59 protein-coding genes, 3 other RNA genes, 2 pseudogenes and 1 riboswitch are annotated in these 57,671 nt (G+C 36.2%); of the genes and pseudogenes, 11 read left to right on the top strand and 53 right to left on the bottom strand.

The window, feature by feature from the left end:
- Positions 1-456: 456 nt before the first annotated feature.
- Positions 457-750 (top strand): annotated as a pseudogene (locus BAQ48_RS01550) (zinc ribbon domain-containing protein); the annotation flags it as partial.
- A 148-nt stretch (positions 751-898) separates the two neighbouring features.
- Complete coding sequence (locus BAQ48_RS01555) at positions 899-1,348, top strand: hypothetical protein (RefSeq protein ID WP_001235543.1); 450 nt, start codon at positions 899-901, stop codon at positions 1,346-1,348.
- A gap of 54 nt (positions 1,349-1,402) precedes the next feature.
- Here the strand turns inward: BAQ48_RS01555 and ssrS (BAQ48_RS01560) are convergent.
- From ssrS (BAQ48_RS01560) to BAQ48_RS01580, 5 genes are all read right to left on the bottom strand, one after another.
- Positions 1,403-1,586: non-coding RNA, 6S RNA (ssrS, locus tag BAQ48_RS01560), on the bottom strand.
- A 21-nt stretch (positions 1,587-1,607) separates the two neighbouring features.
- Positions 1,608-1,790, bottom strand: a non-coding RNA gene (gene ssrS, locus BAQ48_RS01565) — 6S RNA.
- Between the two features lie 116 nt (positions 1,791-1,906).
- The gene (locus BAQ48_RS01570; protein ID WP_071709739.1) at positions 1,907-2,740 is read right to left on the bottom strand and encodes a sulfurtransferase; all 834 of its coding nucleotides are present in this window, start codon (positions 2,738-2,740) and stop codon (positions 1,907-1,909) included.
- A gap of 2 nt (positions 2,741-2,742) precedes the next feature.
- Positions 2,743-3,015: a YpbS family protein gene (locus tag BAQ48_RS01575; protein ID WP_000451820.1), complete on the bottom strand. Its 273-nt coding sequence runs from the start codon at positions 3,013-3,015 to the stop codon at positions 2,743-2,745.
- Positions 3,016-3,039: 24 nt separating this feature from the next.
- Entirely contained in the window at positions 3,040-3,507 is a 468-nt protein-coding gene (locus BAQ48_RS01580; RefSeq protein ID WP_071709740.1) for a GNAT family N-acetyltransferase, read from the bottom strand.
- Between the two features lie 71 nt (positions 3,508-3,578).
- Between BAQ48_RS01580 and BAQ48_RS01585 the strand changes: the two genes are divergently transcribed.
- Positions 3,579-3,833, top strand: coding sequence for a DUF3931 domain-containing protein (locus BAQ48_RS01585; protein ID WP_000369735.1), 255 nt, complete (start codon positions 3,579-3,581; stop codon positions 3,831-3,833).
- A 3-nt stretch (positions 3,834-3,836) separates the two neighbouring features.
- Here the strand turns inward: BAQ48_RS01585 and BAQ48_RS01590 are convergent, their stop codons facing one another.
- Positions 3,837-7,496, bottom strand: coding sequence for a dynamin family protein (locus BAQ48_RS01590; protein WP_071709741.1), 3,660 nt, complete (start codon positions 7,494-7,496; stop codon positions 3,837-3,839).
- 551 nt (positions 7,497-8,047) lie between these two features.
- Between BAQ48_RS01590 and BAQ48_RS01595 the strand changes: the two genes are divergently transcribed.
- Positions 8,048-9,211, top strand: coding sequence for a DUF418 domain-containing protein (locus tag BAQ48_RS01595; RefSeq protein WP_071709742.1), 1,164 nt, complete (start codon positions 8,048-8,050; stop codon positions 9,209-9,211).
- Between the two features lie 15 nt (positions 9,212-9,226).
- Here BAQ48_RS01595 and pbuX read toward each other — a convergent pair whose 3' ends face one another.
- The 3 genes from pbuX to BAQ48_RS01610 form a co-directional block, all read right to left on the bottom strand.
- Positions 9,227-10,549, bottom strand: coding sequence for a xanthine permease PbuX (pbuX, locus tag BAQ48_RS01600; RefSeq protein WP_071709743.1), 1,323 nt, complete (start codon positions 10,547-10,549; stop codon positions 9,227-9,229).
- A gap of 2 nt (positions 10,550-10,551) precedes the next feature.
- The gene (locus BAQ48_RS01605) at positions 10,552-11,145 is read right to left on the bottom strand and encodes a xanthine phosphoribosyltransferase (protein WP_000866483.1); all 594 of its coding nucleotides are present in this window, start codon (positions 11,143-11,145) and stop codon (positions 10,552-10,554) included.
- A 106-nt stretch (positions 11,146-11,251) separates the two neighbouring features.
- Positions 11,252-11,353, bottom strand: a riboswitch (purine riboswitch).
- A 116-nt stretch (positions 11,354-11,469) separates the two neighbouring features.
- Positions 11,470-12,216, bottom strand: a complete 747-nt coding sequence (locus BAQ48_RS01610) for a type I methionyl aminopeptidase (RefSeq protein ID WP_071709744.1) — start codon at positions 12,214-12,216, stop codon at positions 11,470-11,472.
- Positions 12,217-12,758: 542 nt separating this feature from the next.
- Between BAQ48_RS01610 and mphL the strand changes: the two are divergent.
- Positions 12,759-13,655: pseudogene (mphL, locus tag BAQ48_RS01615) on the top strand (macrolide 2'-phosphotransferase MphL).
- Between the two features lie 38 nt (positions 13,656-13,693).
- On the opposite strand, the gene BAQ48_RS01620 reads toward mphL, so the two are convergent.
- From BAQ48_RS01620 to BAQ48_RS01665, 10 genes are all read right to left on the bottom strand, one after another.
- On the bottom strand, positions 13,694-14,167 hold the full coding sequence (locus BAQ48_RS01620) for a GNAT family N-acetyltransferase (RefSeq protein ID WP_071709745.1): 474 nt from the start codon (positions 14,165-14,167) through the stop codon (positions 13,694-13,696).
- 45 nt (positions 14,168-14,212) lie between these two features.
- Complete coding sequence (gene ypwA, locus BAQ48_RS01625; protein WP_071709746.1) at positions 14,213-15,730, bottom strand: carboxypeptidase; 1,518 nt, start codon at positions 15,728-15,730, stop codon at positions 14,213-14,215.
- Between the two features lie 101 nt (positions 15,731-15,831).
- Complete coding sequence (locus tag BAQ48_RS01630) at positions 15,832-17,769, bottom strand: ATP-dependent DNA helicase (RefSeq protein ID WP_000493697.1); 1,938 nt, start codon at positions 17,767-17,769, stop codon at positions 15,832-15,834.
- Between the two features lie 147 nt (positions 17,770-17,916).
- On the bottom strand, positions 17,917-18,099 hold the full coding sequence (locus tag BAQ48_RS01635) for a DUF3921 family protein (RefSeq protein ID WP_000376893.1): 183 nt from the start codon (positions 18,097-18,099) through the stop codon (positions 17,917-17,919).
- 61 nt (positions 18,100-18,160) lie between these two features.
- A complete protein-coding gene (locus BAQ48_RS01640; RefSeq protein WP_000521229.1) occupies positions 18,161-19,300 on the bottom strand; it encodes a THUMP domain-containing class I SAM-dependent RNA methyltransferase in 1,140 nt (379 codons plus the stop codon).
- 180 nt (positions 19,301-19,480) lie between these two features.
- Positions 19,481-19,871, bottom strand: an RNA gene (gene rnpB, locus BAQ48_RS01645) — RNase P RNA component class B.
- A gap of 87 nt (positions 19,872-19,958) precedes the next feature.
- On the bottom strand, positions 19,959-20,294 hold the full coding sequence (gene gpsB, locus BAQ48_RS01650) for a cell division regulator GpsB (RefSeq protein WP_000622432.1): 336 nt from the start codon (positions 20,292-20,294) through the stop codon (positions 19,959-19,961).
- A gap of 97 nt (positions 20,295-20,391) precedes the next feature.
- A complete protein-coding gene (locus tag BAQ48_RS01655; RefSeq protein WP_071709747.1) occupies positions 20,392-20,946 on the bottom strand; it encodes an SLOG family protein in 555 nt (184 codons plus the stop codon).
- A gap of 56 nt (positions 20,947-21,002) precedes the next feature.
- Entirely contained in the window at positions 21,003-21,434 is a 432-nt protein-coding gene (locus BAQ48_RS01660; RefSeq protein ID WP_071709748.1) for a CotD family spore coat protein, read from the bottom strand.
- Positions 21,435-21,590: 156 nt separating this feature from the next.
- Positions 21,591-22,094 carry a YppG family protein gene (locus BAQ48_RS01665; RefSeq protein ID WP_071709749.1) on the bottom strand — a complete coding sequence of 168 codons (504 nt, stop codon included), beginning with the start codon at positions 22,092-22,094 and terminating at the stop codon, positions 21,591-21,593.
- 177 nt (positions 22,095-22,271) lie between these two features.
- Here BAQ48_RS01665 and BAQ48_RS01670 point away from each other — a divergent pair, with 177 nt between their 5' ends.
- A complete protein-coding gene (locus BAQ48_RS01670) occupies positions 22,272-22,463 on the top strand; it encodes a YppF family protein (RefSeq protein WP_071709750.1) in 192 nt (63 codons plus the stop codon).
- Positions 22,464-22,489: 26 nt separating this feature from the next.
- Here BAQ48_RS01670 and BAQ48_RS01675 read toward each other — a convergent pair whose 3' ends face one another.
- On the bottom strand, positions 22,490-22,834 hold the full coding sequence (locus BAQ48_RS01675; RefSeq protein WP_071709751.1) for a YppE family protein: 345 nt from the start codon (positions 22,832-22,834) through the stop codon (positions 22,490-22,492).
- Positions 22,835-22,849: 15 nt separating this feature from the next.
- Positions 22,850-23,092 (bottom strand): hypothetical protein, encoded by a 243-nt coding sequence (locus BAQ48_RS01680; protein WP_001252037.1) that lies wholly within the window; start codon positions 23,090-23,092, stop codon positions 22,850-22,852.
- Positions 23,093-23,177: 85 nt separating this feature from the next.
- Here BAQ48_RS01680 and BAQ48_RS26620 point away from each other — a divergent pair, with 85 nt between their 5' ends.
- Entirely contained in the window at positions 23,178-23,354 is a 177-nt protein-coding gene (locus BAQ48_RS26620) for a phage portal protein (protein WP_079999533.1), read from the top strand.
- Between the two features lie 205 nt (positions 23,355-23,559).
- Here BAQ48_RS26620 and BAQ48_RS01685 read toward each other — a convergent pair whose 3' ends face one another.
- Positions 23,560-24,585: a DUF2515 domain-containing protein gene (locus BAQ48_RS01685; RefSeq protein ID WP_071709800.1), complete on the bottom strand. Its 1,026-nt coding sequence runs from the start codon at positions 24,583-24,585 to the stop codon at positions 23,560-23,562.
- Between the two features lie 103 nt (positions 24,586-24,688).
- Between BAQ48_RS01685 and recU the strand changes: the two genes are divergently transcribed.
- Positions 24,689-25,291: a Holliday junction resolvase RecU gene (gene recU / locus BAQ48_RS01690; protein ID WP_000155592.1), complete on the top strand. Its 603-nt coding sequence runs from the start codon at positions 24,689-24,691 to the stop codon at positions 25,289-25,291.
- A 66-nt stretch (positions 25,292-25,357) separates the two neighbouring features.
- Positions 25,358-28,045, top strand: coding sequence for a penicillin-binding protein 1A (locus tag BAQ48_RS01695; protein WP_071709752.1), 2,688 nt, complete (start codon positions 25,358-25,360; stop codon positions 28,043-28,045).
- A 25-nt stretch (positions 28,046-28,070) separates the two neighbouring features.
- Here the strand turns inward: BAQ48_RS01695 and BAQ48_RS01700 are convergent, their stop codons facing one another.
- From BAQ48_RS01700 to panB, 10 genes are all read right to left on the bottom strand, one after another.
- Positions 28,071-28,589 carry a YpoC family protein gene (locus BAQ48_RS01700; RefSeq protein ID WP_071709753.1) on the bottom strand — a complete coding sequence of 173 codons (519 nt, stop codon included), beginning with the start codon at positions 28,587-28,589 and terminating at the stop codon, positions 28,071-28,073.
- A 3-nt stretch (positions 28,590-28,592) separates the two neighbouring features.
- Entirely contained in the window at positions 28,593-29,240 is a 648-nt protein-coding gene (nth, locus tag BAQ48_RS01705; protein ID WP_071709754.1) for an endonuclease III, read from the bottom strand.
- Positions 29,241-29,255: 15 nt separating this feature from the next.
- Positions 29,256-29,963 (bottom strand): DNA replication protein DnaD, encoded by a 708-nt coding sequence (gene dnaD, locus BAQ48_RS01710; RefSeq protein ID WP_071709755.1) that lies wholly within the window; start codon positions 29,961-29,963, stop codon positions 29,256-29,258.
- Between the two features lie 121 nt (positions 29,964-30,084).
- A complete protein-coding gene (gene aspB, locus BAQ48_RS01715; RefSeq protein ID WP_071709756.1) occupies positions 30,085-31,272 on the bottom strand; it encodes an aspartate transaminase AspB in 1,188 nt (395 codons plus the stop codon).
- Positions 31,273-31,290: 18 nt separating this feature from the next.
- Complete coding sequence (locus BAQ48_RS01720) at positions 31,291-31,794, bottom strand: cell wall elongation regulator TseB-like domain-containing protein (protein ID WP_071709757.1); 504 nt, start codon at positions 31,792-31,794, stop codon at positions 31,291-31,293.
- Positions 31,795-31,801: 7 nt separating this feature from the next.
- The gene (locus BAQ48_RS01725; protein WP_000412179.1) at positions 31,802-31,972 is read right to left on the bottom strand and encodes a YpmA family protein; all 171 of its coding nucleotides are present in this window, start codon (positions 31,970-31,972) and stop codon (positions 31,802-31,804) included.
- A 254-nt stretch (positions 31,973-32,226) separates the two neighbouring features.
- Positions 32,227-35,028 (bottom strand): ATP-dependent DNA helicase DinG, encoded by a 2,802-nt coding sequence (gene dinG / locus BAQ48_RS01730; RefSeq protein WP_071709758.1) that lies wholly within the window; start codon positions 35,026-35,028, stop codon positions 32,227-32,229.
- Positions 35,029-35,157: 129 nt separating this feature from the next.
- Positions 35,158-35,541: an aspartate 1-decarboxylase gene (panD, locus tag BAQ48_RS01735; RefSeq protein WP_000490187.1), complete on the bottom strand. Its 384-nt coding sequence runs from the start codon at positions 35,539-35,541 to the stop codon at positions 35,158-35,160.
- A 12-nt stretch (positions 35,542-35,553) separates the two neighbouring features.
- Positions 35,554-36,402 (bottom strand): pantoate--beta-alanine ligase, encoded by an 849-nt coding sequence (panC, locus tag BAQ48_RS01740; protein WP_071709759.1) that lies wholly within the window; start codon positions 36,400-36,402, stop codon positions 35,554-35,556.
- Positions 36,402-37,238, bottom strand: a complete 837-nt coding sequence (gene panB, locus BAQ48_RS01745; RefSeq protein WP_071709760.1) for a 3-methyl-2-oxobutanoate hydroxymethyltransferase — start codon at positions 37,236-37,238, stop codon at positions 36,402-36,404. The genes panC and panB overlap by 1 nt, the downstream gene beginning before the upstream one ends.
- Positions 37,239-37,649: 411 nt before the next feature.
- On the opposite strand from panB, the gene BAQ48_RS01755 reads away from it, so the two are divergent.
- The gene (locus BAQ48_RS01755) at positions 37,650-38,039 is read left to right on the top strand and encodes a cupredoxin domain-containing protein (protein ID WP_071709762.1); all 390 of its coding nucleotides are present in this window, start codon (positions 37,650-37,652) and stop codon (positions 38,037-38,039) included.
- A gap of 92 nt (positions 38,040-38,131) precedes the next feature.
- On the opposite strand, the gene BAQ48_RS01760 is transcribed toward BAQ48_RS01755, so the two are convergent.
- The 7 genes from BAQ48_RS01760 to BAQ48_RS01790 are packed head-to-tail and all read right to left on the bottom strand — an operon-like array spanning position 38,132 to position 43,686.
- Positions 38,132-39,112, bottom strand: a complete 981-nt coding sequence (locus BAQ48_RS01760) for a biotin--[acetyl-CoA-carboxylase] ligase (protein WP_001192066.1) — start codon at positions 39,110-39,112, stop codon at positions 38,132-38,134.
- Positions 39,097-40,290: a CCA tRNA nucleotidyltransferase gene (locus BAQ48_RS01765; protein WP_071709763.1), complete on the bottom strand. Its 1,194-nt coding sequence runs from the start codon at positions 40,288-40,290 to the stop codon at positions 39,097-39,099. The genes BAQ48_RS01760 and BAQ48_RS01765 overlap by 16 nt, the downstream gene beginning before the upstream one ends.
- Positions 40,277-41,422: an N-acetyl-alpha-D-glucosaminyl L-malate synthase BshA gene (bshA, locus tag BAQ48_RS01770; protein WP_071709764.1), complete on the bottom strand. Its 1,146-nt coding sequence runs from the start codon at positions 41,420-41,422 to the stop codon at positions 40,277-40,279. Before bshA ends, BAQ48_RS01765 begins: the two co-directional genes overlap by 14 nt.
- The gene (gene bshB1, locus BAQ48_RS01775) at positions 41,419-42,123 is read right to left on the bottom strand and encodes a bacillithiol biosynthesis deacetylase BshB1 (RefSeq protein WP_071709765.1); all 705 of its coding nucleotides are present in this window, start codon (positions 42,121-42,123) and stop codon (positions 41,419-41,421) included. The genes bshA and bshB1 overlap by 4 nt, the downstream gene beginning before the upstream one ends.
- Before the next feature lie 11 nt (positions 42,124-42,134).
- Complete coding sequence (gene mgsA, locus BAQ48_RS01780; protein ID WP_000684760.1) at positions 42,135-42,530, bottom strand: methylglyoxal synthase; 396 nt, start codon at positions 42,528-42,530, stop codon at positions 42,135-42,137.
- 14 nt (positions 42,531-42,544) lie between these two features.
- Positions 42,545-43,345 carry a dihydrodipicolinate reductase gene (dapB, locus tag BAQ48_RS01785; protein ID WP_071709766.1) on the bottom strand — a complete coding sequence of 267 codons (801 nt, stop codon included), beginning with the start codon at positions 43,343-43,345 and terminating at the stop codon, positions 42,545-42,547.
- Positions 43,345-43,686, bottom strand: a complete 342-nt coding sequence (locus tag BAQ48_RS01790) for a nucleotide pyrophosphohydrolase (RefSeq protein WP_071709801.1) — start codon at positions 43,684-43,686, stop codon at positions 43,345-43,347. Before BAQ48_RS01790 ends, dapB begins: the two co-directional genes overlap by 1 nt.
- A gap of 503 nt (positions 43,687-44,189) precedes the next feature.
- Between BAQ48_RS01790 and BAQ48_RS01800 the strand changes: the two genes are divergently transcribed.
- Positions 44,190-45,071, top strand: a complete 882-nt coding sequence (locus BAQ48_RS01800) for a YitT family protein (RefSeq protein ID WP_071709768.1) — start codon at positions 44,190-44,192, stop codon at positions 45,069-45,071.
- A 27-nt stretch (positions 45,072-45,098) separates the two neighbouring features.
- Here the strand turns inward: BAQ48_RS01800 and BAQ48_RS01805 are convergent, their stop codons facing one another.
- The 14 genes from BAQ48_RS01805 to aroC form a co-directional block, all read right to left on the bottom strand.
- Positions 45,099-45,743, bottom strand: a complete 645-nt coding sequence (locus BAQ48_RS01805; RefSeq protein ID WP_071709769.1) for a uracil-DNA glycosylase — start codon at positions 45,741-45,743, stop codon at positions 45,099-45,101.
- Between the two features lie 123 nt (positions 45,744-45,866).
- On the bottom strand, positions 45,867-46,550 hold the full coding sequence (locus tag BAQ48_RS01810) for a zinc metallopeptidase (protein WP_011109966.1): 684 nt from the start codon (positions 46,548-46,550) through the stop codon (positions 45,867-45,869).
- Positions 46,551-46,652: 102 nt separating this feature from the next.
- On the bottom strand, positions 46,653-47,441 hold the full coding sequence (gene ypjB / locus BAQ48_RS01815) for a sporulation protein YpjB (RefSeq protein ID WP_071709770.1): 789 nt from the start codon (positions 47,439-47,441) through the stop codon (positions 46,653-46,655).
- Positions 47,442-47,548: 107 nt separating this feature from the next.
- Positions 47,549-48,235, bottom strand: a complete 687-nt coding sequence (lit, locus tag BAQ48_RS01820; protein WP_071709771.1) for a lipoprotein intramolecular transacylase Lit — start codon at positions 48,233-48,235, stop codon at positions 47,549-47,551.
- Positions 48,236-48,257: 22 nt separating this feature from the next.
- Positions 48,258-48,851, bottom strand: a complete 594-nt coding sequence (lhaT, locus tag BAQ48_RS01825; protein ID WP_116758450.1) for a lipoprotein heptaprenylglyceryl N-acetyltransferase LhaT — start codon at positions 48,849-48,851, stop codon at positions 48,258-48,260.
- Between the two features lie 109 nt (positions 48,852-48,960).
- The gene (gene qcrC / locus BAQ48_RS01830; protein WP_000554600.1) at positions 48,961-49,728 is read right to left on the bottom strand and encodes a menaquinol-cytochrome c reductase cytochrome b/c subunit; all 768 of its coding nucleotides are present in this window, start codon (positions 49,726-49,728) and stop codon (positions 48,961-48,963) included.
- 43 nt (positions 49,729-49,771) lie between these two features.
- A complete protein-coding gene (gene qcrB, locus BAQ48_RS01835; RefSeq protein WP_000932700.1) occupies positions 49,772-50,446 on the bottom strand; it encodes a menaquinol-cytochrome c reductase cytochrome b subunit in 675 nt (224 codons plus the stop codon).
- Positions 50,447-50,959 carry a menaquinol-cytochrome c reductase iron-sulfur subunit gene (gene qcrA, locus BAQ48_RS01840; RefSeq protein ID WP_001290419.1) on the bottom strand — a complete coding sequence of 171 codons (513 nt, stop codon included), beginning with the start codon at positions 50,957-50,959 and terminating at the stop codon, positions 50,447-50,449. It abuts the gene before it with no gap.
- Between the two features lie 140 nt (positions 50,960-51,099).
- Positions 51,100-51,576, bottom strand: a complete 477-nt coding sequence (locus BAQ48_RS01845; RefSeq protein WP_116758451.1) for a YpiF family protein — start codon at positions 51,574-51,576, stop codon at positions 51,100-51,102.
- 137 nt (positions 51,577-51,713) lie between these two features.
- On the bottom strand, positions 51,714-52,250 hold the full coding sequence (locus BAQ48_RS01850; RefSeq protein ID WP_001095928.1) for a ReoY family proteolytic degradation factor: 537 nt from the start codon (positions 52,248-52,250) through the stop codon (positions 51,714-51,716).
- A gap of 73 nt (positions 52,251-52,323) precedes the next feature.
- Positions 52,324-53,586 carry a tetratricopeptide repeat protein gene (locus tag BAQ48_RS01855; RefSeq protein WP_071709774.1) on the bottom strand — a complete coding sequence of 421 codons (1,263 nt, stop codon included), beginning with the start codon at positions 53,584-53,586 and terminating at the stop codon, positions 52,324-52,326.
- 484 nt (positions 53,587-54,070) lie between these two features.
- A complete protein-coding gene (gene hisC / locus BAQ48_RS01860; RefSeq protein WP_071709775.1) occupies positions 54,071-55,183 on the bottom strand; it encodes a histidinol-phosphate transaminase in 1,113 nt (370 codons plus the stop codon).
- 110 nt (positions 55,184-55,293) lie between these two features.
- On the bottom strand, positions 55,294-56,379 hold the full coding sequence (gene aroB / locus BAQ48_RS01865; RefSeq protein WP_071709776.1) for a 3-dehydroquinate synthase: 1,086 nt from the start codon (positions 56,377-56,379) through the stop codon (positions 55,294-55,296).
- Positions 56,379-57,551 carry a chorismate synthase gene (aroC, locus tag BAQ48_RS01870; RefSeq protein ID WP_071709777.1) on the bottom strand — a complete coding sequence of 391 codons (1,173 nt, stop codon included), beginning with the start codon at positions 57,549-57,551 and terminating at the stop codon, positions 56,379-56,381. The genes aroB and aroC overlap by 1 nt, the downstream gene beginning before the upstream one ends.
- Positions 57,552-57,671: the final 120 nt, after the last annotated feature.

Raw genomic sequence — 57,671 nt, forward strand, 5'->3', positions numbered from 1 at the left:
CGTTGCGAAAGCAGAAAAAATCAATCAGATCGTGCAAGGTTAAATCCTAAACACTAGAACAATGGGTCTTCCGCCTCGAATCATCTAAGTCAAAAGTGATAAGATGAACGTTCAACGACTATCTCGTATAACTGACGAGAGTACATCACAAGCCTATGGTGGTGGAAAAATCCTCTATCTCTAAAGAGATAAACATATAGTCTGCGCTCATGTGAAAACATGAGAAGTTCATAAGAGAACTGGCTAAGGAATTGCGCCCTTAGTTGAACGAGATACATTTAATTAAATCTATCAAACCCCATTGAATATATAGAACGTATGTGCTACGGCGGGTTCAATGAGGTAAGAATAATAATGAAATTTTTACGAGTTAGTCAAGTATCAGAATTAACAGGTTTGCATCCGAGTAGTCTAAGGAGAATGCTGGTGGAACACGCTACGATTCAGAAGAACAAATCTTTCATTTTAAAAAACAAAAAACTATCGAAAGCATTTTCATTTCAAAAATTACACTTCTTCTTTCAATGTTTATCATACAAGTGCGAGAAGTATGGCATTGCGTATGTAAAAGCTGATAAATGGTTCGCCTCAAGCAAGGTTTGTTCATGTTGCGGAGTTAAATACGACCATTCAGTTCAACCAGAAGGACAGTGGAGTTTAAAAATACGTGAGTGGTGTTGTGTTTCATGCAATAGCCATCACGATAGGGATGTAAATGCTGCGATAAATTTATCAAGATGGGTAAAATAAATGCTTGATAATAGGAGGTAACGATACTGCCTCGTGTGGAGTGTTATACCCCTCGTCCCTTCGGGGTTGCGAGAACATGATGAAGCACTAACTCGTGTAAATTTGATTAAATTGTATAGATTTAGTTAAGTTTATCGTATCGGATAAAATGCGCTTAGAATATCGACTTAATGATGAAACAAACGGGTACCCTGCTTTATGGAACTACGCAAATATTTCTAACTCTGAAATCATCGCACGCATGACTTGTGAATATTTTATAAAAGAGAAAAATACATATGTTGTTACTGCAACTTCGGTAGATCCAGATGGAACGGCAGTTATATATATTCAAAAAGAAGTTTTTGCAAATGATCCTTCAGATCCTACATACTCCCATATAGGTTTTGAAATTAGAGAGCTCAGAGAAACGAGCTCAAGCATAGTTGATAGTAAAGATGTATGGAACTATGAAGAACTTTTACCATCCCTTCATTCAGATATTATATATATTCAGCGAGACGGCATACATATGGAGTTCGCCTTAGATTCAAGAGAGATCGATGAAGACAGAAAGTGCTATATTTATTATGGAAACTTCACAGGTGAATCCAGATAATATCGACATTTTTATGCAACAAAAAAACCTTACGTATAAAACGTAAGGTTTTTATATAGCCCCACATATGCCGTTCTCTCTAGATGTCCATAAACCTGCTCTCACAGGTGGATGCTCTCACAAATGTTTGTAACTTCCCTCTTAAAAAGATGGCCTGTTAGCTACATTTAAATATTGAACTTCCGTATTAAACTTATTGGTTTAAGACATGCATAAGCTACGTACACCGTAGGAATTGTATATAAGTTTAGTTGAAATAAGACCCCCGCACGTGCCGCTCCTCGTAAATGTCCAAAAACCCGCTACTCGCAGGTGGATGCCCTCACAGTTACCGTACATCTTCCTCCACAAGGAAGGCTTGATGATGGTCGCTAAATATTGAGCTTCCGTATAACTAACATCGGTTTTAGACATAAATAAGTTACGTACACCGCAGGATGTATTATTTACTTGTCGTTATATTATCACATTGTTTCCAATGTGTAAAATACAATCTTTTTCGAGCAATCTCTTGCTTGTGACCTTATTTTAATACAAATTTTTTTCGCATGCAAGTGATTAATCTTCTTCTTTTGCAATTTGATTTTCTGGATAAGAAATCCAATCACTCCAGCTACCTGCATACAATTTCACATTTTTGAATCCAGCTACTTTCAGTGCAAGGATATTGGGGCACGCTGTAACGCCAGAACCACAATACACTATTGTTTCCTTATCTTTCGAAAGGTTTTGGAATCGCTCTTGTTGCTCAGCTTCATTTTTAAATTGTCCTGATTCTAGCACTCCATCCTTCCAAAAATAGTTTACTGCTGTCGGAATATGTCCCGCTTTATGGTCAACAAGTTCCTCTACACCAGCATAACGTCTCGGTTCTCTAGAATCAATTAACGTAACATCTACACCTGCATGGATATTTTCTCTGACCGTTTCCATCGATACAAGCATATGGTCTTGTATATTTGCTCTGAATGTTTTTCGTATAACAACAGGTACTTCCGCTGTTATATATAATCCATTCTCTTTCCAAGCAGGAAATCCACCGTCTAATATATATACTTTCTCATGTCCTACATAACGGAGTAACCACCATAAACGAGAAGCATTTGCGCCAGCTTGACTGTCATACGCAATTACTGTCGTATGTTCATCAATACCAGCTTGCGAAAGCTTGTCTGCAAACTCTTCAATATTCGGTAATGGATGACGGCCACCATGTTCTGTTACAGGACTTGATAAATCTAAATTTAAATCAAAATATAACGCATGAGGAATATGTTCTTCCTCATATTTTTCTCTACCCCAATTAGGATTCGCTAAATCAAACCGACAATCGATTATACGGACGTTCTCATCTTCTATATGCTCACGTAACCATTCGACTGTAACAATCATCTTTAACGACCTTCTTTCTCTTGCAAACGACTTACATACTCCATAACCATTTCTTCTGTAACATATTTACGCTGTAGTGTAACACCATTTTTTGCAAGATCATTAATTTGCTTTGTTACAACATTAATGACATCAACCGAAAATTCTTTCCCATTTGACGCAAGAGATACGGCTGCTTCAATAGCTGCTTCACGCTGCGCATCTAATTGTAAACATGCTTTTACACTTTCATTTTGTTTACGAGAATGTGCTGTAATTGCTTTATGTACTTCCATCTTCTCTTCCCCCTAATAAATAAGTTATACTTTCTCATTCAATTCCATTGCAAGCCGAATCATATCGCGACATACAATCCCATTTTCAATAATCTCTTCTTCATAATGCTTCGAAAAGTGATCAAAATCAATAGAAAAAATACGAAATCCGCATTTTTGATATAAGGCAAGCTGTGAAACACTAGAATTACCCGTACCAACTTCAAGTTTAGACATACCATATCCTTTAGCGGTTTCTACAGCATGCTTCAATAGCTTCTTTCCAATACCTTTACCTTGCATATACTCTACAACCGCAATATTCATAATTTCCATCGTCTTCGGCCTTGTTTCCAAAAGAACATATACACCGACAACTCGGTCCTCTTGCTTAGCTACATATGTTAATCCTCTTTGCACATATGTATTAATTTGCCGTTCACTCGGATCGGCAAGTAACAATAAAGATTTCGGTATAGCTTCTTTTGAAATATTCTCTATTACAACAGGCATCAAAATTCCCCCTTCTCTATTGTTCTAAACCCTCCTTGTCTACCATAAGTAATAGAAAGGAGGGATTCACCATGGACAACAATGAGAAAAAGTGCAACGTCATCTCTATTGATGGAAAGAAGAAGAAAAGCGACTCGTATTCCTATCCAAAATTAGTAGTAGAAAACAAAACATATGAATTTTCTTCATTCGTCTTATGCGGTGAAACACCAGACGGCAGACGACTCGTTCTTACTCATATGATTTCTACTGATGAATTTGCAGGGTTTGTAAAATCTTTAGATACTGTACTACAAAAGAAAATTGAACGAATATTTTTCTCATAACAATTATTTAACATAAATTTCTTTTTCAATTTCTACTAACTGGTTTTGCAGTTTTTCTTTACTTTGTTCATATAGTGATACATCAATCGTTTCAGCCAATGCAAATAATATACTTTCATAATAATTCATTATATCTTGCTGCATCACTGTTTGGAATAAGTTCCATTTTACATCCCACTCTTGCTTATAATGATGAACAAATAAATCTTTTTCATCAGCTACATAGTTTGATACGAACGGTTCTAATACCAATTTTGCATCCTCTTGCATAAGAGCTTTATCATTTTTTTCAAAAAAGCTTTTCTCATTTTTGAAATGTGCTAGTGCTTTTTTGAAATCTTTTATTTCAACTGAAGGGAACGGTTCTTTATGTGTAATATCTTTATATTCATACTCCACTGTTCCACTCATAGAAATTGATTCATTTTCTACTTTGCAGTTCACTACAATTTCATTCTTTGCACGCTTCATCGCTTCATCTATCCACTTTTCAAGGCGTAATGATGTCGCACGCATTTCTTGTAATAAATCATGCTGAATGAATGCTACTAATTCCATAACGCACTGTTGTAACTGCACTTTTACATTTCCATCTGTTCGAAGTGACGCTGGATTAATAAATTCAGTAAACACATCGTTATAGCGTAGGAATAAGCGTTGTTGCACGTAATAAAGTAATTCTTTCACTTCATTTTGCATCGCTTGTTCTTCAGCTAGCACGCTATATGATGAAATGATATGAAGTAGCTGATCACGCTCTGCTTCATATTTTTTTGTTTGCTTCTCTTTTTCATCATTCCCCTGCTTTGCACCGTTTATCATATTGCCAAGAAGGTGATTCGCTCCTTGTAATGCGCCATATAGAGCATGCACAGACACAAGCATTAAATCTCTCATCATAAATGACGTGAACGATTCTTCAAACTTAGCAATCCCAGAGTTTTGTAAAATACCGTACTTCTCTTTTTCTATATTCTTTCCTTGTTTCTCTTCAAGCGCACATAAACTTGAAATTGCAAATAAACGCGGATTTCTAATACCGTATTGCAGTAACTGATCTGCGATGTAACCTTTTACCATTTCAAGTTCTTCCTCAGACTGTGCTAAATCAGCAGCATTAATTAAGAAGAACATTTTATCAAGTGCAAAAGTATCCTTTACACGACCAAGCTGAATTAAAAATTCACGGTCAGCACGTGAAAACACATGGTTATAATATGTTACAAATAAAATAGCATCTGCATTTTTAATGTATTGGAAGGCAACGTCCGTATGACGTGCGTTAATAGAATCCGCTCCTGGCGTATCTACAAGCGCTACCCCCTGCCTTGTTAAAGCACAATCATAATAAAGCTCCATATACTCAACAAAACATGATTTTTCCTCATTCGCTACATAATCAGAGAACTCTTCTAATGTAACTTGTACTTGTTCCCCTAAATGAGTAGAAACTGCATCATATCCTTTTTGTACCGCTCGTAAAAAGCTAAATGTTGTTTTTTGCTTCCCGCTTGGTGACGGATATTTTATAACTTTTTCGATTTGCGATAACGCTTCATCTAACGTAGTAATTTCATAATGAAACAGCTTATAAACAGCTTTCATATCTTCTAATAGCGCTTGTTTTGATTTAAACTGAACAATTACTGTTCCGTGTGGTTTTTCCTCTGTGACCGGCAAAATTTGATTAATCGTTGCCGTCGTCGGATTTGGTGAGACAGGAAGCACCTTATCACCTAGCAACGCGTTGGCAAATGATGATTTCCCCGCACTAAAAGCTCCAAATAATGCTACTGTAAATTGTTTCGTTTCCACACGGCGTCTTTTTTCTATTACCTCTTGCTGTACGTGCTTCAGTGCAGGCAATGGTTCTAATAGTGTTTCAGCTTTTTTTACTTTTTCTAGTATACGTTGAATATTTAATACTGCCGTTCCTTTCAGCTCTTCCTCACGAGCCATTACATTACCACTTATGACTTCTTGCTCTTGTAGTGTGAATTTCTCACTAACAATTTGTTTTTTATTTTGTAATATCTCATCTATTTGCAATCCTTCTGGTGTAGCAATATGATCATGCCAAATGTTTTGTAAATAACCCTCATATTCCTCAAAATCATTACTGTATTGAACTTGCGTTTCTTTCGCCATTTGCACCATCGTGTATGTTTCAATTTCTTCCTCAATACGAGCAACGGCTACCTTCACCTTTTGCTTTAAAACTACCGCACTCTTATCAAAAATTTGCTGTGCTTTTATAAAATAACGCTTCTTCAGTTCATTCGCTACATCCGCTGTATAAAGAAGTAAGTAATCGCCAGTGAAACCTGCGCCTTGTTTAATTACTTCAGCCAACATTTCTGGTCCAAAAGCAATCTCTAAAGCATATATGTCTTTTCCAATTTCCTCTGTGAACAATCCTTCTTCTTTTAAGAAAGCTACAATAAATTCTTTCACATGAAAATCAAGTTGCGTTTCAACAGTCTTTTGCAAAGCAGAATAAAATGCTTCTAAACGTCTCTGTTTTTCTTGCTCCGTTTTCCCTTTCGCAAATAACAAACCAACTTTAAATTTTGTTAATTTCGTTTCTAAATACGCATTTGCCATTTCTCTCATTTCAAATGGCATTAAATACGCGTTATCTAATATAGCTTGCAAACCTTTTATAAATTCGTTTCTCACATGAGATTCTTTACCAGCCTCACGATTTTTAGTTTCAGTTAGCTCTTCCTTTTTTTCAACTACCTCTGCAATCGAAAGCGGTGATGCTAACTCTTCCTCATATTTCAAAAGATGCTTTTCATTTTCAGAAAGAATGAACGAGAAATGTTCTCCCAATAAATATTCTGTTTCTCTTTCCATTCCATTTCTTACATACTGTTCTTTTTCTTCCATAATAGAAGTTATTAACGCTTCTAAGTTTCCAATTTCATTATGTGGATGGTTCATCATTCGTAATGACGTATAATAAACACCATCTACTTCAATATCCCAGTTAGAGAACGATTGTTTTACACTATCCTGATAATTCTCAAACGATAATTCATTTTCTTTATGTTTATCTACTTGGTTTACAACGAGATAAACCGTTTTATTACGTTGTTTCAATTCTTTAACAAATTGCAAATTCACTTCCGATTGGACGTGGTTATAATCCATCATATAAAAAATAACGTCTGCTAAATGAAGTGTCGATTCTGTTGCTAGTTGATGGGCATCATCTGTTGAATCAATCCCTGGTGTGTCAACTAACATAACTCCTTCAGGGATTGGCGCATCATTACGATAAATATGAACACCAATTACCTCATCACCGTCTTTACAAATTTGTTTTAATTCTTCAGCTGAATATGCACCGTCATACTCATACTGTTCTCCAGATTTAACCGTTACAACAACACGATCCATTCCTTTTTCAATCTTGACAACGTTAGCGCTTGTCGGAATTGGACTTGTTGGTAATAACTGCGCTTTATATAGATGATTCATCATCGTTGATTTCCCTGCAGAGAAGTGACCGCAAAACGCTATCATAAGCTGTTCTTGTTTATATTTTTGAATTACTTCAAACAACTTTAAGCTATTCTCTGCATCGCCGTGTTTTTGCCACTCTTCATAAAAACAAACAAGTTTTTTCATACCGTTTGTCTGTACTATGTTTGTCATCCCCTTGTTCCCCTTTATCCAAGATGTATATACTTTATCCCGCTATTTGCAAACTAATAATCAGTAAAAGGTGAACCTCCCCACTCATTACAGTTTCACTTTACTATCATACTAAATTTTCAGCATATTCTCATTAAAAAATAAAAAATCCCTTTCATTCTTTTTACAGATGAAAGGGATTTTATGTCATATCATTCATTTTGCTGTTCCTACTCCATTTAAAACATACTTTGCAATAACTGCATATACAGCGACCGTACCTGCTACTAATGCATATACCATACTGATGCACCAACCTTTTTTTGATAATGATTATCACTTTTGAATACATTTTATCATTAAAGAGAATCATTATCAACAACTTTCATAAAGAAAGCTCCTTCGGGAAAAGGAGCTTTACTGCCTGTTTTGAAGAAGTTTAAAACTTGTGTGCACTCTTATTATATCTCATCCTACATATCTTAACAGTTTTAAAAATTGGAAATCTCCCCTATCCCCTTCCTCTTACATTTTGTATACTAAAAGGGAATTACTTAACAAGGAGGAAAATAATGACACAAAATCTTACACAAGGCGAGAGGATACACTCCATCGATATTATTAGAGGAATAGCTGTACTAGGTATTTTTCTTGTTAACTGGCCCGTTATTGCCGGAGTTGACTCACGTGATATTACAGGAATTTACGAAGGGATAGACAGCTACATTCGCCTATTTTACGATATGTTTATTCAAACGAAATTTTATACAATTTTTTCGTTTTTATTCGGATTAGGTTTTTATATTTTTATGAATCGTGCTGAGGCGAAAACAGATCGCCCAAAAACTTTATTTGTTCGTCGCTTGCTTATTTTATTATTATTTGGTTTCTTGCATTACGTTCTTTTATGGGACGGAGACATTTTACATACTTATGCAATTACTGGTTTTTTCTTATTTTTATTTTATAAGAGAGAGCCACGAACTATTTTAATTTGGTCAATTGTACTATTAAGTTTCATGCAACTGTTCTCATTATTAGGTTCTCTCCTCATGTTAATCGTGCCAGTAGAAGAATTAGGCCTTTCCACAGCAATTATGCCGTTAGAAAACTGGGGCTTACAAATCACAGACAGATTCCATTCTTTCTATTCTGAAGCAATAAGTAACAGTCTTATTATGCTTCCTGAGACACTAGGATTGTTTTTACTCGGATTATATGCCGGTAAAAAAGATATTTTCCGCCGTGCCAAAGAATTAGATCCAAAACTAAAGAAATGGCAAATTATTATGTTTGTTTTAACATTGCCAATGTGGTTTATTATGGTTTACTTCTTTATGAATAATCAACCATACATGCCGTTGTCACTTATGGGTATCACGATGATAAGTGGAAAAACATTATTCATCTTCTACATTTTCACGCTGATGCGTTTATTACAAAAAGAAAAATGGCAAAACTTATTACGTCCATTCCAATACGTTGGACGAATGGCGTTAACAAATTACATCTCACATACAATTGTTACATTACTTGTATTCGGACTATTGTTCAAAAATGATTATCTTGCACCATTATGGGTAGGGCCACTATTTTGCATCGGTTTCTACACGCTGCAAATCTTTATTAGCCGCTGGTGGCTGTCACGTTATCAATATGGGCCACTTGAGTACATTTGGCGTCTTGGTACGTACGGGAAAATGATGCCACTTAAAAAGAAAAGCAAGGTCTCATAACGAGACCTTGCTTTTTTACGCTTCTCTTACCGCACTTTGTATCGGAACTGGTTCATCCTTTACTTTCACTTTACGCTGCGGCACCATATTAAACACGATATTTAACAATACTGCTGATGCACTTCCAAGTACAATTCCGTTATCAGTTAAAATACGAATGTTTTCAGGAAGTTGTGAGAATAACGTTGGAACGACTGTAACTCCAAGGCCGATTCCGACAGAACATGCAACAATTAATAAGTTTTCTTGTTTGCCAAAATCAACGCTACTTAACATTTTAATACCATATGCCATTACCATACCGAACATTGCTAACATCGCACCGCCAAGTACTGATTTCGGAATAATTGTTGTAATAGCTGCGATTTTTGGAATGAATCCAAGAACGATTAACATACCACCACAAGTGTAAATAATAACGCGATTTCTTACTCCAGTTAATTGAACAAGCCCTACGTTTTGAGAGTATGTTGTATATGGGAAGGCGTTGAAAATACCACCTAACACCATCGCTAATCCTTCTGCACGATAACCTTTTGTTAATTCTTTTTCACCAATCTTTTTATTGCAAATATCAGATAATGCAAAGTAAACACCTGTTGCTTCTACAATCCCTACGCAAGCAACGAGAATCATCGTAATAATTGGCGTTAATTCAAATGTTGGTGTACCGAAGTAAAATGGCTGAATACCATGGAACCAATCCGCTTCTCCAACCGCTTGCAAGCTTACTTTCCCCATAAATGCTGCAACGATTGTACCGAACAATAGACCTAGTAAAATAGAGATTGAACGGATAAACCCGTCAAAGAAACGATACATAATGATGATAAATAGTAACACACCAAATGCTAATGCTAAATTTTCAAGACTACCGAAATCCTTACTTCCTACTCCTCCAGCCATATCATTAATAGCTGCTGGAACAAGTGTAACTCCAATTACCGTAACAACAGAACCTGTTACAACAGGCGGGAAAAGCTTTACAAGTTTCCCAAATAGCTTTGCAAAAATAACAACGAATAATCCAGCAGCAATAATCGCTCCATAAATAGAAGACACACCGTATTGTTTCCCAATTGCAATCATCGGTCCAACCGCTGTAAATGTACACCCAAGTACAACGGGAAGTCCAATACCGAAAAAGCGATTTGATAATGCTTGTAAAATCGTTGCAACGCCGCACATCAATAAGTCAATCGATACTAAATATGTTAACTCTTTTTGATTTAAACCAAGTCCGCCGCCCACAATAAGAGGAACGATAATTGCCCCAGCATACATGGCAAGCATATGCTGCATACCAAGCGATGCGATTTTAAATGGATGCTGCTTCATTGTTATTTCACCTCCGCAGTTTCTTGCTGTACAAATGTAACTGTGCCGTTATCAAGTGATGCAATTTCTGCTAGTGACTCAACTCGAACACCTTGTTCACGAAGTTTCTTTCCTCCATCTTGAAATGCTTTTTCAATAACAATTCCAATCCCTGCAATACTTGCTCCAGCTTGCTCCACTAAACTCATTAAACCTAAAGCAGCCTGACCGTTTGCTAAAAAGTCATCAATGATTAACACGCGATCATTTTCATCGATATGATTTCGAGATAATGAAATTTCATTCGTTTCTTGTTTTGTAAATGAATATACGTTTGCAACATACATATTATCTTGTAACGTTAACGATTTACGTTTTCTTGCAAAGATTACTTTTACACCAAGCTCTAATGCAGCCATAACCGCTGGTGCAATGCCTGAAGATTCAATCGTCACGATTTTTGTAATGTTCTCTTCTTTAAAACGTTTAGCAAATTCTTTTCCGATCTCTTGCATAAGTACTGGGTCAATTTGATGGTTTAAAAATGCATCTACCTTTAATACGTCACCAGATAAAACCTTTCCTTCGTTCAAAATCTTTTCTTGTAATACTTTCATGTTTGTTCCCCCTCTTATGCAATAAAAAACTCCAAAAGCCGCCACCACTCGTTACAAGTGAGAGACGCGCTTTTGGAGTTTCGCAAAAAAGAATGCTAAACAAGCAAATATATTCGTCCTCACTCATAGTCAAAGTATTTACGGTACTTCGGTAGAAACTTGCAGGCCATATCCCCGCGATTATATGAGTGTAGCTAACTATTTATTTTATAGAAGGATTATAACGCACTTTTTACACTTTGAAAAGCATTTCTTAATAAAACACGTACAAATTTTATAAAAACATCATTTTCGTTCGAGTTTTGCAAACTCTTACATTTCATCTCACAGAGTCGTTAAAATGATTGGTCCGTCTTTTGTAATCGCAATGGTATGTTCATATTGAGCTGATAATTTTCTGTCCATCGTTCTTGCAGTCCATCCATTTAAATCAACTTTAGAGTATCGCATACCTACATTTACAATCGGCTCAATTGTAATTACCATTCCTTCTTGTAGCTTAGGTCCTTGTCCAGGTTTACCAAAATGAAAAATTGCTGGTTCTTCATGAATCTCCTTACCGATTCCATGCCCCGTAAAGTCTCTTGCAACTGAAAATCCTTCAGCGGCTACATAACTTTCAATTGCATAACCAATATCCCCTACATGATTACCGATTATAGCCTGATCAATCCCTTTATACAAAGCATTCTCAGCTACTAACAACAACCTTTCTGCTTCATCAGAAACTTTTCCAACTATATACGTCCAAGCGGAATCTGAAAGACCACCATTTAAGTTTACTACCATGTCAATTGTTACAATATCGCCCTCAGTTAAAGGAACATCGGCCGGAAATCCATGACACATTTCATCGTTTACAGATGCACATATCGCATATGGATATCCGTTGTAACCTTTCTGCTCAGACGTTGCACCATGCTTTTCTAAATATGCTTCAACAAACGTTTCAATTTCTTTTGTCGTAATACCTGGTTTTATCATTTTCGCAATTTCTTTATGACATGAAGCGAGTAATTTTCCAGATTCATGCATTAAATCTATTTCATTTTTCGTTTTAATTGTGCTCATGCTGCCTCTCCTTACTAAACTTCCAATTATAAAAGCAAACATCACTTTTCTATTTTTCGAATGTAGATTCTTATTAAATTCGTTTTTTTAATATTACATCTAGTATTTTTGATTGATGTTTACTTATAAACAAAGTATATTGTTACTATACTATTAAAAGGAGGATTATTAAAGATGATGCATGCAGGAAGACTACGTCAGCAAACTTTGAACACGAAGTAACTTAATATGTTCAAAGGCTCTGTTTTCATAAAGCAGAGTAAACGGGATTAGTCTGCACATTTTTAATAATCTTCAACGGAAGAGTACACTTTCCACATGGAGAAAGGCAGATATACATCTGTCTTTTTTTCGTATATTTTTTCATACAAAGAGAGACGTTTATTCATTATATCCTCGTTTACTCTTAACCACAGACAGAAGCCCGTCTGTGGTTTTTTTATGATTACATTTCTTTAATCATATTGATGTATTTAGGATGATTAGTAACAGAAAACGTATGAAAGCATTAAAATCAGAATAAACATTTGGAGGAAACAAAAATGAATACACTTAAAGTTAAACAATTAGCAAATAAAGAAGGACTAAATATCTTAGAAGATTCAATAGAAATCAATGAATCTGGTGTTGACTTTCAAGTAGCACACGTTACAGAACAAAACGGGGATAAATAGATACTAAGAATTCCTCGTAGACCAGAATCCATGAGACATGCCCTACGAGAAAAAGAAGCGTTAGAAATTATGAAAAAACATGCAGAATTCCAAGTTCCTGATTGGTCTATATTTTCTGAAGAACTAATTGCTTATAAACAACTAAATGGCATTCCTGCCGCTACTATCGATATAGAACAACAAGGTTATGTATGGAAATTTAACGAAAAGAATGTACCAACCGAATACTATATTTCATTAGGAAAAGTTCTAGCGAATTTACACACATTACCTCAGCAAAAATTTAATAATACAAGTTTTGAAATTCTAACTGCTAATGAATTAAGAACTTCTATGAAACAAAGGATGAATCGAGTGAAGGAACAATACCATATCAATCAAAACTTATGGGATCGTTGGCAGGCATGGCTAGCTGAAGACTCTTTTTGGCCATCTCACGTAGGAGTAACGCACGGGGATATACATCCAGGTCATATCCTGGTTGATAATAAAAATAATGTAACTGGTTTAATCGATTGGACAGAAGTAGGAATAGCTGATGTATCTATAGATTTCACATCACATTATCTACTCTTCGGAAAAGATGGACTAACGAAGTTAATTAGCTCTTATGACAACGCCGGCGGTAAAACATGGTCAAGAATGGATGAACATATTATCGAACTTCTAACAACGAGTAGTATCACTGTTGCTGAATACGCTCAAGTATCAGGTTTGAAAAACATGCATGAAGCAGCTGTACACATGCTAGCAACTGAAAATTAATGAAGTTACTAAAAAACAGAAGAATCCTCTTCTGTTTTTTAGTTATTTTTACATATATAACTCATTTTCAAAAACTCAAAACAACTTCCATTTGTTTTCTGTATAAATGTCCCAACTGCTTCAAATCCTGCTCTTTTATACACTTTGATTGCTCTCTCATTAAATGTGGCTACTGATAATGTTATATACTTGCAACTGTATCTTTCTTTACTAAAATCTAATCCAGCTTTTACGAACTGTAAACCTAATCCATCGCCTGTTATATTAGGTCTCATCCCCAGTCCTATATCTACCGTTCGATTATCTGTTTTACAAAAGCTAAAGAACCCAATAAGGGTACCATCTTCCTTCACAGAAAATATATGATTTCCTCTGCTCTCCTCATGTAAAAACTCAGCTAAATCTTCTTCATCTGCCTCTATATCGTAAAAGGAATATTCCCCTTCATAATGCCAGTTGTATGCAATTTCTTCTGCTTCTTCTTGCGTCATTACTGTATATGCATAATTCATTTTTCTCCCCCCTTTAAAAGAGAGCTGCAATTAAGCAGCTCTCTTTTACAACGCATAAATTTCTTTATACTTCGCTTCTAAATAATCGGCTAAGTAGTTTGCATTTAACCCTTCACCTGTCACATCTTCTAAAATTTCAAGTGGTTTTTTCGTTTTACCATATTGGTGAATATGTTCTGTTAACCACTCACGAACTGGCGTCACGTTTCCTTCTTCTAATAATGCATCAAAGTTCGGAATGTCTTTTAACATTCTTTGCTTAAATTGCGCTGCATACATATAACCAAGCGCATAAGATGGGAAGTATCCAAATGAACCACCAGCCCAGTGAACATCTTGTAATACGCCTTGTGCATCATTCTCCGGACGAATTCCTAAATACGCTTCCATCTTATCATTCCAAGCCGCTGGTAAATCCTTCACTTGTAATGTGCCATCAAATAATTCTTTCTCAAGTTCATAACGAACCATGACGTGAAGCGGATATGTAAGTTCATCTGCTTCTATACGAATGAACGATGGCTTCGATTCGTTAATCGCATCATAAAACTCATCGACTGATATATCGTCAAATTGACCATCACTATACTCTTTTAACAAATCGTAATTTTTCTTCCAGAATGATTTATTACGACCGATAAAGTTCTCAAAGAATAATGATTGTGACTCATGAATACCCATAGATGTACCACTACATAGCGGTGTACCTTCAAATTTCTCTGCAATATTTTGTTCATATACAGCATGACCACATTCATGAATTGTCCCAAAAACAGCCATACGGAAATCTTTTTCGTCATAGCGTGTCGTAATACGAACATCCCCTCTATTTAATGTAATCTCGAAAGGATGTACCGTTTCATCAAGACGACCTGCTTCAAAGTCATAATTCAATTGCTTTAATAACTCTAATGTAAAGTTTTTTTGTTTTTCTTTTGAAAAATGTTCTGATAAAGCACTTGTTTTTAATCTCTTTTGCGACTCTGATATTTCTTTTACAAGCGGAACGATACGCTCACGAAGTTGACCAAATACGTGATCTAATACTTCTACTGTAATACCAGGCTCATACATGTCTAATAATGTATTATATTTGTATGTTTCGTAACCCCAATATGTAATAAATTTCTTTTTGAATTCAACAATTTTTTCTAAATATGGACGAAACATTTCAAAATCAGATTTTTCGCGAGCTTCTTCCCATACACTTTCCGCTTTCGCTTCTAATTTTACATACTCTTCATATTCCGCTTGTGGAATTTTCTTATTTCTATCATATTCTTTTCGACATTCTTCAACCATTTTCTTCGTCGTTTCAGAAAGTTTATTTTCATTTATTAAAGCTTCAAGCTCTGTCAAATAATTTCCCATTTCATCTGAAGTCGACATAACAAACACTTCTGATGAAAGCATGCCAATTACTTCTGAACGCTGGTCCACACCTTTTTTAGGCGCACCTGTTCTTAAGTCCCAAAACATTAAGCTTAATGCTTCTCCATAATTCTCTATCTTCTTCACATATGCTAAAAACTGCTTTTCTACTTCATATGTAGCAACTGTCATCGTATAAAAACCTCCCTTTTCTACCTCAAACTTAATTCGACATGGAAACATAAATTCCTTTTATAATAGAAAAAAAGCTTGGCAAGCGCCAAGCTTTCTCCTTATAATTCTTTACCTTCTACTGGCAGTACATTTTTCACTGCAGCAATTACTTTCTCATCTTCTGTATCAGATAAGAAAATTGATATAGCACCTTTATCGTCACTTGTACGAATTAAACGTCCAATCCCTTGACGAAGACGTAAAATCATATATGGTACATCTACATCCCAGAATGGATCATTTACGTGCTTACGTTTCGCTTCAAACACAGGATCATTTGGAGGGAATGGTAATGACCAAATAATAACATGTGATAATGATGAACCAGGAATGTCTAAACCTTCCCATAAATGAACGGCACAAAGTACAGTCTCTTCTTCATTTTGGAAACGAGAAACGAGCTGACTAATTTCTTGGTCCCCTTCATATAAGAATGGAACTGACATTTGTTCTTTACTCACATATTCTTTAAACGCTGCAAGTTCTTGCGTTGTACGGAATAATACGAGTGTACGTCCATTTGTTTTTTGGATATTTTCAAGTGTATATTGACACTTTCTTTCCCATTCATTTTCTTTCGTATGTGATAGCAAGTTTACTGCCATTTGTTCTTCATAATCAAATGGTGAGGCAACTGAGAATGATAAATAATCTTTTACCCCTAAACTATTTGCTGTAAATGCAAATGAATCATTGTTAGATAATGTAGCCGAAGAGAAAATATATGGGATTTTCTTTGAGAATACTTTCTCTTGTAACACTTCTTCAACTGCACGCGGCATAATTACTAATGTGAAGGCACCATCACCTTCTTCACCCCATGTAATTACATTTTTCTCATGCATGAAAAGACGAAGTGAATGTTCTAACACATCTAAATGCTCATCAACGATATTTAAATCATATGTGTTTACCGTATGCATTTCACTTTCAAATACTAATGCATCACCGACTTCACCAATTTTTGCATAAAGTCGCTTCGCTTCAGCCGTTACTTTTTCTGTCACAGTAATTTCTAGACGATCAGAACCAGCAATTTCCTTTTTATTCTCTTGTAACACATCAAAGAATCGTTCAGTTTGCCAAATTGTTTCTTCTACTAAATGTGCAAACTCTTCACGAATATCGTTTTGTAACAATCTCGTTAATAGTTGTTCCATCATCGTTTGCTTTAAACGATACGTTAAAGCTTTTTGTGCTGCATACTCTACAAGATGACCTTCATCGAATACAACACAACTACTTTCAGGTAATAACGGAATTTGTCCTTCACGCTTCCGAGCATCATACGTCCAAATATGATCCATGTAGAAATCCTGAGAACAAATGATTAAATCTGCCGCTTTACGATAATGTTCGCGCGAAAGGGTTTGACCACAACGATGACGAGAATCACATGTGAAGCAATCTTGGAAGTAATCCCAATTTACTTTTGACCATTCTTCATCATTTAACAGTGGAAATTCTTTTCGATCACCGTAATGAGTAAAGTTTTGCATCGTACCGTGGTCAAATACAAACTGCGGTAATTCGTAGTATACGTCTTCAATTACTTCTGGAGCTCGTCCACTCATAACATCTTCAAGTTTACGCAAGCATAAATAGTTATCCATCGATTTCGCAAGTCTAACATCAACAGATAGTCCTAATGCTTCAGATAATTTAGCGATGTCCCCTTCTTCTTTCACAAGCTGCTCAATTAATGTTTCATCTGCACAAGCGATAATAGCTGGTTTCCCTGTATAACGCGCGTAACAAATTGCGTATAGAAGATATACAATTGTTTTCCCTGTTCCTACGCCTGCCTCTGCGAACATTACTTTCTTCTCTTGGAAAGCACGCTCTAATTGAAACGCCATAAAAATTTGTTCATCACGCTCTTCAAAGCCTTTTTCCGGAAGGATGTCGTAAAACACATCTCCAATCCACTCATTCAACTTATCATAAAAATTATCTTGTTTCCCTACTTCAAATGGTAATCTCTTCTCAGTAAACATCCTTAGCCTCCAACCAAAAAGTTTTTCTATAAAAAGACATAGTAACTGCTACTCATATGCATGCAGTTACTTTCCCCTGTTGCAATACATAGAAATAATAGAAATATGCGAAAAAAAATTTTCCTTTCGCAAAAGGAAAATTTTTTTCTATATTAATGACTTTAAATAGCGTTTATCAATTGCTGTTTCATGTGAAAGTGCGGATAAATACTCTTCCTGCGCTTTTTCTATTTCATCAACAATTACGCCATGACTATCCACTTCTTTTCCGAGCTCATCATACGTACGGTGAATAGCTTTTTGAATCATTGATAATTGAAAACTATCCATATCACTTCCTCCTTTACGCATTACATAATAGCCAGTATATGCGTGCTAGAGGAGTTTTATACTATGAATTACGCGGTGGACGTTTTCCGAAGTATTGGTAGTAATCTGTACGGATAAATCCGTTAAACAACTTACGTTTCTTCGACGCATCTTTTCCGTAGCACTTCTCAAATGCTTCGTAACTTGTTAATACATATGCTGACCATGTATCTAATGGGCGGAATACTTGTCCCATTTCTTTATACAATTGCTCAACAAGTGCTTTTTCACTTAAACGTTCTCCGTATGGAGGATTCGTTACAACGTAGCCATAATCCTCTTTTGTTGTGAAATCTTTTACTTGCATTTGTTTAAATGTGATTAAATCACCTAAACCTACTTCTTCTGCGTTATCTTGAGCAACTCGAATCATACGATGATCAATATCTGATCCGATAATTTGTAATGGTTGATTGTAGTTCGCTAAATCTTCAGCTTCTTGGCGAGCTTCACGCCAGTTTTGTTTACCTACCCAGCCCCACTCATCTGATGCGAAGCCACGGTTAAATCCTGGTGCAATATTTTGTCCAATTAATGCTGCTTCAATCGGAATTGTACCTGATCCACAGAATGGATCAACAAATGGACGATCTGGCTTCCAGTTTGTTAATTTAATTAAAGACGCAGCTAATGTTTCTTTTAAAGGAGCTTCCCCTTGATCCATACGATACCCACGTTTATGAAGTCCAACACCACTCGCATCAATTGTTAATGTTGCGATATCTTTGAGCATCGCAATCTCAATACGGAATAATGGACCATCTTCTTCAAACCACGTTGTACGTTTATATGTTGTTTTTAATTTCTCAACGACAGCCTTTTTAACGATACGTTGGCAATCCGAAACACTGAATAACTCAGATTTCAGAGATTTACCGATAACAGGGAACTCTCCGTTCTCCGGAATATAATCTCCCCAGTTTAATGCTTTCGTTTTTTCAAATAGCTCATCAAATGTTGTCGCTTTAAATTCGCCAACTTTAATTTTTACACGATCCGCAGTACGTAACCATAAGTTCGTGCGACAAATCGCCTTTTCATCTGCTTCAAATGTTACTTTGCTGTTTTCTACTTGACATTCATAACCAAGATCGCGAACTTCTCGGGCAACTAACGCTTCAATACCCATTGCCGCTGTTGCAATTAAAGTAACTTTTCCCATTTACATTCACCTCTTATGTATATTCAAACAATAATTAATAGCATGTTGTCCTATTAATCATTACATTTTACGAAACATTTTCTCATTTACCATTTTAACTCATAATTTATAACTTCATACAAATAAAAAGCCCTCCTCTAACAAAGGAGAGCTGAGTTATTTCATAGTTGGTTCATAACGTTCTGTAAGCCATGTTCTGTTCCTTTGTACTGCAAACGGCCCACGCCTCGTACTCCGGTGGCAATCATCTATCTACAGGTTATACAACCTGTCCTTTCCCATCGTTCATTTCCTTGGAAAAGATTCCCCTACCATTATTTGGGTTTCTCGCTCGTGGGGTTTACCTCGTTCCACTCCTATCATTTCTTCAAGGACTTCGTCACTGTGGCACTTTAAAGGTAGTCAAACCATATCCGAAAGGACTTAGGTTTTTTCCCTGCCGTTAAACCAGCCTTACAGCCAGAATACCCTAGCTTATGAATTGGCTAGGCACGAACACTACAGCCATCTCAGGCCGTGCGAGCATGGACTTTCCTCTACAACGTTGGCGTTGCAGCGATTACCCAAACGTTATGACATCCATTAGTATAGTGGAAACAAAAAGATTTTGCAATGTTTTTTTCTATGTAAAATGCTTTAACCTTTTTATCACCAGAAATTATTCGTATAACTTACTTCCAAATACAGCTTTTTCTAAATTAGATAGACGTTTTAAAATGTCCGTATTCGTGTTGTTATATACTGGTTGTGCAACTGGTGTTTGTACAGGTTGTTGTGGAACTTGCGTTGCTACTAGTTTTTGTTCTTCTAGTTCACGCTTTAAACGAGCATTTTGTTGCTTTAATTGCTCAAATTCCTTGTGGAAAGCTTCATAATCTTTAATGATCATATCAAGAAACTTGTCTACTTCTTCTTGTTGATAACCTCTCATACCTGTTTTAAATTCTTTTTCTAAAATATCTTTCGCCGTTAATTTAATTTTATCCGAAATCATTTTCTTCACCTCAAATTTTTGCCAAAACTTTCATTAACTAAATTTTTTCAGAAACAATGCCTTTTGTCAATCAAATATACGAGTACTATATTACATATCACTCTGCATTATTCCACTGTTCCTCTTCTATTATATCTTGTAAATCAGAAAAAAGAATGAAATAACTGTGATAATTTTCTATTTCTCCTTTTTTCTTTGCCGCCTCTACAATATATTTAGGACTTCCTGGTTTTTCTTCATCATATACAGCTAAAAGAGCATCACTTTTTTCAATAAAAAATTGATTTTTTAATTTAAATTGCTCTGGGCTTTCGTACTTCCGTTTCGTGATACTATCAACATGATCTGCTTGAGAGAGAATAAATTCGTAATATTCACGACTATCTTCTTTCCAATTTTCTTCTTGTTCTAAAAACGGAGTAAATACCGCTAATTTTACATCTGGATACTCTTCTTGAATGTCAAAAACAACTTCAGCAGCCCATAGTTCAACTCCTAACTGGCCACTTATTATTACCCACTCCAAACCATCTTCTACAAAAGCAGTTAATTTACGACGCAGCGCCTTTTTTATACATTCTACTCCTGGATGATCATTTTTAAATATTCCAAGTTCAAATGGCTTATATCCTGTTACAGCAACAACTTTCATATCCACACCTCAATTACAAAAAAAGAACTAGCATTTCGCTAGTTCTAACATATCATTTACTTTTTAAACATTCCACCAACGTTTGGTCCTACATTAGGTCCGAATGGTGACACGTTTGGTCCTACATTAGGTCCAAATGGTGACACGTTCGGTCCTGGTCCGAATGGTGACACGTTCGGTCCTGGTCCGAATGGTGATATTTGATGACCGTGGTGATGATGACCATGGCCACATGGTCCACATCCGCCGCCGAATCCTGGATCGATTGGGTCCACAACATTTACATTTGAATTTGTTTGTGGGAAGAAGTTTTGGTTTTTAATTTGTTGATGATGTACATGTGTTGTATGTGTTGGAAAAATGTGTGGCACCACCGTTGTTGAAAAAGAGTGTGTTACGCATTGTTTCGTCGGATGAACGACAGGAGCAGTTGTACAAATAGGTCCTACAGGCTTATGCCCTCCAAAACAAGGATGACAATGATGCATAGTTTTTTCTCTCCTCTCTCGTTAAAAAAATCTGATTACACTTTACAGTATGAGAAAAGAGGTTAAGCCGCTTGTTATATATACCCATTTATTTCATGGAAATTTGTCTAGAACTATGTTTCATTCACAGTATGCGTAGTGGACAACACTCCATTATTATTTACCAAAAAAGCCTCCAACTTGCTTCACAATGCCGGTCACTTGATTCATCGCATTCATCATTTGTCCAGCTGTATTCATCATTTTATTCACATCATAGTTACCATCTGAGTTTTTAAATTGGGAAACAAAACTAGAAAATTGACTCGGTTGCTGTTGTTGTTTTTGTTTATTCTGCGTCGGGTACGGTTGTTTTGGTGGATAAAACATCGCTTGTTGATTTCCATAGGGAGATGGTGGTGGCATATAGTATTGTGAATTCATATAAGGTTGCTGTTGTTGTTCCATATAGGGCTGCTGCTGTTGATTCATATAAGGTTGCTGCTGTTGTTGCTGTTGATTCATAAACGACAATTCAAATGGCTGGTAATAATTTTGATTTCCATAATGAGGCTCGAAAGGATACATATTATACCGTAAATATGTATCCGTATTATATTGGTACATATCTTGCTGTGCATATGGATTAGATTGCTGATATACGTTAGATTGTTGAAACATGCATTCTCTCCTCCTTCACATAAGTTTCTACATATATAATATGTACCTGTAAAATAATTTGTGTGACGGAGTATCTGTCTATTTTTGTCGGAAGTTTAAATTTTTAAAAAATTAAGAAAGAAAACCCTTCCATGCTATGATAATGAAGAAGAAGATTCTCATGGGGGAGGAATCAACATGGTATTAGGGGATTTAAAACAAGCGTTTTCTCAAAAAAAGGGGTATGCCACAGAAAATGCAAATGAATTATTAGACTTTGCGAGACATTGGTATCTCGAAGGGAAAATATGCATTTCTGATTACCGAACTTTAATAAAAGAATTAGAAATAAATGGGGCAACAAAACCTACAACAATGACAGAGGCTTAAAAAAAACAAGAGGGTTTCCCCTCTTGTTATTTACATTGCTCAACTATATTTTGCAAAGTATACGAAATAGCTTGATGTGTTTCAAAAAATCGCTTACCTTTACCTTTATTTACAAAACATTGCAACACATTCGCTTGTAAATTATCGTATACTTGATCAATTTGCTGTACATGTATATACTTCGGCTTTTCTTCCTTAATCCACGTATAAGCTAATTCTTTCCACACCGCCAGTTCCTCATCTACCATGTTTACAAATGGTTTCATATCCTTATAAAAATCATATTCGATCATTTCTCTTTTTTTCATATTCGCTTCATTATTATACTGCATGAGTTTTTCCGAAGACTGTATTAACGCCTCATACTTCATTTCATTCCCACCTTATTATGCACTCACTACGACGTTTTGAAATGTTTTCACCCAATTCCCTTTTTCTTCGTGATGCACTAATTTATTTTCCATATGCTCAATATGCATTTCTGTTATTTCTATCTTATTGCATATATTTTCACCTTTATCCTTTAATGCATGATTCATTCTAATCCCTATATTCATTTCCAGCAAATCGAGAGAACTTAACATTTGATCCATTTTTTTCATTACATCTTCCTTCTGAACCATCGCCATATATAAAACGCCTCCTTCTTTGCTTTTCCTTTGTCATGTAATTTCGCCGCATGATTCCTCACTCCTGCTCACATGACAAAACTAGTTGTTATTCGTCAAAGAAATCATTTTGTATGTCATTTATAGAAATGGTAACAATACAAAAGGGAGGTGTATTAAGATGGCAAAGAACAAAAACGAAAAAAAGAAGAAACAAAACAAACAAAATAAACCCGAAACTGGCAATCCAAAATTAGATGGTCCAAACTTCCCTGCTACATAAAGTGAAACTTTAATCAGTGGGGAGTTGTTCATCCCCACTGATTATTAGCCTTCACCAATCAGGCTTTTACAAAAAGCTAATTTCTAAGGCATCCTTAATCTCTTATATTCATTAAGTTTTGAGATTAAATTTTTAACACACTTGGCAGGATTACTTCACATTAAGAAGTCCCGTCTTCATTTATGAAGACGGGACTTCTTTTTTATTATATCACGAACTCATCCATCCTTTTAACAAAACGATTTACGATAGAAGCCGCATAGATCTGCTCCCTCTTTCTTTTATACCATTCTGTTATATCAACTTCCCCCTTATACTCTTTCAATAAAAATAGCTCATTTATTTCTGTATCTCTACAAAACCAATCCCTCATACTTATTTCCTTATGTGCAACAGCAGGATAAACCTCTCTAAGGGGTGGCGTACAAGATTTTCTAGCTTCTCTTACATAATATTCATAATCTGCTCTTGACCCTGTGTGTATCGTTTGCAATGCAAACCTATGGAATAAACTTTTATACTTCGGATGAAATAGTAACTCTGCTAATTTCTTCCCTAGTTCTATACGCTTCTGTAATGTTTCAAATTGATAAACTGAAAAACCATACATACTCCCTTCAACGGTTGGAAAAATAACGGCACTAACATGAAACATTTCTTGCAATTTAAAAAGTGCTGTATGGAATACATGTTTTTTAAAATATGTATTCTCAATAACTGGTTTTTGAATTTTATTTTGTTCATTTATAATAAGCGCTGTCATAAGCCTATTTATATCTTTTTTCTCCCAAAAATATATCCATTCTTTTTCCATAAAAATTGATACGTCGAAATATTGTAACAAGTAAAATAGCGGCACCTGCCTCTTCTTACTTTCTTCGTATAACAATAGCTGAGGAAATGCATCTAAAAAAATAATCCAATTAGCTTCTTCATAAGTCTGAAACAAATGTTTTTTTACTATTTGAGGTAAAACAGCAGCATAATACCTCCCTTTTAAATCAGTCATATTCCATCCCGCATTTCTCGAGACCATACTCGCTAAAAAAGCCCATCTAATTTCACTATTTCTTACATAATATTCTTGATAAGACTGCGTTCGAGAAATGTTGTCCATATTAGCTATTTCTATTTCCTTCTTAATGTTGTAAACCATTGTTTTTTCTTCTTCTGTACAGACCATATTTTTACGATATTGTTTAATTTTTTCATAATCATTCCATGTAAACATGAATAAGTCATCATACCTTTCTTCAAAAAGGTCACATCTTTTTTCATTTTTTGTTATAATCACCTTTGTAAGTAATTCTTAGCAAGTTGGGAGTGGACACACTATGACCATTCGTTACCCAAATGGAAAACGGTACAATCAAGCTTCACAACCTCATAAAACACCAATTAAAAAACATACTTATAGTAATAGAGGTATGTCCCTTGAAGAGGAACTGAATGAAACAAATGAATATTACTTAACCCATAATATTGCATGTGTACATAAAAAACCGACACCTCTTCAAATTGTAAAAGTAGATTACCCCGCTCGAAGTGCTGCAGTGGTAAAAGAAGCGTATTTTAAACAACCTTCTACAACAGATTACAACGGTGTATATAAAGGGAAATACATCGATTTTGAAGCGAAAGAAACAAAAAATAAAACTAGTTTCCCACTTCAAAACTTCCACCTTCATCAAATTGAACATATGAAGCAAGTGATTGCTCATAATGGAATTGCATTTGTTATTATTAAATTTACACTTTTTGATGAACTTTATTTACTCGATGCTAAACATATTATTGCATTTTGGAATCGTCAAAATACTGGTGGACGTAAATCAATTACGAAAGAAGAAATAGAAGAGCATGGCTCTTTATTGTCATGCGGTTATCACCCTCGGATTGATTATATCCGTGTACTAGACACGGTTTATTTTTCGTGATAGAGTCATCACTAAGGCTCTTTTTTCGACTTTTGGGGGAGAGAATGAAAGGTAGGAGAAAGTATAATGTCAGATAATTATCGTTCTCGTACAGAACGAAATCATGTGAAAAATCAAAAGAAAGAAACCAATAAAGAAGAAAAACCAAAGAAAAAAGGCTCCTTTTTCAAGAAATTTCTTGTAGGTTGTCTACTTCTTGGTATCGTTGGTCTCATAGCTAGCGTTTCCGCTTTCTTTGTAATGGTAAAGGACGCTCCAAAATTAGACAAATCAAAACTTGTTAATCCTTTATCTACAAAGTTTCTTGATAAAAACGGAAATTTCTTCTATGAATATGGTGCTGAAAAACGAACCCATGTTACTTACGATCAAATTCCAAAGGTAGTTGAAAATGCATTCCTTGCGACTGAGGATTCACGCTTCTATGATCATAATGGAATTGATTTTAAACGAACTACTAAAGCAGTTATGGAAAATGTCACTGGCGGTTTCGGTTCCCAAGGTGGTAGTACGATTACACAACAAGTAGTTAAAAACTATTTTCTAACGATGGACAAAACTGCAAAACGAAAAGTGCAAGAATGGTACTTATCTTACAAATTAGAGCAACAATACTCTAAACATGAGATTTTAGAAATGTACTTAAACAAAATTAACTTAGGTAACCGTTCGTATGGTATTGCAACAGCAGCCCAAAAATATTATGCCAAAGATTTAAAAGACTTACAGTTGCATGAAGCTGCAATGCTCGCTGGTTTACCCCAAGGTCCTAATATTTATGATCCAACAAAACCAGACAACGTTGAACGAGCTACACAACGTCGTAACGTCGTATTATCATTAATGAATCGACATGGTTATATAACAAAAGATGAAATGAATAACGCAATGAAAATCCCTGTAACTGAGGGCCTTCAACCGTCTTCAGAAGTAACTGAGATGAAGTATCAAGCATTTTTAGATGCTGTTGTAAAAGAAGTTGAAAAAGAATATCCGGATGTAAATATCGGTTCAGATGGTTTAACGATTCATACAACACTTGATCAAGATGCTCAAGATTACGCTGATAAAATTATGGATGGCAATCTTATTAAATATCCGAACGATCAATTCCAAGGATCATTCGTATTTATGGATACACAATCTGGAGAAGTTCGAGCAATTGGAGCTGGGCGTAAAGAAAGTAAGTCTACTTTCAAAGGTCATAATATGGCCACTGATTTAAAACGCCAAGTCGGTTCAACAATGAAACCAATTTTCGACTACGGCCCAGCAATTGAGAATTTACAATGGTCTACATACCATCAATTAAATGACTCAGAGTATACGTATTCCAATGGTAAAAAAATACGAAATGCAACAAATAGTTACAAAGGTGACGTTTCACTACGTGAAGCTTTGAAAAAATCATTAAACATCCCTGCTTTAAAAACAGCCCAAGCGGTTGGTATTCCTAAGTCACAAGCGTTTGCTGAAGGCTTGGGTATGACATTTAAAGACGGAAAAGCATATGAATCAACAGCAATTGGTAGTAACGATAGTTCTCCATTAGCATTAGCAGGGGCGTATGCCGCATTTGGTAATGACGGTGTGTATAACAAGCCTCACTTCGTAAAAGAAGTCATCTTCCCAGACGGGAAAAAGAAAAACTTTAAACCGAAAGAACAACGTGCAATGCACGACTATACAGCTTACATGGTGACTGACGTTCTTCGCGACGTAGTAAAACCTGGTTCTGGTGGTACAGGTCCAACAGCATACGTTTCAGGTGTTGATGTAGCCGGTAAAACAGGGACACAAAACTTTGATGAAGACGTTATTAAAAAATATGGCATTCCAGCTGATGCAAACAGAGATAGCTGGTTCGCTGGATATTCACCGCAATATACAATGGCTGTTTGGACTGGTTACGAAAAAGATGGTCCAGAAAATTACATTGGCGATCGCTCTACTAAAATTGCGCAACAAATGTTCCAAGTAATGATGAGCAAATTCGCTACAGATAGCTCTCGTTTCGAACGCCCTTCTTCTGTACAAGAATTAAATGGTGAATTGTACGTAAAAGGTGCTAAGAAAGATGCAGTGAAACAAATTAAAGTAGATGCACCTAGTGGTCTTAATGTCACTTTCGATGGCGCTAGCACTGTTACATTAAAATGGTCTGGCCCAGCAGAAGTTGATGCATATGCAGCAAGCTATAAAGCGACTGACGGTTCAAGTGGTAGCCTATCAATAAGTGGTACAACAGCTACTCTTGGTGGTATTAAACCAGGTGTTACTTACAGCTTCTCTGTGGTAGCGAAAAAAGGTACTGGAACAAGCCCTGCAGTTGGTGCATCCTTCACTGCCCCTGGCGGAACTCCAGCTCCAGATACTAAGAAAGCTGAAGATGAGGCTAAGAAAAAGGCTGAAGATGAAGCTAAGAAAAAAGCTGAAGATGAACAGAAAAAAGCTAATGAAGACAAACTAAAACAAGAAGAAGCTCAAAAGAAAGCCGCTGAAGAACAGCGCAAACAACAAGAACAGCAGCAGCAACAGCAAGAGCAACAACGTAAACAGCAAGAAGAAGCTCAAAAGAAAGCTGAAGATGAGGCAAGAAAAAAAGCTGAAGATGAGGCTAAGAAAAAAGCTGAAGATGAAGCTAAGAAAAAGGCTGAAGAAGAGCGCAAACAACAAGAACAGCAACAACAACAAGATACTGGAGGAGATCCTACTCCTCACGCAGACGGAAGTGTTGTTACAACAGAGTCTTAATAAACAAAAAAGAAGTCCATTTCTCTTAATGAGAAATGGACTTCTTTTTTGTTATCATTTTCTTTACATATAGCTTTTCTATTTCGATATACAACTGTGCTAATTGAATGTAAGAATGATAATTACTCGGTTTTTTTATAATAAATGAATATCTCTCCATAAAATTAACAGGTTGCACTTCCAATTTATTCGTATAAACTTCCATATCATTTAAACTATGAACAGGTTGCTCATTTAGCCAGCATAGAATCGATAACAAATGCGCTGCAAAAAGAATCATTGGACTCTCAGCTTCTTGCTTTTTTCTGTTTCGAAACAGTGTAGCAATTTCTTCATGCTTGTTTTTCCATACATTCAACATCGCAGGAATACTTTTTTCAATTTCATTCCATGGCTCATATTGTCTTTCAATGTCAAATATAAAGTAAGTATTTTGTATTATTTCTTCAAAAGATTGTTCTATATTATACGCAATCGAATTTACGCCTTCTTTAAAAAATGGTACGTATCGAAATTCTTTCGGTATTTCTATAACTCGCTCCATCCTTTAGTTCCCCTTCATTCTCTTCTTTCCCTCTCGACATACTTCTAGCAATCGGCACTCTTCACATTGTGGTCGCTGCGCTTTACAGTGATAACGTCCAAAGAAAATCATTCGGTGATGTGTAACGCTCCACTCATCCATCGGAATTTTCTTCATTAACGTTTTTTCCACTTCTAATACAGAGTCTTTCCATCTACAAATTGCTAATCGTTTACTCACCCGTTCCACATGCGTATCAACAGCAATTGCAGGCATTCCAAATGCTACTGATACGACAACATTTGCTGTCTTTCTTCCTACACCTGGTAATTTCGTAAGTTCATCGCGGTCCCTTGGTACTTCTCCATTATAATCATCTAATAACATTTGGCTTAGCTTTTGAATATTTTTTGCTTTGTTTCTATACAATCCAATAGAGCGTATATCTTGTTGTAATTCTTCTAGAGAAACACTTAAATAATCTTCTGGTGTTTTATATTTTTGAAATAAATTTTTCGTCACCTTATTTACAAGTGCATCTGTACATTGTGCAGATAATGCCACCGCGATTACAAGTTCAAACGGATTATCATGAATTAATTCACAATGTGCTTCTGGATACATATCCGCCATTGTGTCTAAACAATAACGAATTTGTGTTTTATTTAACATATACTTCCTCCTACATTACTGCTCCAACCAATTATAAAAAGGCACTTTCCCAGTAAATTTCGTCTCTTGTTTCGTCGTTTGTTGCGTTCGTTGCTGATTTGCTCTAAATTTCCGCCCTTGATTTTGAGCTTGATCTACTGTTTTAATGCCATTCTTTTTCCACTCAAATAAAATACGGTCAATATATCGGAAATTCAACTTACCACTCATCACAGCTTCCCTAAGAGCCGCTTGAATTAAATTCGGATGATGTTCATCTTGATCTTCCCACATTCCTAACGTTTCACATTCAAATGGCGAAAGTGGTCTTCCAAATTCTTTTTCAAACACTGTATATAAATTGACTTGCATCTGTTTTTTTTCTTTTTGTTCTTCCTCTATTGATTCATCCATTAAGAAATGCAATATTTTTTCCCATAACGGTTGTAATGAATAACTTTCGCACATCATCGCTTCTGATCTTTGTCCACCTTCTAGTGATAAAAAACCTTTTTGAATCAATGCCTGAATTACTTCCATACATTTCATTTCCGTTATCGTCATCCGTTCTGAAATCTCTGAAGGAGTCGGAAACGAATTACCCGATTCTAAAAATGTGTGCACATGAAGTACAACCATAAATTCCGTCTCATTTAAACCTAATTTTTTATAATGCATCATTAGCAATTTTGGAATTGCAATACTTCCCTGCTCAAACCACTGTAACATCATTTTCTTTTTCATCACCAAACACCTCGCTCTCTAGTATAACACACCTTTCGCTATTTCTTTTTGCCACAATTCGTCAAAAAAACCTTCCTATTATGTAGGAAGGTTTTTTGTATTACATGAATAAAATATACGATTAAGCTTGCACTTTACTTTTCATGAACGTATGAATGCGTTCTAGTGCTTTTTCTACTTGTTCAAGAGATGTCGCATATGATAAACGGACGTTATTTGGAGCCCCAAATCCTGTACCTGGTACAAGTGCTACTTTTTCCTCTTCTAATAAAGCTTTTGCCCACTCGTCAACTGTATCATATCCTGATAAAGCTACAGCTTCCTTCACGTTAGGGAATAAGTAAAATGCACCTTGTGGCTTAATACAAGTAAAGCCAGGGATTTGAATTAATTTATCATAAATAATGTTTAATCTTTCTTCAAACGCTTGACGCATTATTTCTACAGGTTGTTGTGAGCCTGCATATGCCGCAATCGCGCCGTATTGAGCGATTGAAGTAGGGTTTGACGTACTATGACTTGCTAAGTTCGTCATCGCTTTAATAAGCTGCTTATTTCCTGCTGCATATCCAATACGCCATCCTGTCATAGAATGAGATTTAGATACACCATTAATAATTAGGGTTTGTTCTTTTAATGCATTAGAAAGCTGGGCAATTGAAGTATATTCTGCACCACCATAAATTAACTTCTCATAAATTTCATCTGAAACGATTAAAATATTGTGTTCCAAACATACTTCTCCAAGCTGTTGTAATTCTTCTTTGCTGTAAATCATTCCTGTTGGATTGCTCGGTGAATTAATAATAACTGCTTTCGTTTTTTCTGTAATTGCCTCACGTAGCTGCTTTGCTGTAATTTTGTACTCATTGTCTTCTAGACCTTCTACATAAACCGGATTACCGCCAGCAAGCTTTACTTGTTCTGGATAACTTACCCAGTAAGGAGTTGGGATGATAACTTCATCTCCCTCATCAAGTAATACTTGGAATAATGTATATAGTGCATGTTTTGCACCATTACACACAATAATCTCAGATGGATCATACTTAATGCCTTGATCGCGCGTAAATTTCTTCACAATTTCTTGCTTTAACGCTTGCAAACCACCTGTTGGTGTATATTTCGTATGTCCTTCTAACATCGCTTTATGCGCCGCTTCCATAATATGCTCTGGTGTATTAAAGTCAGGTTCCCCTGCTCCTAATGCAATTACATCATGACCTTCTGCTTTTAATGCTTGTGCCTTTGCTGTAATTTCTAAAGTTGAAGACGGTGTTAAAGCAGCTACTCGCTTTGCTAATTTCATTTGTGGTTCCCCCTACATCTATTTTTCAATGCTGTAATGTGCAGCATATTCCCCATTTTGAAATTCTAGATAATAATACGTATAACGATCTTCCTGATCAATATATGTAATTTCCCACAACGGAATATCGTTTTCAGCACCTAATTTTACTTTGACAATTTGTTTTGGCTTCGGCTTCGGCTCATCGCCTTTTCCAGTTGCTTGGTCTGCCAATCTTTGTAAAGCCTCTTTTTCAGAAATGCCTTCACTCTTTTTCTTCACAAGAACATTTCCTTTTTTATCAGGTACCCAAACAATAGTTGCTTCTCCTTTTTCATCTGTACCTTGTACGACTGTATATGAAGATTTTCCGTTATAATAATCAACTGATTTTACCTTTGTAAGCTTTGCTTTTTCTTTAGCAATTTCTACAGATTTTGATTCTTTTGGAATTTTCTTTTCCATCGTTTTATTATAAACATACGCCCCGTATATTCCGCTAGCAACGATAACGATAATGATTGCAAAGATCCACTTTTTCATTGTATCACTACGTTCTGTAAATGGTAAATACAGCTGTTTCTTTGTCTTTTTCGTCTAATGCTAATCCGAACATAAGGTCCTGCTCTTTTAACGTACGATTCAAACTATCAACAATTTTATACAAATCAGACGAATACTTAATACGCGTCGTTGATAGTACTTCGATTTTCTTCTCCATGAAAAAACTCCTCCGTTACACAAAAATTTCTAATTATAGAAGAACGCAATGCGGTTACAATAAGAGTACATTCTTTACAACCCCTGCTTCATCACCCATCTATTATAGCAGGACATGTACAGCAAAAAAAGGTTTCAAGTCGAAAACCAATACATTTTGTATACAAGAAGTAAGAAAAATAAAATTCCTCCTACCCACATTTTTTACGCCTGAAGTTTCTAAATACTTCAGGCGTATTTTTCTTCCAAAATTTATCAACTTAATGGTTCTTCTAATTGTACTAGTAATTCTTCTAATGGCCCCTCATACAGCGGGACATTCGGAATAGATTGTAAAAATCGTTTTCCATAGGAAGAACTCGTCAAACGACGATCTAACACTACTACGGTTCCCGTGTCTGTACTCGTTCGAATTAAACGTCCGAACCCTTGTTTAAAACGCAATATTGCTTGTGGGAGCGCTAATTTAGCGAATACATCCTCACCTTGATTTTTTAACCATTCACCTTTCGCTTCCATCATTGGCTGATGAGGAGGTGTAAACGGAAGACGGACAATGACTAGACAACTTAAGGCATCTCCCGGAATATCTACCCCTTCCCAAAAACTACTTGTACCTAACAAAATCGATTTGTCGAACTCTTGAAACTTTCGAATTAAACGGCTTCGACTTCTATTATTCACACTTTGCGTTAATAATAAATAACCTTCTAATTCATCATTATTTTTCAAATTCGTATAGGCTTCTTTCAACATTTCATACGAAGTAAATAATACGAGCATTCTACCTTTTGTAGTTTTCGCTATCTTTGCAATATGTGCCGATACAGATTCAATATATTCCTCATTACTTACTTTCTTAATAAAAGGCACATCCGTTGAAACCATTAATTTCATTTGTTCATCATAACGAAATGGCGATGGAACCTTTAATGTGTTTGGAGCAAAATCATGTAAACCAAGCTCCTCTTTTATATAATCAAATGTATCGTTAACTGTTAATGTCGCTGATGTAAAAATAACACTCTTTTTCTCCGTTAAAAATTCATCAGCAAATCTTTCACCAATATGAACAGGTTGCGCATATAAAACAGTCGAATGAATCGTCCCTTTCGTTTCCGTCTCCATCCAAGTTACATATGCATTTTTTTCTAATACGAGTAACTGTAATGATTCTGCCATCTTTCTCAGTAACTCAATTAAATGCATAAATTCACCCGTAACAACGTGCATCTCCCATTCTAACTTACTTTGCAATATATCCACTTGTTTCTCAAGATTCGTCACTAGTCTTCTTAATTCATATACAAAACGATTTGTTAATTCAACAATACTATCCCACAACTTACCTTTCTCTACTTCTGTGTTATATCGATATATGAGTGGCATATTGTTTGGTCCTTGCTCTTGCTTCGTTTGTTTAAATATAAAAGCGCGTAGCATTTGAAATAGTTCATCCGCATCAAATTTTAGTTCCTTCAAACTATGACTTATCATACGGAAAGTCGAACGAGATGCTTGCTCTGACTTTTTCATCATTTTATATACTTTAGACAGCACATCATCCGTTTCTAGTGTACCAAGACGAGATAAAATCAATTGAAAATACATACAGGAGAACTGCTCACCTAATGTTCTACTCGCGGCCTCTTCAATATGATGAGCTTCATCAAAAATAATATGTTCGCATGAAGCAAATAATGGTTCTTCACTTGAAAAATCTTGGAATAATAACGCATGATTTGTAATAACGATATCTGCAAATAAAGCTTTATTCTTTGCTCGCTGGTAAAAACAACGACTAAACCAATTACTTTGCATACCGCCCGGGCTATATGCGTCACTACAAATACGATTCCATAGTAACTTTCCACCCTCAGGAATATTTAATTCGTCACGATCACCCGTTTCAGTTTGCAATAACCAAACTAAAATCTTCGCCTTCGTAAGTGCCATATCATAATTTTTCTCTTCCTCTTGCAAAGCATACTCAAATTTATGTAAACAAAGATAATGCTTTCTTCCCTTTAGAAGAGCTACCTCAAATACAAATGGCATTATTTTTTGTAATAACGGAATTTCTTTTTCCAATATTTGTTGTTGGAGTTGTACCGTCTGTGTACTGATAATGACAGGTTCTTCTTTTTTCTTTGCAAAATAAAGACTAGGAAGTAAATAAGCAAGCGTTTTTCCAGTCCCTGTACCCGCTTCAATAAGAGAAAAACGAGAATCTCTTAACGCCGTATATATCTCTTTCATCATCATTTGCTGACTTTCTCTTCTTTCAAACTTTGGCATATGTAATTCCAGTTTATCCATCGTTTTATTCAAGAAAGCATCAAACTTTAATGAACATGTTTCTCCAATGCTTAAAGAATAGTTCCGTTTTCGCAGCGCAATATTTCGATGTACTTCATACTCTGCTATCTCTTCTTTACCGTGCATTACTTTCTTTAAAATATTTTCAGAAAGCACATCAGCTATATCACTTTGGAATACATCGCTTAATTCATAAAGCGATTGTAACGTGACAAGTGGTAACTTTTCAATTTCATTTAAAAATTGTAAAAACAATTCCGCTGTTGCAAGAGCATCACTATCCGCACGGTGTGGTTGATCATGCTCGAGTTCATGTTTTTTAGCTAAATCACGTAATTTATAACTATCAGCTGTTGGCAAAAGAATTTGGGCCAATTCAACCGTATCGATTTTCGGACAATGTATTTCTGTATATCCAGCTTGTCTTAATTCTTCATTTAAAAAATTCCAATCAAAGTGAACATTATGCGCAACGAAAGCCGCACCTTGTAATAGCTCAACAATCATCGGGGCTACATCTTGAAATAACGGGGCTTGTTTTACAAGACTTTCATCAATCCCTGTTAATTCTGTAATAAATGGTGGGATTTCTCTCTTTGGGTTAACAAAAGACGAAAAAATCTCCAATATCTCTCCATCTTCTACTACAACAGCTGCAATTTGGGTAATTTTATCCTTCCCATCTTTCCAGGAGTTCCCTGTCGTCTCTAAATCAACAACGACATAACGCTTACTCATATATGTAACACCTCAATTTCTTACCTATCAAACACAAAAATTATATAATGTTACTATACCACGTTTTATCTCATCTTAATGAAAAGATGCACAAAAAAGCTACCTCTGTAATAGAGATAGCCTTTCCTACTATAATATCGTACCTGCTTTTTCAGCACCTAACATTTCAATAATTTGATTCTGATCGTCTAACACTGCAATTTTTGGTTCTTGTTTATGAACCTCTTCTTCCGTAACTAGGCCATAACAAATAATAATTACTTTGTCTCCTGGTTGTACAAGCCTTGCCGCAGCACCGTTTAAACAAACAACACCACTACCACGTTCCCCTTTAATAACGTATGTCTCTAAACGAGCTCCATTATTATTATTTACAATTTGTACTTTTTCGTTTTCTACAATATTTACTGCATCCATTAAATCTTCATCAATTGTAATACTACCTACATAATTTAAATTTGCTTCCGTTACTGTTGCACGATGTAACTTCGCTCTCATCATTGTGCGAAACATAGATGCTCCCCCTTATTTAACTGTTAATGTTATATTGTCAATTAATCGTACATTTTCAAACTTAACTGCAATCGCTAAAATGATTCGTCCTTCAAGTTTATCTATTATTTCCAATGAAGGATATGCATATAAATCTACATAATCTACATTGCCTTTCGTATGCGTCTCGATATGCTCTTTCACTAGATTTGTAATGATTTCCGGATTACGTTCGCCCGCCTCAATTCTTTCTTTCGCTATACATAGACTGCGGTATAAATGAGGAACCTCTGCACGCTCTTCTTGTGATAAATACACGTTACGAGAACTTTTCGCTAATCCGTCTTCTTCTCTTACGATATCGACTGGCACAATCGTAACTGGAATATTAAAATCAGTTACAAATCCTTCAATTACAGCCACTTGCTGTGCATCTTTCATACCAAAATAAGCACGCGTTGGCAATGTAATATTAAATAATTTCATTAGTACAGTCGCAACACCAGCGAAATGACCAGGTCTTTGTTTGCCGCATAATACATCAGTACGCTTCACAACTTCTACTATTGTCGTTTGTTCTGCTGGATACATTTCTTCTACGCTCGGATAAAATAAATAATCTACACCGTTCTCTTTTGCTACATTCTCATCCCTATCAATATCACGAGGGTATCGATCTAAATCTTCATTCGGTCCAAACTGTAGCGGATTAACAAACACGCTTAAAACTACAATTTCATTTTCTTCTCTTGCCTTACGTAATAAAGTAGCATGACCTTCATGTAAATACCCCATCGTTGGAACAAAACCAATACTTTTTCCACTTGCATGCAGTTCGCTCGTAATTTGCTGCATCTCTTGCACTGTAGTTACGATTTTCATTATTGTTTTCCTCCGTATAACGCTAAGCATTCTTCCTCTTTCATTGTGAACGAATGTTTTTCTTCAGGAAATTGCTTTGCCTTTACTTCCGCAACATATTGCGAAATGCCTCGCACAATCTCCTCCTGAACAGACGTATATTGTTTCACAAACTTCGGAACACGCTTTACGCCATATGATATAAGATCGTGGTATACAAGAACTTGCCCATCTACTTTCTGTCCTGCTCCAATGCCAATTGTAGGAATTGTTAGTTGCTTCGAAATTAGTTCTGCTAACTGCATAGGCACACATTCTAATACAAGCGCTATCGCACCAGCTTCCTCACATTTCTTCGCATCTTCAATTAATTTTTTTGCACTTTCAGCATCTTTTCCTTGTACTTTATATCCACCCAATACTCCTACAGATTGAGGGGTTAAACCTAAATGTGCTACAACAGGAATTCCTGCATTCGTCAAATAGTGAATCGTTGATATCACTTCTCCAGCACCTTCTACTTTCAGTGCATGCGCCCCACTCTCTTGAACGATACGGCGTGCATTCACCATCGTTTCTTGTAATGATACGTGATAAGACATAAACGGCATATCAGTTACAATAAATGTTTCTTTTGCTCCGCGGCGTACAGCTTTCGTATGATGAATCATATCCTCTACTGTTACAGGTACTGTTGAATCGTATCCGAGTACAACCATCCCAAGAGAATCTCCAACTAAAATCATATCAACTTCAGCTTCTTCTGCTAATTGAGCAGAAGGATAATCATACGCCGTTAGCATTGTAATCGGCTCACCTTGCTCTTTCATCTTCAAAAAATCTGTTTTTGTTTTCAAAAACTACTCCTCCTTTATGCAGGAGAGAGGAGATGGCCGAAATCATATAAAAAACCCCTCTGGCCATAAAAGGGCAGAAGGGTTGTGTGTTAGTCGGCATTATTCATCCCTCTGTCCCAGTCCGTTATTGGATCAAGGCAGAATCCAAGTTATTATTTTTCGTATTGCTTCGAATCATGGTGCAGTTCGCTCTGATACTGCCCACATTCGAACTAATTATAGCAAACTCCAAAAAGGAATTGCTACATTTTTTCGAAAAAATAATTTTTTATTCCTATTACGGTATGTGAAATTTCCATAAATAACTCAAATTATAAAAAGATAAATAGCTTTGTTTACATACATCGTATAACTCTTTCAATAATGATGCAGGTTAATTGAGGAAACATACTTACAAAAGGAGAATTACGAATGTCTATGAACAAATGGTTATTTCGATTCATCTGTTTGCTTGTGATGATTATAGGGATAATAACTTTTAGCTCCTTCCATGCATTTGCCTCCGTTAACGTCGTAACACAACCTGCTGAGCCAGCGAAAGTGATTGAAGTCGAGCTAAACGATGATTACTTTAAGCCAAACGTCATCACGATTCCGATTGACGAATCAACAACATTGCTATTGAAAAATAAAGGTAAAAACGAGCACACCTTTACAGTAAAAAAACTCGACGTTGACGTCGTAGTCGAGCCAGGGAAAGAAAAAAACATTACCGTGAAACCTAAAAATACCGGTACATATGAATTAATATGCCGATACCATCTCCTTAAAGGAATGGAGGGCAAAGTAATCGTCAAATAACATGCATGGCCAACTAGACGAATTTATTATCAATTTACAAATTCAACTCAAAAATATTGAAATAAAAAGAAGTTCCAAAAGAGGAACTTCTTTTACTTAATTTCGATATCCGCAGAATGAATATGATGTACTTTTCCTTCATGATCCTCCAGAAGCAATACACCATCCTCTGTAATTCCTTTTGCTACCCCCGTAATCGTCTCTCTCATCGTTCGAGCGGTAATTTCTTTCCCGATGCTCACAGCGTAACTTTCCCAAAGAATTTTAATAACAGAGAAACCATTTTGTAAATACTCTTCATATAATTTTTCTAGTTGTAAATAGATTTGTTGCATAAGCTCTGCACGAACAATCGGCTTACCTGATTCAATCGCTAATGAAGTAGCAATGTGCTGAATTTCTTCGTCAAAATGTTCTTGCTTTTGATTCGCATTAATACCAATTCCCATGATGACAGCATTAATTTTATCAGGATCCGCTTGCATTTCTGTTAATATGCCGACAGCTTTTTTACCTTGGATTAAAATATCATTTGGCCATTTTATTCCTACGTTTACACCCGCACATTTTTCAATTGCTTGCGCAACGCTAACTGCAGCTAACAAAGTAAGCTGCGGTGCATGATGAACCGGGATTGATGGACGCAAAATAATACTCATCCAAATTCCTGTTCCTTTTGGCGAATGCCATTTTCTGCTTAAACGACCTCTGCCCGCTGTTTGCTCTTCTGCTACAACAATCGTTCCTTCTTCTGCACCTTCATAAGCAAGTCTTGCCGCAATATGCTGCGTAGATTCAACAGTTTCTTCAAAATACACTGTTCTACCAATTCGCTTCGTTTGTAGCCCTAACTGAATTTCATTAGCAGTCACTTTGTCTGGCTTACTTGCAATGCGGTAACCTAATCGACGCACAGCTTCAAGTTCATATCCCTCACTCCTGAGATCTTCCATATGTTTCCACACAGCAGTTCTTGAACAACCAAGTTTATCACTAATCGTTTGGCCGGATACAAACTCGCCATCCGCTTCAGAAAAAACTTGCAATAACTGCTTTCTTATAGTAGATTGCATCCTTGCAGCCACTCCCTTATACGCTCTTTCTCATTAACTACGTTTCCTTGTACGATTGCTTCCTCGATTTTCTGAAGCATTTCAGCAACCCACGGACCAGGATTTTTGTTTGCCCAGTTTAATAAATCATTACCAGTCACATTCATTTCTTGACGGCTCTTTATTGGCAATGCTTGAAACAATGTTTGTACTCGTTTAACAGATGTAGGGTCATAGCTTTCAATCATCGCTTCATATACTCGCTCTGCCATTTCAGCAATATGAATTCCCGTTTTATAAAGAAGAACTGTATCCCAATCCTTCTCCTTTCTAGTACGGATTGCTAATAAAATTGCGACAATATCTTTTATTTTTTTATTCGAAAACTTCCATTGACGTAAAAAGACGGATGGATGTTCTTCTCCGATACAATATAAGAAAAATGCCCACGCCTCAATATCCGTTTCGAAAGAATCCCATTTATACTGCGTAGCTTTTAACAGTCTCTCTTCTGACATTTGTAAATATGGCAAATGAGAAAATAGCTTCGTCTCTACTAACTCTTGGAGACCCTTCACACAATATGTGCCAGTTAACAGTTTCTCAAACTCTACTGTAATACGCTCAATTGCTATATGTTCCAGCAAATGTCCATACGTTTCAATTGCTTGCTTCGTTTTTGTTTCTAAAGCAAATCCTAACGTACTTACGAATCGAATACCACGCATCATTCGCAGGGCATCTTCTTGAAAGCGATCTGCCGCATTTCCAACTGTTACAATTTCTTTCTTTTGAATCGCTTCCTGCCCAGCAAATAAATCAACCATTTCGCCTTCTTCTGTCATGGCAATCGCATTCATTGTAAAATCACGGCGCTTTAAATCTTCTTCTAATGAACGAACAAATTGAACACTACTAGGTCTTCGAAAATCTTCATATTCGCTTTCTGTTCGAAAAGTGGTTACCTCATAAGGTTCACCATTTTCTACAACAATTACAGTTCCATGCTCAAGACCAACGGGAACATGCCTCGGAAACATTCCCATCACTTCTTCTGGTAAAGCAGATGTCGCAATATCAATATCTCCAATCGGTCTGTCGATAATAAGATCTCTCACGCTCCCACCAACAAAGTAAGCCTCATGTCCTTGTCGCTTTAATGTCTCAATAATAGAACTAGCTTTTTTAAATCTTTCCATTTTTGTCATCCCTTAGTACGTCATAGTAAATCGTTTCATATTGTGAGACGATTTTTTCTGAGCGGAACTGCTCGTAAACACTTTCTCTCGCTCGTTCTCCCATATTACGGTGAAGTTCCTCATCCTTTAACAGCTGAATAGCTTGATTTGCCACTCCTGTTATATCGCCAACTTCACATAAATACCCTGTTTCACCATGTTGAATGACCTCTGGAATACCTCCAACCCTTGTTCCGATACAAGGTACACCACACGCCATCGCTTCTAATAAAACAAGGCCAAAACTTTCCTTCTCTGATAGAAGCAACATTAAGTCACTCATCGCAAGTAACTCTGCAACATTATCCTGTTTTCCTAGGAATAAAACGCGATCTTCAATATGTAAGTTCTTCACTAACTGTAAGATCGTACAAAATTCTGGTCCGTCCCCAACAAGAAGCAACTTCGCATCTACTTCTTTAGCCACTTTAGCAAATGCCTGAACAACGTCCTGTACACGTTTCACTTTACGGAAATTTGAAATATGAATCAGTATCTTTTCACTCTCACTTATACCGTATTCTTTCTTTAATTGAGACATATCGCGCTTGAAATATACGCGTTCATCTATAAAGTTGTATACCGTTTGAATGTCTTTATTTGGTTTTACAAGCTCATGCGTTTCATCAATTAATGAATGCGAGACAGCCGTAACAACATCCGACTGCTCAATACCAAACCGAATTAAATTATTTAACGAAGGGTCGGAACCTAACACAGTAATATCTGTTCCATGCAAGGTTGTAACAATTTTAATGCGCTCTCCAATCATTTGTTTTGCTAAATACGCACAAATCGCATGTGGTATTGCGTAATGCACATGTAAAATATCTAAGTTTTCTCTTTGTGCAACCTCTGCCATTTTACTCGCTAATGCTAAATCGTATGGTGGATATTGAAATACAGAGTATTGATTTACTGTCACTTCATGGAAATAAATGTTTGGATACACTTTATTTAACCGGAATGGTAAACCCGATGTAATAAAATGAATTTCATGCCCGCGCTCCGCCAATTGCTTTCCTAATTCTGTTCCAACAACTCCAGAACCACCTACAGAAGGATAACATGTAATACCTATTTTCAATTTCATTTACATCCCCCTATTAAATCAGCATGTAATAAAACCGGTTTCTTACTCATAAATCCTTCGGCATACAAAGCTCCCACTTCTTTTCCAAACATCTTCTCACGAGCGACCACAGTTTCAACGTAACCTTCTGTTAACGGCGTCTTAACACCATCACTCCCTGTTGAAAACTGACTTTCATACGCTTCTAATGCCTCCACTTTTTGCGATAGGTACTCACTAATATCTATACAAAAATTCGGTTTATGAAAACCATTAATCATATAATTATAAAATGACTCTACACGATGCGGTGGAAGTTCTGGCATATATTTACGGATTCCTGCCGAAAAAATAGCTTCTTCCACAAGCTTTGCACAATTTGCATGATCTGGATGACGATCTTCATAATACGGTGCAAAAACTAGTTTTGGTTTATATGTACGGATCACCTTTACAATTTCACGTATATACTCTTCTTTCATATACAAACCACGGTCTGGCATCGCTAAATTCAGTCTCGTCTTTACTCCCATTATACGAGCAGCGACCTTTGCTTCTTCTTTTCTCAACTCTATCGTTCCATTTGAAGAAAGATCAGCTTCTGTTAAATCACAAATACCTACTTCATACCCTTGCTTTGTATATTTAGCAATGGTACCAGCCATGCCGATTTCAACATCATCGGCATGAGCACCAAACGCTAATATATGTAATCCACTCATAATTGTTCCCCTCATTTTCTTAACTTGCGATAATCTAAATCTCCTCGCTCTAATGCGTGCATTAACATTTCAGCACTTGCCATATTCGTTGCAAGTGGAATCGCATATACATCGCATAAACGAAGCAACGCATTCACATCAGGTTCATGCGGTTGTGCTGTTAATGGATCACGGAAGAAAATCACCATATCCATATCATTTTTTGCAATCATCGCACCGATTTCTTGGTCACCGCCAAGTGGACCCGACTGATATCTTGTTACAACTAAACCAGTCGCTTCCATAATACGAAGTCCTGTCGTTCCGGTTGCAAATAATTCATGTTTTTCAAAAATTGGTTTATACGCGTATGCAAACGAAACCATATCATTTTTCTTTTTGTCATGTGCAATTAAGGCAATTTTCATCCGTTGTCTCCCCTTTAGTCGATAATATTTTCTAAACCGTACACAAGATGATCCAGGTTCATTACTGTCTCAATTGATAGTTTTACACCTGACATAAATGATGCACGATTAAATGAATCATGACGAACTGTTAACATTTGTCCATCCCCACCGAACATTACTTCTTGGTGCGCAATAAGTCCTGGTAAACGCACACTATGAATGTGAATACCATCTACATTTGCACCACGTGCTCCTGCTAATTGTTCCGTTTCATTAGGATGTCCTTGCTCTTTTGGCACACGATTTTGACGGATTAACTCTACCGTTTTTACAGCTGTACCAGATGGTGCATCTAATTTTTGGTCATGATGTAATTCAATTACTTCAACATCTTGGAAATACTTCGCTGCCATTTGTGAGAATTTCATCATAAGAACTGCACCAATTGCAAAGTTTGGAGCGATAATTGTTCCTACTTCTTTTTCTTTTGCATTTTCTGTTAATTGCTTTAGTTCTTCTTCAGTAAATCCAGTTGTACCAATAACAGATCGAAGTCCACGTTCAACTGCAAGTGTCACATGTTTCTTTCCAACTTCTGGTGTTGTTAAATCTAATAATACATCTGCTTCTACTTCATCTAAACAAGTATGTAAATCTGCGTAAACTGGTGTGTCTAACATCGGCATACCAGGTAAATCGGAAATCTTCTCTCCACCATGCTTATAATCCACTGCTGCTACTAAATTGAAATGTTCTGTTCTTTCCATAAGAAGGACTGCTTCATGTCCCATACGTCCTCTTGGCCCAGCGATAATTACTTTAATTTCTTTCATTATTCTTTCTCTCCCTCATCAATACGTGTCCAACGATCTTTATCACGTGTATTAAATTTCTCCATTACAATGTTATGTGCTGTTTCTAAATCAATATTTAAACTATTTGCCATACAAATCATAACAAACAATACATCTCCAAGCTCTTCTTCAATACTTCGTTCTTTTTCAGTTGTTTTCTTCGGTTTCTCACCATAATAATGGTTTAATTCCCTCGCAAGCTCTCCCATTTCTTCTGTTAAACGAGCCATCATTGCAAGCGGGCTGAAATAACCTTCTTTAAACTGACCGATATATGCATCTACTTCTTTCTGCATATCCTTCATCGTTTTTGCTTCCATACAATTCACCTCTAATCCTTCCTCTTTCATGTTAGCCAATTCATCGCGATTTGACAAATATTATTCCCCGCCAAACACCTATTTGCGACCCTTTTTTGGATAGACTATAATAAAGTGAAACTTTCTTTTGCGATTTTTGCAAAAGATTAGTTGAACCAATCGGGTCCCTACGGCTGGTTTGTACTTCTTCCTTGCTCCATCTCCTACCAGCCGTTGGGACGGGGTAAAGTGAAACTTTCTTTTGCGATTTTTGCAAAAGATTAGCCCACACCAATCGGGTTCCTACGGCTAGTTCGCCTTTCTTCAGTGCTTTATCTCCTACCTGCCGTTGGAACGGGGTAAAGTGAAACTTCTTTTGCTTGGTTTTGGCAAAAGATCAGCCCACACCAATCGGGCCCTACGGAATTTTACTATTTTCACCAACAACTAGAAATAACTTTTTATTATGTTTTATCGTTTCAGCGGAGCACTGCCAATCATTACATAATTAGGGGGATTTCTATATGAAAGCAAACTTGAAGATCCGAAATATCATTTTCATTTTAATCGGTTCCGCTATTTTCTCTTTCGGTATTGTGAATATCAATATTGAAAACCACCTTGCAGAGGGTGGCTTTACTGGTATTACGCTATTATTATACTTTCTATTTTCGCTTGATCCTTCCTATACAAACTTAATTTTGAATATTCCTATATTTTTTATCGGTTGGAAGTTACTCGGTCGAACGACATTTTTGTACACATTAATAGGTACCTTTAGCGTATCTTTATTCCTATGGGTTTTTCAGCGTTACGAAGTACTCAACTTACATTTAAACTTGCAAAATGATATGACACTCGCTGCTTTATTCGCTGGAGCATTTATCGGTATCGGGCTTGGAATTATATTTAAGTACGGCGGTACTACTGGCGGTGTTGATATTATTGCAAGGCTAGCTCACAAATATTTTGGATGGAGTATGGGAAAAACGATGTTTATGTTTGATGCCGTCGTTATTGTCGTCTCTATGCTTACCTATTTATCCTATCGCGAAGGCATGTATACGTTAGTTGCTGTTTTTATCGGCGCAAAAGTCATCGATTTTATGCAAGAAGGTGCTTATGCAGCTAAAGGAGCAACTATTATCTCGGATAGAAACGATGAAATTGCTGCAAAAATTTTATCCGAAATGGAGCGCGGTGCAACCTTTTTAAAAGCTGTTGGATCCTATACAAAAATAGAACGTAACGTATTGTATTGCGTCGTTGCAAAAAATGAAATCGTGAAATTAAAAAATATCATTACTTCTGTAGATCCTCACGCCTTTGTTGCTGTAAGTGATGTACATGATGTAGTTGGCGAAGGATTTACATTAGATGAAAATAAAAAACCGTTACATAATTAATATGACTAGAAAAGCTGCTTAGCTTTTCTAGTTTTTTATTGATATATGTTGCTTCAGCTTCTCTAAATCCTCATAAATCAACTCCAATAAACTCCGGTTATAAAAAATTGAAGCTGGATGAAAGGTCGGAAAAATATGATATTCTTTCTCTGACCATGTAAACTCTGCACTTTGCATATCCTTTAATTTTTGAATGGGTTGTTTTAATAATTTTCCGTGTACATCTGTTATTTTTTTATTTTTTCCTGTTAAACGTTGAAGACCGATATTTCCAAGCGTTACGATAAGCTTCGGGTTTATTTGCTCTAATTCATAATCTAACAAAGGTGCATGCGCAATTATTTCCCCTTGATTTGGCGTTCTATTATATTTTTTCTGTATGATTTCACCATTTCGTTCTTTTTTCTCTCGCCATTTATAAGGTCTACTCCGAACAGCGCTCGTAATATATACTTCTTCCCTTGTAACTTGAATCCGTTCTAAAAAACCCATCAATTGTTTTCCTGCCCTCCCGCTAAACGGTATCCCATTATGAATTTCTGTTTCACCAGGCGCTTCTCCTAACAACATAAATTTTGGATTTTCAGGACCTTGTCCCCTTAAAAAACCTTCTAATTGATAAGAATTACTACGTTCTTTCACTTGTTTTACTAGATCGTCTGGATATTGCACCATCTTCACCTGCCTTTATCATACGCTGCTTATATGTATTTTGATTTTCTTACAACGTTTCTTTCATTTTATCCTATCCATTTATTACAAATAATAAAAAAAGACTATCATAATTGATAGTCTTTAGTCGTCGCTACGCTGCATACCAGTATACATTAATACGAGACGTAATAATTCAAATACCGCTACAGCTGCAGCTGCTACATATGTTAATGCTGCCGCATTTAATACTTTACGAGCTTGGCCATATTCATCTGTGGATACGATACCTAGCGCTTCGATTTGTTGCATTGCACGTTTTGATGCATCAAACTCAACTGGTAATGTAACCAGTTGGAACACAACACCTGCTGCCATTAAAATAATTCCTAATAACAATAGTTTTGACATTGTCGCAAATATACCAATCATAATAAATACCCATGATATATTCGAGCCAAAATTGGCTACAGGAACTAACGAATGACGAATACGCATAAAGTTATAATCTTGTGCATCTTGAATCGCGTGTCCTACTTCGTGTGCTGCAACTGCTGTACCAGCAACTGAATGACCGTAATAGTTATCTGTTGATAATCGAACCGTTTTGGCAGTTGGATCATAATGGTCTGATAAATGACCTGGTGTTTCTTCCACAGCTACGTTGTATAATCCATTTTCATCTAAAATTTTTCGAGCCACTTCCGCTCCTGTCATACCTGATGTTGAATAAACTTGTGAATACTTGCTATAGGCACTACGTACTCTTGACTGTGCATACAACGGTATGATCATTATGATCGCGAAGTAAATTAAATAAAACATCATGAACCTCCATTGAAGTTTTAATTATAGTACTTCTCATTCTATTTTCTTCTGCCATTATTGTCAATGAATAAACCTTACAATCCATATCTTTATTTATCCGTATTATCTATTTTTAGAATGCATATTACTTTTTCGTTTCTCTCTCTCTCCTTTATACTTTCTCCATCCAACATAAGTTAATGTGAATAAAATAAGCCCTCCAGTAATTGTCATAAACCAAATGAGAGAGGGGCCAATTTCATCCTTTTTTACTGTGTGAAATATCTTTTGCAAATCCCCTTTAATAATTCCTAATTGCATTTGACCGCCTTTCGTTTTTAACATTACGTTACGAAATTCGTCCAAATAAGATAAATGAGCATTTACACGTTGCACCTCGTTTTCCGGCAGGGCAATCATTAGGCTTGGATAAATAATATTAAATTCCTTTAAAAATGTATTTAACGTTTGTTGAAACTGCCCGGTATCTTCTTTTTTCATCGCTTTTTCCATTTGAGAAAAGGCATCCATTACTTTCCCTTCTCTTTCCATCCAAAGTGGTTGATATTTCGATACTTGTGCATCAACAGCAAGTTGTAGTGCTAACACATTATCAATTTTTACTTGCTTACCTAAATCCTCTTCCGAGAGAGATTGTTTCGCCTTGTCGTAAGCTAAAGAAATGACTCTAAATTGATCTGGTGTTACCTCTTGCTTTTTTTCATTTCCCTTTATTACAAACTGCTCCGAGAAATGTTGTAATACTTGCACAGCTTTTTCATCTTCATTACGCTTCACTAATTGTAATGAGTCGTCTAACAATCCTGTTAACTCACTCCACTCTTCAGCATATATACGTAACGGAAACATTATAATTAGAAATGCGATCAATCCAATTAATGTTCTCTTCATCCCGGTCCCCCCTATAACTACTAGTACAAAATATGTTGAATTGGACAAGAATAGAACAGAACTGGACTGAAAAATATATTATCGTTTTCAAAACAAAAAAATTCTCTTTAAACAGAGAATTTTTTCTTTGAACCCCTTTTCTTTTTTACGAAATATCTATACAAACTGAAACAAAGTATACTACCACTTAAAATGAATAATAAAATAGCACATGCAGCATGCATAAAGAACTCTTCCGGTAGCATTAATATAATTGGATCCGTTTCAATATCAAACATCCAATAATCATTACTGAATAAAAGCTTATGGAATAATACAAAACTCTTTTCAAAATTAATAGCAATTGGTAACATCAGTGCTATCGGAAATATAATCGTTAAAATCGATCCGTGCAGTAAAAACTTTTCGTTTTTTCTTTTTAATAAATAAACGCCGCCTATCACTACTATCATAATTGTCGCATACATCACATATTGAATCTTTACTAAAATATTTTTAACATCTACAAAATGTATACGCCCATTTGTAGACATATCTAATGTTGGTAATTGTAATGCCCCGTCATAAAACGGAGATAAATATGTAATAAGCACATCATAATTCCTCTTAATTTCATCCTTCGTCATATCCGCTAAATCTGGAATATTTAAAAAATCAATTTCAAAATAATACAGCCATTTCCCATATACAACCGCCATTGTTGCAAGTGCAAAAATAGAAAATGCGATACTATATGAAACAACTATCGTAATCAATCGATCCAATATTTTTGTACCACTCTTATTTTTCTTCATTTTCTCCCCCTAAATGTTCTCACTACCATAAAGAAAACTGTTTCCTGTTCTCACGTAAGCAATAATAATATGTGATGCACAGCACAGCAATACTTAACCAAAATGTAAAATAACCAATTTTCTCTACAAACAAATGCATAATGCCATATCTCGGCATTTGCCAAAATAAATAATCAATTGCGTCATTATGTAATGTCCATATACCTGCCACTACAAAATGCCATTTTTTTATACGGTAAAATGGTGCATATAACACTCCCTGCACTGCCATTGCAAAATGCGATAGCATTAACATATATCCCATAAGACCAATAGGACCTTTTACATAAATCATAACCCCATTTACAACCACAGCCCATATACCATATTTTATTAAAGTAACAATTGCTAGCGCCTCTATTAATCCCCAGTTTCTCTTTATTAAGAAACCAATTAAAACAAAGACAAAAAAGAGACTCGCCATAGGACTATCTGGTACAAACGGCCAAAATATAGGTGAAGTTTCTTTTAATTGATTTCCATACCATATAAATCCGTAAATTGTACCTAATATATTAACAGCCAATAAAAATAATAATACCGAGCGTTGTCTTAACATTGCATACAAGTAAACCAAGCTGTACATCCAACACCTTTCATTCTTTCATCAAACTCTACTCTATTATATAGCAAACTTACTGTCATCAAAATAAAAAGCTGACTACAAAATTTGTAGTCAGCTTTTTTTACTTCTTATTATATTTTGCAATAAATTCCGAAAGCTTTTTCAGTTCTTCATCTGTACCTTTAAATACTCCTTTAGGCATTGAACCTTTTCCATCCTTCGCAATTTTAGCAATTTCTTCTGGTTTTAAAGTTAAATTTTGCAAAGCCGGTGCTGCCGCTCCGCCTTGTAAATTGTCACCGTGACATGTTAAACAAGTATTTTTTTGCATTAACTTGTATCCATCATCATTTTTATCAACTGGTGCTGTTTTTACAATCGCTCCTTGTTTTTTTGCAGCTTCCCAGTCGTGATGTGCTACAGATTCCCAAGTTAAAAAGATAATCGATGCAATTGCTAAAAGCATAAATCCAGTTGCCACAGGTCGCTTCAATGGGCGTCTTTCTGGTCCTCGATCAAGAAATGGAGCTAACAATAATGCTCCAAACGCAATCCCTGGCATAATAAATGCTCCAATTACAGTAAATGAACCAGAAGCATACGAGTACTTTAATAACTGATACAAGAATAAGAAATACCAATCTGGAAGTGGTATATATCCTGCATCTGTTGGATCCGCCATTCTCTCAAGCGGTGATGGATGCGCCACTGTTAAACATAAATAACCGATTAAAAAAACTGCACCAACCATCCATTCTTTTAACAAAAAGTTCGGCCAAAATGCTTCTGTTTTTCCTGGGTATTCAGAATAGTCTTTCGGAATATTTGGTTTCCGAGCTACCGGTACCCGAGAATCTCCTACAAACTTCATCCCTTTGCCGCGATGCATAATCTCCCTCCTTTAGTTCTTTCCCCTTTAATTTAGCAATCTCTTATAGCGGACCGGAAATACCTTGTTTGCGAATCATGATGAAGTGGAAGGCCATTAAACCTAGAAGTGCTGCTGGTAAGAAGAAGACGTGAATAGCAAAGAAGCGAGTTAATGTTTGAGCGCCAACAATTTCGGAATGACCAGCGAGTAATGTTTTTATATAAGGACCAATGAGCGGCGTTTGCTCTGCAATTTGAATCCCTACTTTCGTAGCAAATAACGCTTTCATATCCCATGGTAATAAATATCCGGTAAAACCAAGACCTAACATAACAAAGAAAATAAGAACACCAACAATCCAGTTTAACTCACGAGGCTTTTTATACGCACCTTGGAAGAAAACTCTGAGTGTATGTAAAAACATCATTACAATTACGAGACTAGCACCCCAGTGGTGCATACCACGAACAATTTGTCCGTATGCAACTTCATTTTGCAAATAATACACCGATTCCCAAGCATTTTTAATATCAGGCACATAATACATTGTCAAAAACATTCCAGATAAAATTTGAATTACAGTAACGAAAAAAGTAAGTCCTCCAAAACAATACACGAACGCAGAAAAGTGATGTGCTGGGTTTACATGTTCAGGTACTTCATGATCAGCGATATCGCGCCATATTGGTGTAATATCTAACCGTTCATCTACCCAATCATAAATTTTATTTAGCATCTACTTTGCACCCCCTTTTGGCTTCGCTTTGCCTAAATAAAGCGTTCCATCTTTCACTTTAGATTCGTATACATCGAGTGGAGCAAGGGGCGGCGTGCCTTTAATGTTCATTCCATCTTTTGTATAACGGCCCCCGTGACATGGGCAAAAGAATTGATTCGGATGTGCTTTGTCCGAATTCCAGTTAACTGTACAACCTAAATGTTTACATACTGGAGAGAATGCAACAATGTCTCCGCTTTCATCTTTATGAACCCAAGCTGATTTTGGCTCTTCAGACTTGTACCAACCATCAACCTGCTTCACCTTAAAGTCGAAACGTTTTGGTTCTGTTGTAATATCCTTTACTTGTGCAACAGCAACCATATCTGTTCCCGCTTCTTTTCTTAACACCGGATCAAGCGCAAATCGCGTCATCGGCATTAGAATACCTGCTGCCATAAAGCCTCCTACCCCTGTAAGTGTGTAATTTAAAAATTGTCTTCTTGACACACGATGTTCTTTCTCGCTCACGAAAATTTCCCCCCTCTATCAGAAATTGTCCCCTCGTGATAAATTATATAAAAAATAAAAACTAGGACACTATCATGATATAATACGCTCATGCACAGGTCAATATCATACTACTCATAATAATAAGAACTTTCTGTTTATTATTGTTTTCCCCATTTTTCTTCTAACATCACCATTATATTTTTTATATGTGCATGAATCAGTTCTCTTTTTGCTTGATCACTAAATTGTTCTAGCGCTAATGACGGAAACCAAAATAAGTCTCCCTGTATATCTTGCATATCTTCTTTCCATGAAAAATCACTTGTAACATACGCAATGTGCTTAAAACCTTGCCTTTGTAAATGATCTGTCCATTCTTGCAAACGACCTTTTTCCTTCTTTTGACTTTCTACTAAATACGTAAATGCTGGTAGTAAAAGCACTCTTCCTTTATATTCTCTTTCTAACTCCATACTCAACAATTCAATAAATTCACCTTGTTCTACAACCATTTTCATTTCTTTTGCTGCCGAAACTGATAACAGTGGTATAATCCCTGTATCTACATACTCTCTCGCTTGCTCAAACTGTTCCACATCTTTTACAATCCATTTCAAGTCTCTTCCCTCCTTCATTCAGAAATAACAGAACTTTCACTTTATATATATTAAACCATACTAAAAGAGGTAAAAAAAGAAAAACTACCTATATTAGGTAGTTTTTCTCGGAAAAAATTCTGAAACTTTTAAAAATTTAATAATTCAAATGAATTCTATAAAGTTTTTAACTCTGCCGTTAACCGATGAAACGTTTCCTTATCTTGCTTATCCAACGCTTCATCAATTTGTTTCAAAAGACGTTCTCTTCTAAATGAAAATACACTCTCTTCTAAAAACCTCTCTGCCAGCAAACGGTCTTTTTCATTCACTTCAATATGCTTTGGTAAATATGGGTTTTCTTCTAATACAGCTACATAGTTTGCATTTTGAAACGATGATTTAAAGTTGAGTTGAATATAAATATCTTCATCTCGATTTAAACGAATATCATGAAACGATTTTTCAGCATCTGTTGTCATAACATTTTGTTTAAAAAAGTGAAACGGTGTGTCTTTCACACAATTCGCTGACATTACTAAGCCACGCGGACAATATTTTGCATGCTCTACGAAGTGGACTTTATGCATTAATTGGTCGTGACTCATTAAATAATTCAAAATCCATACACATTCACGCTGTTTCAGTTGGTAATTATTCAAAAACCATTTTACAAAATCCTTCTTCTCGTTTACAGAAACAGGGGTATTCATAGCAATTAAGTCCCTCCTCTGTCTTTCTCTTTTCTTTTTAGATTCAAGAAGCGGCATTCAGTTTCCTTCCAACTTATGAAAAATCCTCTAAATTATATAACAACTCTTCAATATGAATTTGTGTCGGGTCTAGTTGTATTAACTGGGTAAATACTTCTTTCGCCTCTTTTCGCATTCCTTCTTCCAATAAGAAATAACCGTACTCTTCCAAGAAGTCTGGATGATTCTTAAAAGAAGTATATGCACTTTCATAGTGTTTTAATGCATCCGAATACATTTCTAATTGTTTTTTTGCAAACGCCAGGTCCCAAAGTAGTTGTGTATCTGGCTCTCCGCTATCAATAGCACGCTCTACAACTGCAATTAACTCTTCATACTTTTCCTGTTCTTTTAAGATATACGCATATTTCAATGTTGCGCCTAAATGTCCAGGATCTAACTCAAGAGCTTTTTGAAGTACTTCTTCTGCTTCTACTACTTTTCCTAATTTAGCTGCAATATTCGCTAATTCTACATAAAACGGAACAGAAAGCTCATCTACTTTAATTCCTTCATGAAGTGTTTCATAGCTTTCTTGAAGCATTCCTTCTTTTTCATAGCTTTTCGCTAAATACATGTATAGCGATGCGTAATCAGGGTCTAATTCCTTTAATTCTTGCCAAGCACCAATTGCTCTTTGATATTCTTCTCCTTGGTATAATGTAAAGGCATATCCAAATAATGAGTGAATATCTTTTTGCTCTTCTAGGCCTGCTTCATAGTAAGAGATTGCCTCTTCCCAGTTTCCAATCGCACTTAACGTTTCTGCAAGACGAAGTGCAATCACAACACCACCCATTACTTTATGTTCTGCTAATAGCGACTCGTAATGAGTAATTGCCTTTTGTTCTTCCCCTTTACTACTATATAATTCTGCTAATCCAAACGTAATAACAGGTTCGTCAGGCATCATTTCTTTCGCCTTTAATAGTTTTTGCTCCGCTACATCATCAAAACCTTGCATTTGGAATAAATCCGCAACAAGTAATAACGATTGAACATATAAATCATCATTTTCCGGAATATCATGAAGCACTTCAATCGCTTCATCTTCTTTGTCTAGATCAATATATAATTCTGCTAAAAATACCGTAAATTCACTTTCTTCTGGATACAGTAGGCGTAAGTCCTCAGTAATTGTTAGTGCCTCATCCATAAATCCAAGTGTATGGTAATAACGAGCGATATCATACTTCTCTTCATCATTTGCAATTTTTAATTGTTCTTTTAATAATTGTAATCCTTTTTCCGCTTCTCCATTTTCAATATATGAAACAGCTTGTTCAAACTTTTGCATAAACGTCTCCTTTAATTCTAAAAAATATTCTCTTCTGTTCATTTACCCCGCTATTAACGGGCAGTAGGACCCCCACCTCAAAATTCAGCTAAGGCAAAGAAGTTAGGTTGGGGATCAACTGCCCGTAAAAGCCCGATTGGTGAAGGCTAATAATCAGCGGGGGACAAACATCCCCCCACTAATTAAAGTTTCACTTTATCATAAGCAACTCCCTGTAAGAACGCAACCTTTAGAATGAGCATACTTCTTCTTGTACTTTCTCTTATAGCACGGCTCGTTGTTCAAAAGGTTCTCATATGACACCGATACCGCATCCCTACTTTCTATTGTACCGTTTTCTTTCATTACCGTGCAAATAACTTCACTCGTTGATTATTAAGTTATATAAAGCCAACCTGACTAGCACACTTCAATCTTTGTTAAAAAGTGGAGCTTCGTTACCTTAAATAAAAAAGGCTCCTATAATAGGAGCCACCGCAATTTCTTAAGAATATGTTTCCTCTTTCTTTACCTTCTCATTTACAAGCTCTTTCAGTAATTCTATAATTTCATCATTCTCTTCTTTTAAACCGACTGTAATACGAATACCGTCATGTATGCCAAATGCAGCACCTGAACGAACAATATATCCTTTTTGCATTAATCGTTCGAAAGCTTCATTACCAGGAATACCAAGTTTTAAGAAAATGAAATTTGTTTGAGATGGATAATAGAATACGTTATATTCCTTACAAAATGCATAGTATTGATTTAAACCTTCAGCATTCTTCTGCACACATTCTTCTAGAAACTTTTGATCTTCTAATGCAGCTATTGCTACAGATTGCGCTACAGTCGATGTATTGAATGGTAACCTTGCTACTTCTAGCTGTCCAATTAACTTCGCATTACCAACCGCGTATCCGATACGAAAAGCAGCTAAGCCATACGCCTTTGAAAACGTGCGTAAAATCATAAGATTTTCATACTTTTCAAGAAGTGGTAATGTTTGCGGATAGTCTTCCGCCCCCGCATACTCATAATATGCTTCATCCATAATAACGAGTGCTGACTTAGGAACTGATTCTAAGAATGAAAGCAATTTTTGTTTCTCTACGTATGTACCTGTCGGGTTATTCGGGTTACAAATCCATACAATCTTCGTTTTGTCATCTACTTGCTGTAACATCGCATCTAAATCGTGAATGCCATCTTTTAGTGGTACTTCACGAACTTCTGCTCCTTCAATAACAGCATGGTGATGGTATTGCGAGAACGTAGGATTCGCCATTACAACATTTGTGCCTTCATGTAGTAATGCACGGCTAATCATTTGAATGACTTCATCTAATCCACTACCAAATAATAGTTGTTCCGCTTTTACCCCTACATGCTCTGCTACTTTCGTTCGCAGGTCAAAGGCATATCCATCCGGATAAAGCGCGTATTGGCCCGCTAAAGAAGTTAACGCTTCTGTCACACGTGCTGAGCAACCAAATGGATTTTCGTTCGATGCTAATTTCACAATTTTTGATAATCCATATTCCCTTTTTACTTCTTCAATATTTTTCCCAGGTACATATGCTCTTAAAGTTAACAATTGCTCTTTCACTCTCATTTTTCTTCCCCCAGTCATTTGATTCAATTCAATTACAATACGGTTATAGTTCCTTACTGCAATCTCTTTTTATAACTGTCATTTACGAGAATACCTCTCCTATAACCCTTTTATACCATATCCTTTTGAAATGCCTCTAACGCAATATGAACAGTCTCATCTGAAATAGATACGACATTTACTACCCCATATTCCTGCATAAGTACCATATGAATTGTTCCTGCATTTGCTTTCTTATCTTGTTTCATCAATTGAACGAGGCGCTCTACATTCAAATCACTTGGCATTTTTGGATAGCCGTACTTCAAGAACCACTGCTTCATCTCTTCATAAGCAAGATCGATCTTGTACACTTGTTCACTTAAGAATATAGCAAATAACATGCCAACAGCTACTCCGTCACCGTGAGTGATATTTCCATACCCAATCTCTTTTTCAAGAGCATGACCTAACGTATGTCCAAAGTTCAGATGGGCGCGTACACCTTTTTCTGTTTCATCTTGCGCTACAATATTTGCTTTTACAGGAATCGCCTTCGTTAATATATGAATTAACTTCTCATCACGAAGTTCTGCTAATGTTTGTACTTCTTGTTTCAACCAATGATACAGCTCAACATCACCAATAAGAGCATGCTTTATCACTTCTGCATAACCTGAACGCCACTCTTTTTCAGGAAGAGACTGTAAAAACGGCGTATGATATACAACCGCTTCTGGCTGATGGAATGCACCAATCATATTTTTCCCTAATGGATGATTAATTGCTACTTTCCCACCTACTGCACTATCATGAGCTAATAAAGTTGTTGGAACTTGAACAAAACGAATGCCACGCATAAACGACGCAGCGACAAACCCAGCCAAGTCTCCAATCATTCCGCCTCCAAGTGCAATAATTAAAGAATTTCTATCTAATTTATTTTCAAGAGCTGAAGTATGAGCTCCGTAGAAGTTCTCAAAAGATTTTTCTTTTTCACCACTCGGTACAACAAATGAAAATACTTGTTGCTCTACTTGTAATGCATCAACAACTGTCTGTAAATGTAGAGATGCAACAACTTCATCTGAAATGATCATTACGTTAGATACAGCTGGCTGCATATTTTGAATGATTGTTGTCAAATGTGACAACGCTTCTTTTCCAACATGCACATCATATTCTTTTGATTTCGTTTGAATATGTATATTTCCCATTAAAATCCCCTCGCATATTCATTATGTTTCTCAATATTTTCACGGATAAGATCCATGCGATCTACTCCAAATTGTTCTAGTAAAGCTGTCGCTAATTCCCAAGCAACAACTGCTTCTGCAACGACACTAGCTGCTGGTACAGCACAACTATCTGAACGTTCAATACTCGCTGAAAACGGTTCTTTCGTATCTATATCCACACTTTGAAGAGGTTTATATAGTGTAGGTATCGGTTTCATCACACCGCGCACAACAATTGGCATACCAGTCGTCATACCGCCTTCTAACCCACCTGCATTGTTCGTTCTTCTTGTATATCCATGCTCCTCATCCCACAGGATTTCATCATGAACTTCACTTCCCGGTCTACGTGCTGCTTCAAAACCAATTCCAATCTCCACACCTTTAAAGGCATTTATACTCATAATTGCGGCTGCTAGTTTTGCATCCAATTTTCGATCATAATGTACATAGCTACCTACTCCAATTGGCATGCCTTCCACAACTACTTCAACAATGCCACCGATTGAATCACCATTTGCTTTTGCATCATCAATCGCTTTCATCATTTGCTTACCAGCTTCGTCATCTAAGCAACGTACAGGTGATTCTTCTGTTATACTTTTTAATTCTTCAATTGAACTATAAGTAATCTCCTTAGCTTGTACACCACCAATCTCGATTACATGTCCTGCCACTTTAATACCAAGTTCCGCTAAAACTTTTTTAGCAACTGCACCAGCAGCAACACGTACTGTCGTTTCACGTGCCGAAGAGCGTTCAAGTACATTTCTCATATCTCTATGACCATATTTAATCGCACCATTTAAATCAGCATGTCCAGGTCTTGGTTTTGTCACTTTCCTTTTCATTTCTTTTTCTTCTTGCTCCGTTAACGGCTCTGCACCCATAATTTTCGTCCAATGCGCAAAATCACGATTCTCAACAACGAGTGCAATAGGAGAACCTAATGTTTCTCCATGTCTAACACCACTTACAATTTGCACTTGATCTGTCTCAATTTGCATGCGTCTACCACGACCATATCCCTTTTGCCTTCTCGATAATTCTTCATTTATATCGTCCGCAACTATTGATAGTCCCGCTGGAACACCTTCTATAATCGTTGTAAGTTGTGGACCATGAGATTCACCAGCTGTAATATATCGCATACGTCATTCCTCTTTTCGTATATGTATTTATCTCACTATATTAAGCAATAATATGAACTTTCGTTATTCTAAAAATATGAAAGAAATTATATCGTAAATCGGCCATTTGCTTATTCTCAT

Origin of the sequence: Bacillus luti, from assembly GCF_001884105.1 — a bacterium.
Lineage (GTDB): Bacteria > Bacillota > Bacilli > Bacillales > Bacillaceae_G > Bacillus_A > Bacillus_A luti.

Bases quoted from the DNA above. Each gene is read 5' to 3' on its own strand.
- BAQ48_RS01555 (WP_001235543.1), top strand. From the start codon at position 899: ATGCGCTTAGAATATCGACTTAATGATGAAACAAACGGGTACCCTGCT.
- BAQ48_RS01570 (WP_071709739.1), bottom strand. From the start codon at position 2,740: ATGATTGTTACAGTCGAATGGTTACGTGAGCATATAGAAGATGAGAAC.
- BAQ48_RS01575 (WP_000451820.1), bottom strand. From the start codon at position 3,015: ATGGAAGTACATAAAGCAATTACAGCACATTCTCGTAAACAAAATGAA.
- BAQ48_RS01580 (WP_071709740.1), bottom strand. From the start codon at position 3,507: ATGCCTGTTGTAATAGAGAATATTTCAAAAGAAGCTATACCGAAATCT.
- BAQ48_RS01585 (WP_000369735.1), top strand. From the start codon at position 3,579: ATGGACAACAATGAGAAAAAGTGCAACGTCATCTCTATTGATGGAAAG.
- BAQ48_RS01590 (WP_071709741.1), bottom strand. From the start codon at position 7,496: ATGACAAACATAGTACAGACAAACGGTATGAAAAAACTTGTTTGTTTT.
- BAQ48_RS01595 (WP_071709742.1), top strand. From the start codon at position 8,048: ATGACACAAAATCTTACACAAGGCGAGAGGATACACTCCATCGATATT.
- pbuX (WP_071709743.1), bottom strand. From the start codon at position 10,549: ATGAAGCAGCATCCATTTAAAATCGCATCGCTTGGTATGCAGCATATG.
- BAQ48_RS01605 (WP_000866483.1), bottom strand. From the start codon at position 11,145: ATGAAAGTATTACAAGAAAAGATTTTGAACGAAGGAAAGGTTTTATCT.
- BAQ48_RS01610 (WP_071709744.1), bottom strand. From the start codon at position 12,216: ATGAGCACAATTAAAACGAAAAATGAAATAGATTTAATGCATGAATCT.
- BAQ48_RS01620 (WP_071709745.1), bottom strand. From the start codon at position 14,167: ATGAATTATGCATATACAGTAATGACGCAAGAAGAAGCAGAAGAAATT.
- ypwA (WP_071709746.1), bottom strand. From the start codon at position 15,730: ATGACAGTTGCTACATATGAAGTAGAAAAGCAGTTTTTAGCATATGTG.
- BAQ48_RS01630 (WP_000493697.1), bottom strand. From the start codon at position 17,769: ATGTTTACTGAGAAGAGATTACCATTTGAAGTAGGGAAACAAGATAAT.
- BAQ48_RS01635 (WP_000376893.1), bottom strand. From the start codon at position 18,099: ATGGATAGTTTTCAATTATCAATGATTCAAAAAGCTATTCACCGTACG.
- BAQ48_RS01640 (WP_000521229.1), bottom strand. From the start codon at position 19,300: ATGGGAAAAGTTACTTTAATTGCAACAGCGGCAATGGGTATTGAAGCG.
- gpsB (WP_000622432.1), bottom strand. From the start codon at position 20,294: ATGATTTCGGATAAAATTAAATTAACGGCGAAAGATATTTTAGAAAAA.
- BAQ48_RS01655 (WP_071709747.1), bottom strand. From the start codon at position 20,946: ATGAAAGTTGTTGCTGTAACAGGATATAAGCCATTTGAACTTGGAATA.
- BAQ48_RS01660 (WP_071709748.1), bottom strand. From the start codon at position 21,434: ATGCATCATTGTCATCCTTGTTTTGGAGGGCATAAGCCTGTAGGACCT.
- BAQ48_RS01665 (WP_071709749.1), bottom strand. From the start codon at position 22,094: ATGTTTCAACAATCTAACGTATATCAGCAATCTAATCCATATGCACAG.
- BAQ48_RS01670 (WP_071709750.1), top strand. From the start codon at position 22,272: ATGGTATTAGGGGATTTAAAACAAGCGTTTTCTCAAAAAAAGGGGTAT.
- BAQ48_RS01675 (WP_071709751.1), bottom strand. From the start codon at position 22,834: ATGAAGTATGAGGCGTTAATACAGTCTTCGGAAAAACTCATGCAGTAT.
- BAQ48_RS01680 (WP_001252037.1), bottom strand. From the start codon at position 23,092: ATGGCGATGGTTCAGAAGGAAGATGTAATGAAAAAAATGGATCAAATG.
- BAQ48_RS01685 (WP_071709800.1), bottom strand. From the start codon at position 24,585: ATGTTTACATGGAATGATTATGAAAAAATTAAACAATATCGTAAAAAT.
- recU (WP_000155592.1), top strand. From the start codon at position 24,689: ATGACCATTCGTTACCCAAATGGAAAACGGTACAATCAAGCTTCACAA.
- BAQ48_RS01695 (WP_071709752.1), top strand. From the start codon at position 25,358: ATGTCAGATAATTATCGTTCTCGTACAGAACGAAATCATGTGAAAAAT.
- BAQ48_RS01700 (WP_071709753.1), bottom strand. From the start codon at position 28,589: ATGGAGCGAGTTATAGAAATACCGAAAGAATTTCGATACGTACCATTT.
- nth (WP_071709754.1), bottom strand. From the start codon at position 29,240: ATGTTAAATAAAACACAAATTCGTTATTGTTTAGACACAATGGCGGAT.
- dnaD (WP_071709755.1), bottom strand. From the start codon at position 29,963: ATGAAAAAGAAAATGATGTTACAGTGGTTTGAGCAGGGAAGTATTGCA.
- aspB (WP_071709756.1), bottom strand. From the start codon at position 31,272: ATGAAATTAGCAAAGCGAGTAGCTGCTTTAACACCGTCTTCAACTTTA.
- BAQ48_RS01720 (WP_071709757.1), bottom strand. From the start codon at position 31,794: ATGAAAAAGTGGATCTTTGCAATCATTATCGTTATCGTTGCTAGCGGA.
- BAQ48_RS01725 (WP_000412179.1), bottom strand. From the start codon at position 31,972: ATGGAGAAGAAAATCGAAGTACTATCAACGACGCGTATTAAGTATTCG.
- dinG (WP_071709758.1), bottom strand. From the start codon at position 35,028: ATGAGTAAGCGTTATGTCGTTGTTGATTTAGAGACGACAGGGAACTCC.
- panD (WP_000490187.1), bottom strand. From the start codon at position 35,541: ATGTTTCGCACAATGATGAGAGCGAAGTTACATCGTGCAACAGTAACG.
- panC (WP_071709759.1), bottom strand. From the start codon at position 36,402: ATGAAAATCGTAACTACAGTGCAAGAGATGCAGCAAATTACGAGCGAA.
- BAQ48_RS01755 (WP_071709762.1), top strand. From the start codon at position 37,650: ATGTCTATGAACAAATGGTTATTTCGATTCATCTGTTTGCTTGTGATG.
- BAQ48_RS01760 (WP_001192066.1), bottom strand. From the start codon at position 39,112: ATGCAATCTACTATAAGAAAGCAGTTATTGCAAGTTTTTTCTGAAGCG.
- BAQ48_RS01765 (WP_071709763.1), bottom strand. From the start codon at position 40,290: ATGGAAAGATTTAAAAAAGCTAGTTCTATTATTGAGACATTAAAGCGA.
- bshA (WP_071709764.1), bottom strand. From the start codon at position 41,422: ATGAAATTGAAAATAGGTATTACATGTTATCCTTCTGTAGGTGGTTCT.
- bshB1 (WP_071709765.1), bottom strand. From the start codon at position 42,123: ATGAGTGGATTACATATATTAGCGTTTGGTGCTCATGCCGATGATGTT.
- mgsA (WP_000684760.1), bottom strand. From the start codon at position 42,530: ATGAAAATTGCCTTAATTGCACATGACAAAAAGAAAAATGATATGGTT.
- dapB (WP_071709766.1), bottom strand. From the start codon at position 43,345: ATGAAAGAAATTAAAGTAATTATCGCTGGGCCAAGAGGACGTATGGGA.
- BAQ48_RS01790 (WP_071709801.1), bottom strand. From the start codon at position 43,686: ATGGAAGCAAAAACGATGAAGGATATGCAGAAAGAAGTAGATGCATAT.
- BAQ48_RS01800 (WP_071709768.1), top strand. From the start codon at position 44,190: ATGAAAGCAAACTTGAAGATCCGAAATATCATTTTCATTTTAATCGGT.
- BAQ48_RS01810 (WP_011109966.1), bottom strand. From the start codon at position 46,550: ATGATGTTTTATTTAATTTACTTCGCGATCATAATGATCATACCGTTG.
- ypjB (WP_071709770.1), bottom strand. From the start codon at position 47,441: ATGAAGAGAACATTAATTGGATTGATCGCATTTCTAATTATAATGTTT.
- lit (WP_071709771.1), bottom strand. From the start codon at position 48,235: ATGAAGAAAAATAAGAGTGGTACAAAAATATTGGATCGATTGATTACG.
- qcrC (WP_000554600.1), bottom strand. From the start codon at position 49,728: ATGCATCGCGGCAAAGGGATGAAGTTTGTAGGAGATTCTCGGGTACCG.
- qcrB (WP_000932700.1), bottom strand. From the start codon at position 50,446: ATGCTAAATAAAATTTATGATTGGGTAGATGAACGGTTAGATATTACA.
- BAQ48_RS01845 (WP_116758451.1), bottom strand. From the start codon at position 51,576: ATGAAGGAGGGAAGAGACTTGAAATGGATTGTAAAAGATGTGGAACAG.
- BAQ48_RS01850 (WP_001095928.1), bottom strand. From the start codon at position 52,250: ATGAATACCCCTGTTTCTGTAAACGAGAAGAAGGATTTTGTAAAATGG.
- BAQ48_RS01855 (WP_071709774.1), bottom strand. From the start codon at position 53,586: ATGCAAAAGTTTGAACAAGCTGTTTCATATATTGAAAATGGAGAAGCG.
- hisC (WP_071709775.1), bottom strand. From the start codon at position 55,183: ATGAGAGTGAAAGAGCAATTGTTAACTTTAAGAGCATATGTACCTGGG.
- aroB (WP_071709776.1), bottom strand. From the start codon at position 56,379: ATGGGAAATATACATATTCAAACGAAATCAAAAGAATATGATGTGCAT.
- aroC (WP_071709777.1), bottom strand. From the start codon at position 57,551: ATGCGATATATTACAGCTGGTGAATCTCATGGTCCACAACTTACAACG.